Here is a 57,671-nt window from a genome sequence, read left to right as displayed (position 1 = left end):
TAAGATATTCCTCTCTTACTGCTTTTGGTTCTAATGATAATAATCGTTGATTATGCGTTAATATTTCTTGGAAAAAATCATAAGTAGGAACTAAGTTTAATTCCAATTTTAACTCATTTTCATTGTCTACAAGAATCTTTTGCGAATGATGAATGGGTAATGATTTCACATACATTCCTTGCCAAGGTATCAGAGATAAAGTGATTTTAGTTGGCTCTTGTCCTAATGTCGAAATAATACCAAACGAATTGATAAACATATCTTCTACATTCACTTTTTTATTCTTTACATATGTTGAAGAATGAATTTCTAAATTTGAAATTCTGTCCAATCCATATGTTTTCAAAGTAAAATCATCATCATTACGATCTTTTGCAATCAAATACCAACGATTTCTAAATTCTTTCACAGCATAAGATTCTAAAACCTTTTTATTAGGTACACCTTCCCAATATTTCGTATAAGTGCAACTAATAATTTTTGTGTTTTTAATTGCATGAATTAGTCCATCAAGATTTTCCAAACCAGAAGCTTGTCTTTTTTCAAAAAGTAAGATATTTGCTTGGTCAGCTGCCTTTTTATATGCATTAACTAATAATAAATTATCAAAAATAGTTTGATTTGATTCGTTATCTTCAATAATCTGATAAAGCATTGTAGAACGATTGAACTTTGTTTCTATTTTAAAAAGTTCAAGAAGCAATTTACGATCGCGCTTAAAAGTTTTTTCACTGAAAGCTAATTCACCATCATAATCTTCTTCATCGTATTTTTTTTCCAAATACTGTTGAATATCTCTAAATGTTACACCTCTTGGTTTAGATTTTAGGAAGTTTGATATATTCATCAACCGAAACATTTGTTCTCTTTTAGCCATATTTTGTAATTTTAATACAAACATAAAATAGCTTACGGACAAACAATGTCGGTTTGCTTTTATATTAAAATTATTTATTTAATAACCTTAATCGTTCTCGAATTCTTTTCAATACATTTTGATCAAGATCATTGTAGTTATCTCTTAAACCCTGTGTAAAATCGTCATCTTTAAATTCGTTTATTTTTAAATTAAATAAGATTTGTGTAAATCGTTGTTCAGGATTTTTAGAAGAATATTCTTTTATCAATTCTACTAATTCATCAACTTTATTTATATTTTCTTCAATCATTTTTAAGAAATTTTTAGGTGTGCATAATTTTTAAAAAATATTATTTTCAAATTTATCAATAGCTAAGACCATACTATGTCCACACCTCAATATAGTTTTGAAACAAAATAAAAAAAATGAAAGAAAAAGAATATAAAATTGAAAAGCACATTTTAGAAAATGGTTTAAAAGAAACTTTTATAGGAAGTATTGAAAAAATAGTAAATGAAATGTCATCATTTTTAAGAAATAAATCATTCCAGGATAAAATTGTTATCAAAATTAAATGCGATCATTCTAAAGAAATTACGATGGATGATATAGGATTAATCAATGATGTAATTCAAAAAGAAATGCATAATAATGCTTCTATTGTAATGAATATTGAAGAAAATGATGTAGTAGAAAATAACGATTATGAATTATCTCTTTATTATTTGATAGAGAAATAAATAATACAATTATGTAAAAACGAAAAAATATAATTAAAACAGGGATTAACTTGTCCACATTAACAAAAACTATAAATATTAAAAATTATGTCACAAATGATTAATTACAATGGCGAAATGATTCGTATCAATCCAACAAACTCTAACAAATTAGAATATTCTAAAAATGATGGGAGGACTTGGAGCACAAGATTCTCAGGGTCTTCTTATGGAAACTTTATTGAGTTAATTGACAATGGTAAAGAATTACTTGCCAATACAAGTAAAGGATTATATTATTCAAAAAACGAAGGTAGAACTTGGAGTAAAAGAAACTAATAAAAAAATAAAATGGGTATCAAACGGGTATCAAAACAATGGTGAAAAATGGTGATTTTAAAATGTAGTAAAATTGCTAAATGATTAAAAATCAACGTAATTAAACAAAAAAAAGCACCTTTAAAAGGTGCTTTTGTGGTCCCACTTGGGCTCGAACCAAGGACTTGCTGATTATGAGTCAGCTACTCTAACCAACTGAGTTATAGGACCAGAGAATTAAGCAATAAAAAGGAAGCTATCACCTAATTCGTTTGCAATATTAAAGCTATTTTTTTGAACTTCAAAATTATTTTACATCTTCGCAAAGCTCTACCAATACGCCATTTGTTGTTTTAGGGTGTAAAAAAACAATACGTTTATTATCTGCTCCCAATTTTGGCGTTTCGTTAATAAAAGTAAACCCTTGATTTTTAAGACGCTCTATTTCGAGTTCGATATCATCTACTCCAAAAGCAATATGGTGAATTCCTTCGCGATTTTTTTCTAAATATTTTTCAATAGCACTATCATTTTTTTCAGAACCGACCAATTCGATCTTCGATTCGCCTACTTCAAAAAAAGAGGTTCTCACACCTTCCGACTCCACTGCTTCTTCTTTGTACGGTGCTTTTCCTAATAATTTTTCGAACAATTCATTCGATAATCCCAAATCTTTAACGGCAATCCCTAAATGTTCTATTTTCATGTGTGTTGTTTTGCGTAAAGATAAACTTTTCTAAAATTTTTTATTTAAAATTTAAAGAGTTTGTTGTAATATTGAACTATGAGTTTTTATGAAGATGGGAGTCAATATCTCCGCAAAGGTCAGTATAGAAAAGCGATTGATTATTTTACATTATCGATTAAGCGTCAAATAGAAGTGGCAAATTCATATTTCGGTCGTGGATTGAGCCAATATTATATGAAACAAAATACAGATGCAATCAAGGATTTTGATAAAGCAATTGAATTAGATGATAAAAATCCAAACTTCTATTTCTACAGAGGAATGGCAAATTTCAATCAATATAATCCAACAAAAGCAGCTGAGAATTTTGATAAAGTGATCGAGATTGATCCGGCAAGTTTTGTAGCTTATCATCAAAAAGGTTATGTATTGATGAATTTGAACAAATACGATGAGGCGATCGAATGTTTCAATAAAGCTTTAGAAATTAATCCAGATTACGAATCATGTTACCACAATCGTGCATTTTGCTACGATCAATTACAACAATTGGATAAAGCAATCGAAGATTATTCGAAAGTAATCGAAATGAAACCACATTTCTTGTCGTATTACAACAGAGGAAATACTTATTTTGTTTTGAATGATTTAGAAAATGCATTGAACGATTTTAATCAATCAATCGAGTTAAATCCAAATCATTTCTTATCATACTACAACAAAGGCGCAATCCTAGAAAAATTTGAGAAACAAGCCGAAGCTGTAGAGGAATACAAAAAAGCATTGCAGTTGAATCCTGAATTTTATTTAGCTGCCGAAAGATTAGCACAATTAGAAAATCAACAATAAAACATAGAAATCGTTTCGAATTGGAACGATTTTTTTTTATGTCATTTATTTCTTATCGTAAATCAATGTTAGACCATGCGTTATGTTGTTAATTTGCCTTAAAATTAATCTAATATGCAAGTACAAATCGCCGTATATGGTAAAAACAAAGAAATTGTAGACACGTTAGAACGCGTGATCAACAAAAATGAAAACTGGAAAGCATTTTGTACCTGCTCACAAGAAGAATTGAAAGGATACGTATCAACAAATAATATCCAAATAATATTATACAGTAGTGGAATTGGTGCTTCGGAGGTAGAGAAAATGGAGGAATGGATAAGCACTTATTTCCCTACGATAAAGCAAATCCATCATTATGGTGGCGGAAGTGGTTTGTTGAAGTGCGAAATTGATGGCGCTTTGGCTGGAATAAAACCTATTAGCAAAGCAAAAATCAATGTTATTCTTTAGCCTTTTAAGAGAAAAAAGCTTTTCAGTTGTAGATGAAAAGCTCTTTTTTTTACATATTTTTTATAATCCAATAATCTCGGGAAATCCCAACATCATTGCGATTAACTTCTATTTCGTCGCAAAAATCTAAAAATAATTCGTCCAAAGTTTTATCAATTTTTGGTGTAGAACCGAACAATTTCGTTAGAATGGGATTAGTTTCGTGCTCCAATAACTTCCCTGTAAACTGCTGAATGTTATTTTCTTTAATTCCAATAAATGTACTTGGCGCAAAAACCATCACCTCGTCCGCATCAATCACCAAAAATGTTTTTGATTTTTTGATTAACTGAATCGATTTCTTTTTTTCTTCATCCGTTCCAACTTCTAGACTTTCCAAAAACAACTCGACGTTATCAAAAACTTCTTCCTTATCTTGAACAAATTCCATCTTATAAATTTTAGCAAAATTAAAGTTTTTTTTCTGATTGTCCACTTTTATTCACGTTACCTATTTATCATTTCAATAGAAAAGTCTTCATCTATTTATGCAAAACTGAAATAAACTCAACTTGACATTATTGTCATTCTAAACCTGTCGAAGAATCTCAGATTATTCTAAACTACTTCAGTCATCTTCAACTCGATTCAAGATCACAACAAAAATATTTCCTTGAGAAAAATGTAGTTGAGTAAAAAAACTAATCTTCTTTCAATAGAATTTCGACTTCTAAATATTCGTGGTAATTTTTGACAAAATCATGGTCAAAATCAATGTCTTCTAAGCGCATTTGAATCCCTTTTTTATCAACATCAATATAATCTAAAATCGTTTGAACATTATAAAGTTCAAGATTATGAAACGTAGGATACAACGTAATTTGCTTCAAGGTAAGTGCCATAATAAAACAATTGATTCCATTAAAATTAACCCCGATATCAGCGAAATTCTTATAAAAAGCAATCAAATTTGTTTTGAGCTGAAGATTATAATTAAAACTTCTCAACTTGAAATTTTTTAAGACCAATCGATTTGTCGTTTTCAAGACAATTTCTTCAGTAATCTGAAGGTTTTTACTCAATAATTCTAAAACTTGTTTATCCTCAACCAATTGATACAAAATATTCAAATATCGTTTAGCTTCATCAAATTCAAACAATTCTAAACTCACTAAAATCGATAAGAAAAGAAAACGTTGATTGGTAGGATACACAATTTCAATTTCTTTCAAATACTTTTGCGCTTCATCAAATTTCAATTTATGAATATAATATTCGGCAATGTAGAAATTCGCCGCATACAAGTAATAATCTTCCTTTTTTGCTTCTAAAAGATACAAAATCGATTCTTCGTTGAAGTTTAAATTGCGCTGAACAACTCCTTTCAGAAAAAGTGCTTTTTTATCTTTTGGATATTCGTGAAGCAACTGATTTAATAAATCTTGTGCCTTAATTAATTGCTGAATCGGATTGTGGATAAACGAAAAACTTTTCCAAATGGGATATTGATTCTCATCCATCTCGTCGTCAAGAATCAAGAAAAAAATATCATTAAAAAGTCGATTGTAATCCACAGTATAAGTTTTAGTAGTGCTAAAATTAAGCTATTTTTAGGTAAAATACACGAACAAAATAAAAAATAGGTCGGTTCTAAAACTGTTGTCTTTTTACTTTTCCACTTTCAGTTCGTAGAAATTGATCGATAAAAACAATTTCTTTCGGTTGTTGGTATTTAGTTAAATCTGCTGAAGAAAAATCCAAGCTCCTCTCCTCTCCTTCCACAACTAAAATTAATTTCTGGCCTAATAATTCATCCGCTTTTGAGGTAATATAAAACTCAGAATTAATGAACGATTTCAGCTTATTTTCTATTTGTTCAGGAAATAATTTTATTCCACCCGAATTAATCACATTATCTGCTCGTCCAATCCAGTTAAATTTACGCTGATCAATCAATTCAACCACATCATTTGTAACCACTTGCAAACCGTCATAAGGCGTATCAATCACCAAACAACCGCGTTCATCTTGTGAAATCTTTACCTCATCAAACGCTTCAAAAAATTGTTCTGCATCAGTATATTTTTGATTCGCAACTTGTTTAAACGCAATATGCGTAATCGTCTCCGTCATCGCATACGTTTCATAGACTTCGTTCTCAAAAGCAAACAATTCTTGTTTCACTTTCTCCGAAAGAGGCGCTCCTCCTATGATTAACTTTTGACATTTCGAAACAAAATCTAACGAATTTTCGACTTGCATAGGCGTTAACGCAACAAAATCAATCGAGGTAAAATTTTGCGAAATTCCACGATTAATTTCATTCAAAGAAATATGAGAAGTTGGTTGCATACAAATCAATTTCAATCCGATTTCTACTGCACGAATCAACATCAATTTTCCAGCAATATAAGTAACAGGCATCACCAATAAAGCTGAATTTCCTTTTTCTAACTGCAAATATTTGCCCGTCATATTCGCACTTTTTCGCATATTCTCTTTGGTCAAAATAATCTCTTTCGGAGTTCCAGTAGACCCCGAAGTATGCGCAATCATCACCTCAGAATCAGAAAACCATTCAACCAAAAAATCTTTTATGGATTGTTCAAATTCATTGGTAACTTCAATAGCGTTGACATCATAGTTAGGTTGAGAAAAATCTAAATACAACATTCTATTTATGATAACTTACACCTGCATTAATTTCGATATCCAACACATTATTCGCTGGCGGAATGGGACAATTGTAATGTTTGCTATATGCACAATAAGGATTGTACACTTGGTTAAAATCCAACGTTATTTCATTGGCTTTTGTACCCAAATCTTTTGTTGTCAAATCCAAATAACGTCCGCCTCCATAAGACGTCACGCCGTTTGTTTCGTCCATAAAAGGTAAAAACAAACTGTCAGCATATTTCTCCATAATTGGAGAAGATTGATAAACCGTCAACGTTTGTTCAACATTATCCAACATAAATGTCACCGTTCCGTATTCTTTGTAATTTTTGATTTTCTTCGCAGAAGTAGGAAACGGAATCACCTTTCCATCTTTGATTGGCGTAAATTTCGCTTTCACAATATATTTTTCGCTAATCGGAAAAAATGTAATTCCTTTGAAATTCGTTTTTTCTTCGTCTACCAATGGCGTCGTTTTAGGATCAGTATAAAAAGTAGCCAATTCGGTTTGATATTTTTGGATCGCAGCTAAATCAATTGTTTTTTTTGTCGTTTGACAACTCATTAAAACGATTGTTGCAAAAAATGCGATAATTATTTTATTCATGCTAATTTGTTTCGAAATAAATATTCTCCTCTTAATTCTAATCGACTTGGAAAATTGTTTGTAAACAAACCTCCTGTTCCCAATCCTTGTGGCATTTCTGGGTATAAAATCGCCGTCCATTGTGCAATAGCGTTTAAGCCGATATTACTTTCTAAAGCTGATGTTATCCAAAATGGTATTTCGTATGTATCTGCTGCATTGATCCATTCCAACGAACCTCTAATTCCACCAACTAAGCTTGGTTTTAGAATAATAAATTGTGGTTTGATTTTTTCTAATAATTTAAATTTATCTTCTTGATGAACAATTCCAATTAATTCTTCGTCCAACGCAATTGGTGTCGGTGTTGTGGCGCATAATTCCGTCATCAAATCGATTTGTCCAGCTTTGATAGGTTGTTCAATCGAATGTATTTTTAATTCAGCCAATTGTTGCAAGACCACTTTTGCTTCTTCAAATGTAAAACCTCCATTCGCGTCTACTCTTAACTCTAATTGCTCAGCAGAAAAATCTTGTCTTAATTGTTGAATAATTTTGTGTTCATTTTCCCAATCAACTCCAATTTTCAATTTGATACAGTTGAAACCAATTGCTAATTTTTCTTTGATTTGTTCACGCATAAAATCAATCGAACCCATCCAAATTAAACCATTCGTTTGAATACCTTGGTCACCTGTCGAAAAAGCCGATTCGTACAAATCTGGATTTAATTTATCTGTATAATTTTCGTTGTAACGATTCGCAGACATACTTTGAAAAGCCTGCTCTACACCAAACTGAATCGAAGGCCATTCGCGCAATTCACGCCACAATTCATCAACTCCTAAGTCAATATTGTCACAAACCCATTGCAATTTTTCTTCATAATCAGGACGATCATCAAAACTCAATCCTTTAAACAATCCACATTCACCAACATATTCTTTTCCATCTTCTTCTAATGTAAAAAGATACGTCAATTTCTCTGTCAAAACACCGCGCGAAGTACCGCTTGGATTTTTGAATTTCAAAATATAAGGTTCAAAACTTGCTTTCATACTTCAAATTTAGTCAAATATGATGAGCTCCGAAAGTAGTTTTGGGAGAAATAATCTGCAAACTTTCCCTACCAATTAAGTATTTTCCAATGCAGCGATATCAAACTTTTTCATTTTCATAAACGCTTGCATCACGCATTGAGTTTTTTCTGAATTACTCAAAAGTTTTGGTAAAACAGTTGGCACAACTTGCCAAGAAAGACCAAATTTATCTTTTAACCAGCCACAATTCCCTTCTTCTCCGCCATTCGAAGTAAGATTGTTCCAATATAAATCAATTTCTTCTTGCGTTTCACAATCAATAACAAATGAAGTCGCTTCATTAAACTTAAAATTTGGACCTCCATTCAATCCCATAAACTTTTTCCCATTCAACTTAAAAATAACCACCATCTGATTATCGGTTATAATTTTTGAATTAGGAAAAATTGAACAATAAAAATTTGCAGCTTCTTGCGCTTGTCCGTCAAACCATAGACACGGATAAATTTCATTTTTCTTATTGTGTAGTTTTTAAATTGGTGTTAAATACTATTTTATTCAGTAATTTAATCAAATATGATTATCTTGAAAAATAGTTTCAAAAGAAATAATTGCCAACCATGATGAACATTGATAATTTGAATTTAGAAAAAGATATTCTACCTCTTTTTAATGTGACATTGAATTATAATTCACGTTCAACGTTACTCCAATTATTGAATACAAAACCGAAAACGTTGCAAGAAGTCATAGATAGACAAAATATTATCAAAAGTTTTGTACAACAAGTGGAAGGAAAGTCGCTATACAATTATTCTAAAACGGAATATAACGAGGTTTTGAATACAATAAATAACGTTGAATCAGTCGATTTTCTAAAGATAAAATTCTATTCATCTGTTAAATCTACGCTCGAAAGTTCGCTAATACAACTTTATATTTTCTTCAATAAAATTTATACGTTTTTGCAATCGTTAGAAGTACAATTATTTCCAACTAAATTTCGAAATCTATTAGACAATATGATTGCTACATTGATGTCAATTGAAACGAAAAAAAATTATCAATTCATTCGAAATAGAAAATTTAAGAGCAAGGAAATTCTAAATGCAAACGATTTATTGATTGAAAACAAAGCACAAATCAATTCATTTTTCGAGCAACTTCATCTCTTCGAAGCATATTTATCTATTAGTTTAAAAGTAATTGAACATCAATTTATTTTTCCGACTATTTCACCACAAAACGAGCTCGATTTAGTTGATTTTTATTATCCATTACTCAAAAATCCTGTCAAAAATAATTTCAAAACTTCTAAAAATGTTGTTGTATTAACAGGTGCAAATATGTCAGGAAAATCAACTTTTTTTCGTGCAATTGCTTTTTGTAGTTATTTGGGAAATCTTGGACTTCCAGTTCCATGCAAAACAGCAACAATTCCTTTTTATCAAACTATTAGTATCAATATCGATCATACAGACAATGTGTTGAAAGGATATAGTCATTTTATGAATGAAATTATGAACCTAAAAAATTATCTCATTTCGAGTAAAGAAGCAGGTTATAGTTTTGCTATTTTCGATGAATTGTTTAGTGGAACAAATTCGATTGATGCGACAAATTTGTTAACAAAAACAATAAAAGGTCTAGATTCACATCAAAATACCTTGACATTTATTTCAACACATCTCAATGAAATTCTGGACGAATTACAACAACTTTATAATACAGAATTTCTTCATTTGGAATGTATTATTGAAGAAAACACGCCTGTTTATACTTATAAAATAAAAAATGGTTCTTCCAACATTCGAGTTGGACAATTAATTTTTGAGAAAGAAGGATTAAATGAATTACTTAAGCCAAGTTAATTCATAATTTCACTTAACACATATTTAAGAATTATTTCACATTTAGGCATGTAACTTTTCAAACAGTCCTGCGTCTTATTTGTAAATAACCCTATAATATGAAAAAATACTTTCTTCCAATTATTTGTGTTGCAGCAATTCAAACATATGCACAACAAGAAGTAAAAGGAATTATACAATATACCAATCAAACGCCTGTTGCTTTAGCGGATGTTGTAATTTCGCAAGGAGATAAAATTGTAGATGAAATCTCTACAGACGAAAATGGACATTTCTCAGTCATTTTAGAAGAAGGTTCATATACGTTCAAAATTGAAGAAGCTGGTGTTACATTACATTCAGTAAAGCTACAAGTTACAAAAAATGCTGATTTAGGCGTTATTTTAGTTCCAAAAACTGAAAATGTAACCTTAACGGAAGCTGTTGTTACAGGTCAAAAAAAATTAGTTGAAAAGAAAGTAGATCGATTAATTTTCAATGTCGATCAAGCAGAAGGTGCAAAAGGTGGAAATGCCTTAGATGCATTGAAACTTGCGCCACGTATCAAGGTGGAAGAAGCGACAGATGCTATTTCGATTATAGGAAAAGGTTCAGTAAGCGTCATGATTAATGACCGATTAATGCAGATGAGCAGTGAACAATTGTCAAATTATCTAAAAACCATTCGAACAGAAGATATTGAAAAAATTGAAGTCATTACAAATCCTCCAGCCAAATACGATGCGACAGGAAACAGTGGAATTATCAATATTGTATTGAAAAATGCAAAACAAGAAAGTTTGAATGGTTCTATTTCGACTTCATACAACCAGCAAAAATACGGTGGATTCAATTTGAACGGGAATATCAATTACCGCAAAGGAAAATGGACATTAACCTCTAATATTTATAGTGGTAAAGGAAATTGGTATGGTAAAAGTAAAAACACAACTTTATATCCAGATCAAAAATGGACTTCGGACGGAATTAATAAAAATGAGAACAATTATTATGGTGGTCGAATTGGTATTGATTATCAAATCAATGACAACTTAATTACAGGTTTCAATTTAGATATTTCAGATGGTAAAGGAGAAAGTAAAGGAAATTCAGTCATTGATATTTTCGATTTAGTGAACAACAAAACAAATCGTTATATGACGACGAATTGGGATGGTGGAAAATGGAATTGGAATTATTTGGGATTAAATTACCATATCATCAAAAAATTCAAAACGGAAGGTAAAAAGTTAACATTCGATTTTGACTATTCGAATAACGGAAACGATAGCAATAACAAAAATATCAGTAACGAATTTGATCCTAATTGGGCAGAAATCCCTGGTAAATACGAAAATAATTACAGCTTAAATGACGGCTCTTCAAACCGATTCAATGCAAGTATCGATATGGAGCATCCTGTTAATTCGTGGAAAATGAATTATGGAACGCGTTTACGTTGGGCAACAGATGAAGCGGAAAATCAACGATTTTTAAAACTTAATCCGAATGATAATTTCCATGAAGATACCGATTTTGCAAGCAAATACAATTACAAAGAGAATGTCTACGCATTGTATTATTCGGTAGAAAAACAATTGAGTGAAAAGCTGACAGGAAAAGTTGGGTTACGCTATGAGCATGCACAAGTGAAAAGCATTATGGAAGATCCGAAAAATAATTACGAAAAAACTTATGACGGCTTATATCCTACCGCTTATTTGATGTATCAATCATCGGAAAATCATTCGTTTACATTAAACTATAGTCGTCGTGTAGATCGTCCATTTATTTGGTATTTAAATCCAAGAAGAACGAAACAAAATGAGTATAATTATTCAGAAGGAAATCCAAATTTGACGCCTTCTAATTCGAATAATTTCGAGTTAGAGCATGCGTATAAAGATTTATTGGTAACAAGTTTGTATTACCGCAATGCGAATGATCTTTTTGAACAAGTAAGCATCATGGATCCTGATACCAAGATTACACTTTCTAAGCCTTATAATATTGGAAAAACATATAGTATTGGTTTAAGTGAAAACATCAACGTAAAACCTTATAAATGGTGGAAAGTAAATGCTTCGGCAGATGTTTTCTATCGTAAAACAACCAGTAAAATTCCTGAAATGAATTATACATTAGACGGAATGAATGGGGAATTTAGAATTACAAATAATTTAGATTTAAACAAAAAGAAAACCCTTTTTGCAAATTACTCGTATTCGTATTACACAAAAAGCACAGATGGCTTGGATAAATTTGGAGATTTCACGCGACATAATATTGGGTTAAGAGCAATGGTTTTTCAAAAGAAATTGCAAATCTCTGCCAATATTTCTAACCTTTTCGAAAACAAAAATGGTTCATACACAAGCATTTCTAATAATGTTATAAATACTGGTGTAAGCCAATCTTACAGATCGTACCGAATTGGAATAAGTTATAATTTTGGAAAACAATTCAAAATAGAACGATCAAAATCTAACCAAGAGCAAAGCGGAGGCGTAGGAAATGGTTAACATATAAAAACTTTTTCATCAAAACTAAAAATACAAAAACCCTAAAACTTATCATTTTAGGGTTTTGTTATTTTAAAAAAAATTAGTCCATTATATGGAATAATTACGATGTCCAAAGATCGAACTCCCAATGCGAACCATTGTACTGCCTTCTTCTATCGCGATTTGATAATCTCCTGACATTCCCATTGATAAAATAGAAATGTTTTGATAAATAGATTTCAATGAATCAAAGTTAGATTTTAAAGAACGGAATTCTTCACGAATTTGACTTTCATCTTCCGTAAACGTTGCCATTCCCATCAATCCAACTACGCGAACATTTGGTAAATGCTGAATTTCTTCTTGCATTATCTGTTGAATTTCTTCTTCATCCAAGCCAAATTTTGTTTCTTCATCTGCTATAAATTGTTGCAACAACACATCAATTACGCGATTATTTTTTTGGGCTTGTTTGTGAATTTCTTTCAACAATTTTAAACTATCAACTCCATGTATCAAATGCACAAAAGGCGCCATATACTTCACTTTATTGGTTTGCACATGACCAATCATATGCCAACGTATATCCTTTGGAAGAACTTCGTATTTATCGCACATTTCTTGAATCTTGTTTTCACCAAAATCTCGCATTCCAGCCGCATAAGCTTCTTGCAAATCCTCCACAGGTTTTGTCTTAGAAACCGCTACCAATGTCACATGAGCAGGAATTGTAGCTTCGATTGTTTTTAAATTTTCTTGAATACTCATTTTTTATTCTTTCAAATCAAATACAGCAAAACCGCTTAATGGTTTTGGTTCGATATATGTACTTTTTGGTGGCATTTTAAGCCCTAAATCCGCAATCAATTGCAAATCCTTCACATCCACTGGATAAAAAGCAAAAGCTGCAATATAATCGTGATGATCAACTTTATTTTTAAGCGCTTCTACTCCTTCTCTATTGCGCGTACCACATTCGTAATGAATGCGTTTATCCTTTTTAGAATCTTGAATATTTAGAATTGGTTTCATCACATTTTCTTCGAAAATATAAGTATCCAATTCGCTTAAACCTTCGGTTGTCAATAAATTATTTTTGACATATAAACTATAATATTGACCATCTAAATACATCACAATATGATGTTTTTTGGTTGGCACAACTAATTCATCACCTTTCGGAATAATTTCAAAATCAGCTTCTAAAGCAGTTAAAAACACTTCTGGAGTTAAGCCGTTTAAATCTTTAATTAATCGATTATAATCATTGATAATCAAATCTTCATTCGAAACTAAAAGTGCTAACGTATAATTAAACGCTTCATCACCATAGACTTCATCTTTCGAATTTTCAACCGCAAATTTTGTGTATCGCTCCGAACTTTCCATACGATGATGTCCATCTGCAATATACAATTCGTCTAATTTTTCGATTGAATCTTTTAATTGTTTTAAATTTAAACGATTATCAACTCTCCACAACAAATGTTGCGTTCCGTTTTCTTCTTCTATTTTCAGAATCGGCTTGCGTTTCATTTCCGTATCAATCAACAAATCTACACGTTGAGCAGGTTTATAGGTCAACAAAACAGGTTCCGCATGGAAATGAGATTCTTTCAAATAATCAGCAAATAATTCCACACGACGCTCCAAAGTTTCTTCGTGCTTTTTTATTTTATTTTGACGATAATCATCAATATTCACCAAGCCTAAAAGTCCTTTTGTTTCGCGTCCATCAGGCTGTATGACTTGATAAATATAAAAAGACGACTTGTCTTGCGTTAATATTTTTTTCGAAATAAAATCCTCAAAATTCTCACGAACTTTTCTGAATTTCTCTTTCGGATCTTGAATCGTTTCGTCCCAAGTTGGCAAAATAATATGCAAAAAAGAGTTTTCTCTGTTATTGATATAATAATCCAATTCTTCTTTCGAATATTGATTAACGGCAAGCGTCACAAATTCTTGAGAAGTTTCTTCTGTAGGTCGAATTCCTTTGAATGGTTTAAATTGAGGCATTTTGAATAGTTTTAGATAGAATGAAACTCAAAATTATTTTCCGTAAATCTCAACGATTTGCGAAGCTAATTCAGTTCCAATTCTGTCCTGCGCTTCATTCGTAGAACCTGCAATATGAGGAGATAATGACAAAGATTCGTTCATCAACAAGCCCATTTCTGGTGTTGGCTCATTCTCAAAAACATCTAAGGCTGCTCCAGCAACTTTTCCGTCTTCAATTGCATCAACCAAAGCACGCTCGTCAACTACTCCACCACGAGCCGTATTAATTACAATCACGCCATCTTTCATTTTTGCAAATTCTTTTTCACCCAAAATATATCCATCTTGTGCTGGAACATGCAGCGAAATGAAATCTGCTTTTGTAATGACTTCATCAAAATCAACAGAAGTGATGGTAAACGTTAATTTTTGACCATCAAAAAATTCTAATTCAATGTCACGTGTTGCTGGGAATTTATCATACACTAAAATATTCATTCCTAAACCAATCGCTTCACGAATCACTTCTACACCGATACGGCCAAAACCGATTACACCCATTGTTTTTCCTCTCAATTCGATTGCTTTTGCGTAAGCTTTTTTCAATCCATTGAAGTTAGAATCTCCTTCTAAAGGCATATTACGATTGGCTTGGTGTAAATTACGAACGATAGAAAACAAATGCGCAATTACAAATTCTGCTACAGATTGAGAAGAAGATGCTGGCGTATTAATCACCTGAATTCCTTTTTCGCGTGCATAAGCAACATCGATATTGTCCATACCAACTCCTCCACGACCGATAATTTTAAGATTTGTCGCATCAATCAAAGGTTGACGAACTTTAGTCGCAGAACGCACTAAAAGTACTTCAACTCCATTTTCGTTGATATAATTTTCTAATTGTTCTTGTGCTACGTGAGCAGTTATTACTTCGAAACCTTTTGCTTCTAAAGCTTCTATTCCTGCCTTAGAAATTCCATCGTTTGCTAATATTTTCATGTTATTATTATAGAATTAAGATGTGAGATTTTAGATGTTAGATAATATATTTCTCAATACTAATATCTAGCATCTAATGTCTGCTGATTAACCAAATTTTTGTTCAAATTGTTTCATTACTTCTACCAAAACTTGAACAGATTCTAATGGTAAAGCATTGTACATAGACGCACGGTATCCACCAACATCACGGTGACCAGCCAAAGAAACAACTCCAGCTTCTTTTAACATTGCATCAAAATCAGCTTTGAAATCTTCGTTATTTAAGACAAAAGTGGCATTCATTTGAGAACGATCTTCTGTTGCAGCAGTTCCTGTAAATAATCCGTTACGATCAATTTCAGCATACATTGCATCTGCTTTTGCAGTATTAATTTTTGCAATCGCTTCTACTCCACCTTGCTCTTTTAACCATTGTAAATTTAACATGACACCGTAAATTGCAATTACTGGCCACGTATTAAACGATGATTCTTTTTTGATATGTGTTTCGTAGTTTAAATAATCGGGAATATTACGTCCCGTTTTACCTAATAAATCTTTTTGAACGATTGCAACAGCAGAACCTGCAGGTCCCATATTTTTTTGGGCTCCAGCATAGATTACACCAAATTTAGAAACATCAATTGTGCGAGATAAAATATCCGAAGACATATCACAAACTATTGGAACTGGAGAATTTGGAAACTCTTTCATTTGTGTTCCAAAAATGGTATTATTTGATGTGCAGTGGAAATAATCAACATCTGAAGGAACAGTATATCCTTTTGGAATATAACTATAATTTTGATCTTTTGAAGAAGCAATAACTTCGATTTCTCCGAAACGCTTCGCTTCTTTGATAGCATTTTCTGCCCATTTTCCTGTTTGTGTATAAGCTGCTTTTCCGCCTTCTTTCAATAAATTGTAAGCTACAGTAGGAAATTGCAATGAAGCTCCACCTTGCATAAAAACTACGTCATGTGTTTCTGGAACATTCATCAATTCTTTTACCAACGCTCTTGCTGTATCAATTACTTCTACCGCATCTTTGCGACGGTGAGAAATTTCTAAGATTGATGTTCCTGAATTGTTGAAATCTAAACAAGCTTGAGCCATTTTGTCGAAAACAACTTGTGGTAAAATGCATGGTCCTGCACTAAAATTGTGAATTTTCATAATTAAAATTGTTGTGTGTTTGTGTGTCTAATTTGTAAACAAATATAGTAAATCAAATATGGAAAAAAGTGAATAATTACTTAACTTTTGAACAGAATACAAACAAAAAACCCTAAACTAATTCAGTTTAGGGTTTTTCTATTATTTGATTGAATATTTATTTTAGTATTGAACAAAATCAACATTCAATTCTTCTGCTTTGCGTTTGTAATATCCGTCAGCTAATTTATCTTTAATCTCAGCAAATGAGTTTAACGTATATTCGATGTGTTCGTCTTCGTGAGCAGCAGTTGGAATAATACGGAAAATAATCATTCCTTTTGGAATAACTGGATAAACTACTACAGAAACGAAAATACCATATTCTTCGCGCATTTCTTTTGCCAATACAGTCGCTTCGATAGGAGAACCATTCAATACGATTGGCGTAACACATGTGTTAGAACCTCCAATATCAAATCCTCTTTCTTCTAATCCTTTCTGAATTTTTTCTACATTGTGCCATAACTTATCTTTAAGCTCTGGTTGAGAACGTAATAACTCAAGACGTTTTAAACCTCCGATTACCATTGGCATTGTCAATGATTTAGCAAAAATTTGAGAACGTAAGTTATATTTTAAAATACGGATAATATCTTTATTTCCAGCGATAAAAGCTCCAAAACCAGCCATAGATTTTGCGAAAGTAGAGAAATAGATATCAATTGCATCTTGACAACCTTGCTCCTCTCCGGCTCCAGCTCCAGTTTTACCTAATGTACCAAAACCGTGTGCATCGTCTACTAATAAACGGAATTTGTATTCATCTTTGTAAGCCGCAATCTCTTTCAAAATACCTTGCTTACCAGTCATTCCAAAAACACCTTCTGTAATCACTAAAATTCCGCCTCCTTGTTTATCAGCTAATTTACGTGCACGAGCAATTGTTTTTTCAAAACTTTCGATGTTGTTGTGTTGGTAAATAAAACGTTTACCAAAGTGTAAACGAACTCCATCAACAATACAAGCATGACATTCAGCATCATAAACGATTACATCATTTTTAGATACTAAAGCATCAATTGTAGATACCATTCCTTGGTATCCAAAATTCATTAAATAAGCAGACTCTTTTTGAACAAAATCAGCCAATTCTTGCTCTAATTGTGCGTGAAAATCTGTTTGTCCAGACATTGCGCGAGCTCCCATTGGATAAGCCATACCATATTCAGCTGCCGCATCAGCATCAGCTTTACGAACTTCTGGATGGTTAGCTAAACCTAAATAGTTATTGATTGACCAAGTAATTACTTTTTTACCTTGGAATTCCATTACGGGTCCAATTTCTCCTTTTAACTGTGGAAAAACATAATAACCTTCACCATAATCAGCGAATTGACCTAATGGTCCAGGGTTCTGTTTTAAACGTTCAAAAATGTCCATTTTATTATAGTTTAATTTTTTATTAATTGAAAAAAAGTAGAAAGTGAACGAACACTACCTACTTTAAATATTTAATTTTTACAAATATACGTATTATTTAATTCTTTCGACTGTTGCTCGAGCTTCTAAACCATTGAGTCTGCTATTTGTAAAGCCTTGCTCTGCCATCCAATCATCACTAAAAACTTTTGTCATATAGCGCGAACCATGGTCTGGATACAAAATTACAACTAAAGAATTTTCGTCAAATTCTCCAGCTTCAGCCAATTGTTTATATGCTTGTGTTGCAGCACCAGAAGTATATCCTGCCATAATTCCTTCTTTCAAAGCAATTTCTCTTGTACGATAAGCAGCTTCTTCGTCTGTCACTTTGATAAAAGAATCAACCATTTCAAAATCTAAAGCTCCAGGAACTAAATTTTTTCCCATTCCTTCGATTCTGTAAGGATAGATATCATTCTGATCAATTTTTCCAGTTTCGTGATAACCTTTCAATATTGATCCATAAGCATCAACTCCGATGATTTTCACATCTGGGTTTTGCTCTTTTATATAACGTGCACTACCTGTCAAAGTTCCTCCTGTACCTGTACAACCGATTAGGTGAGTAATTTTACCCTCTGTTTTATTCCAGATTTCAGGACCTGTTGTTAAATAGTGAGCTTCTGTATTCCCTTGATTAAAATATTGATTAATATAAAGAGAATTTGGCGTTTCCGCAGCAATACGTTTTGCTACTTCGTAATATGATCTTGGATCATCAGCAGGTACATTCGCAGGGCACAAAAATACTTTTGCTCCCATCGCTTTTAAAAATGAAATCTTTTCTGCCTTTGTTTTATCCGATACCGCTAAGATACATTTGTACCCTTTTACGATAGCCACCATAGCTACAGCAAATCCAGTGTTACCTGAAGTTGTTTCTACAATCGTAGCACCAGGTTTTAATAGACCATTTTTTTCAGCCTCTTCTATAATATGTAAAGCTATTCTGTCTTTTGTTGAATGTCCAGGATTGTAACATTCTAACTTTGCATAAACTTCGCCTGGAATGTCTTGGTTAATTCTGTTTAACTGAACTAATGGAGTATCTCCAATTAACTCTAAAACGTTTTTATATTTACCAGTCATTTCACAAATATTCTTTTCTAACAAAAAAGCAAAATTAAGGATTTTTTAATTAATTGTTAAAAGATTAACACGTAAAATTAATCATATTACAATTTTAAACTTAAATTCTTATGATTTACTCGTTATTAAATTAGTTATTATTTAAATTAAAAATATGTTCTAAAATTCTTTTATCAGCAAGTGTAAAAGCAATTTTTCTTCTTTCCATCATTTTTTCTGCAGCTTCACAAGCTTTATCAAAATTAAAAACAGGAGCGTCTGATTGTCCACCCCAACTATAATGTTTAATCATATTTGGTGGAAAACCTGATTGAAAAACGTTCGCACAAACTCCAACAACTGTACCAGTATTAAATTGTGTATTGATTGCAGATTTAGCATAATCGCCCATTATTAAACCACAAAATTGCAAACCTGTTTTTACAAATCTTTTTTGGTTATAACTCCATAACTTTACTTCTGCATAATTATTTTTCAAGTTTGAGTTATTTGTATCCGCGCCTAAATTGCACCATTCTCCAATTACAGAATTCCCTAAAAACCCATCATGTCCTTTATTTGAATATGCTATTAGGATTGAATTATTTAATTCACCACCAACTTTACAAAAAGGACCAATCGTACAACCAGCATATATTTTTGCACCCATATTTATTTTTGCATGCTCGCATAAAGCTAATCCGCCACGAATCATAGAACCTTCCATAATTTCGGCATCTTTTCCAATATAAATTGGACCTTCTGATGCATTCAAAATAGAAAATTCAACTTTCGCACCTTCTTCAATAAATATTTTTTCAGGAGCTAAAACTTGGTTGGTTGTAGATATTGATTGAGAAGTTCTTCCTTTTGTCACCAAATCAAAATCAAATTCAATTGCCTGGAAATTGTAAGTAAACAGATCCCAAGAATGTTGTAGATGAATTACTTCATCTTCAAATTGAATAATATCTGATGTGATTTTTGGAGTTTCTTCAGTTGATTTAACTGCTACAAGTTGATTGTCAAAAATTAGGGTTTGGTTTGGTTTTAAATTCTTTATCGCTTCAATTAATTTTTCATTCGGAAAAAAAGTTGGGTTGATAAATGTATTTTCTGTTTGAAGTTTAGCAGGAAATTTTTCTTGCAAATAAGGTTTCGTTTGATAAGAAACCTCTGTATTTAGTATTTTTTCCCAACGTTCTGCAAAACTCAATATCCCCATTCTTAGGGCAGCTACAGGTCTTGTAAATGTTAGGGGCAAAAAATCTTCCCATTCTTCGCCATCAAAAAGAACTATGTTCATTGATCTATGAATTTGTGCAAATTTAAAAATAATTATTTTATAAGTCGATAATATCAATATAGATTCTATCGACAGCCCTCCTAAAATAAATCATTCAAAATATTTGGTTGATGTAAAAAGGTCGTCGTAATTTTAGGCACATTTTAAAAACATTTTTCATTTTGAAATCAGCTCCGATTCATTTTGGTTCAATCGCATATATATTAGACGATTACCTTGCAAATAACACTTTTTCTTCTATCTTCTTTTTGGTAGATGAGAACACTCATGTGCATTGTTTACCGCTATTATTAGCCGATTTGGACAATATTTCTGCTTACGAAATCCTTGAAATTGACTCTGGAGAAGAAAATAAAAACATCGATACTGTAACTAATCTTTGGTTAGCATTAAGCGAGTTGGGTGCAGATCGTCATTCATTAGTTATTAATGTTGGTGGTGGAGTTTTAACCGATATGGGAGGTTTTATGGCTTCTACTTTCAAGCGTGGAATCAAATTCATCAACATTCCAACTACGTTATTATCGCAAGTTGATGCTTCTGCTGGTGGAAAAAATGGAATTGATTTGGAAGGAATGAAAAACATGATTGGGACATTTACACAGCCAGAAATGGTGTTAGTTGATCCTAAATTTTTGTTGACATTAGAGCAACGTCAAGTAAAATCTGGCTTAGCCGAAATGTTAAAACATGGTTTAATCAAGAACCGTGATCATTGGGATAATTTGGTGCAATTACCTTCGCACGATGCCGAATCTTTAGCTCCTTTTATCATGGATTCTATTCATATCAAAGAAAATGTGGTTGATAATGATCCATATGAAAAAGGTGAACGCAAAATTTTAAATTTTGGTCATACAATAGGTCATGCTATAGAAAGTGAATCTTTAGAAACTGATTTTCCGCTTTTACATGGAGAAGCAATTGTAATCGGAATGATTATTGAGACATTCCTTAGTTATGATCAAGAATTAATTTCTAAAGCTGATGTGGAAGAGGTTTGCGAAAGTTTTTCGTCAATGTATGCATTAAATACAATTGATATGAAAATTTTTCCGAACTTAATGGAATGGATGAAACACGACAAAAAAAATCAAAACAATTCAATCAACTTTAGTTTGATCAACAAGATTGGAAATTGTCGTTATGATGTAGTTTGTACTGAAGAAGAAATCAGACAAGCTTTTGAAAAATATAATCAATGGATTGCCTAAAAAAATATACTTCTTTTTTTGTTGTTGGATTAATATTGAGCCTTATGGCTGCTTGTACATCTCAACACAAGAAAGAAGATGCTAAAGTAGAACAACCTTCAAACACTGTTACGATGAACGAAAAACCTCAATTCAATATCAATAAGTCAAACGAAGAATGGAAAAAAGAACTTTCTTCTGAAGAATATTATGTTTTAAGAGAAGCTGGAACAGAACGTCCTTTTACAGGAAAATTCAACATGCATTTCGAGAACGGAATTTATACGTGTAATGCGTGTGGAGAAGAATTGTTTTCTTCTTCTTCTAAGTTTGATGGACATTGTGGTTGGCCAAGTTTTGACAAAGAAATAAAAGAAGGTAAAATCGTAGAACGCGTAGACACTTCGCACGGAATGAAGAGAACAGAAATTCTTTGCGGAAATTGCGGAAGTCACTTAGGACACGTTTTTGATGACGGACCTACAGAAACTGGTTTACGTTATTGTGTGAATTCGCTTTCATTAGATTTCAAACCTGTAAAATAAAATCAAAAAGCTGTTTCGACAGCTTTTTTTAATGCAAAAATACTTTATGAAAATACTTCGTATTATTATCGTTCTTATCTTATTGTTATTAATTTATAACGGTGTTTACAATTACAATTTAATGGTGAATATAAGAACTACCGATCGTCCAATTAACCCATTGCGTTATATCTTTTTCGGCTTTTATTTCTTATTAATTCTGTTGAATTTGATTGAATATATTCGAGGAAAATTTACTTACGGATCATTCAAAAAAGTAATTTATTATTTGATTTTCGCTGGGTATTTAGCATGTATTTTCATGTTCAAATACAACGATTATCACATTCCGGGCTTACCACTTTTAGGTTATTTCACATTGGTCGGAACTACCTTATTTATGTTGAGTCAAATCATCAAAAACAAACCTCCATACAAACGCGTAAAAAAATAATTTTTCGAAATGAATTTGGTTTCGGATAGAATTACGTTCAAACAAATTAATCAATTAGCTATTCCTGCTATATTTTCGGGAATTGCCGAATCTCTTATTACCTTAACCGATATTGCGATGGTGGGTAATGTAAAAGAGTATTCGGTTGAAGCACTTGCTGCGACTGGTTTAGTTGGTTCTTTTCTTTCAGGAATTATCTGGATTGTTACCCAAACCAAAACCTCTATTTCGTCTTTGGTTTCGCAAAGTTTTGGAGCAAATAAATTGGAAAGTCTCAAAACTTTAGTTCCGCAAGCGTTGTATTTCAATCTATTTTTGAGTTTACTTATTTTTGTCCCAACGTATTTTTTTGCACAAAATCTATTCGAATTGTACAATGCAAAAGATTTGGTTCTTCAATTTTCGGTCGATTATTACAAAATCAGAGCATTTGGTTTTCCATTAACACTTATTTCGCTCACTCTTTTTGGAGCATTTAGAGGAATGCAAAACACCGTTTGGGCAATGAAATGTAGTTTAACAGCTGCTTTTGTTCATGTGTTTTTAGACTATATTTTAATTTTTGGAGTAAATGGAATAATTCCTGCTTATCATATCAAAGGCGCTGCCTATGCAAGTCTTATTGCACAATTGATAATGGTAATTATGGCGTTTTACTACTATTTCACGAAAACTTCATTTGGGTTAAATCCAGGAAAAACCATTCATCCACTTTTTAAGAAATATGTCAACTTAAGTTTCAATTTTATTTTACGAACAGCTTCGTTGAATGTTGCATTTTTTCTTGCCAATTCTTACGCCACCGATTATGGAAAAGATTATATCGCCGCGCAAAGTATTTTGATGAATATTTGGTTATTCTTTTCATTTTTTATTGATGGTTATGCAGGTGCAGGAAATGCTATGGCAGGACGATTACAAGGCGAACGAAATTATCCTAAACTTTGGATTTTAAGCAAAGATATTTCCAAATATTCTGTTTTAATTGCGTGTATTTTAATTACTATTTGTTTCATTTTTTACAATCAAATTGGGCAAATTTTCAATCAAGACCCGAATGTTTTGACTATTTTCAACTCTGTATTTTGGATGGTTTTATTAATGCAACCAATCAACACATTGGCTTATATTTTTGATGGTTTTTTCAAAGGAATGGGCGATGCAAAACTCTTGCGAAACAACTTAATTGTCGCAACATTTCTTGGTTTTCTACCAACCATTTATCTTGCAGATTACTTTGGTTTAAGTATTTATGGAATTTGGATTGCATTTGGCATTTGGATGTTTTTACGCAGTTTTCCGTTGATATATATTTTTAGAAAACGAGTTTTGAATCAATAAAAAAAGTCGCACAAGAGCGACTTTTACAATTTATCTAAATTCTATTTTTCTTAAGGTGTAGAAATAGAAGCTTGTTGAATTTTTCCGTTGAAATATGTCCTAGACATTTAATTGAAAAATCATCACGAAAATAATTCATAAATCTTTAGAGTTAGTAAAGATTTAAAAATCAATATCCCAAATTCCTACTACTCTTTCTAAATCAATAAGACCTGAAGCACAATTATAAAGAGTTTCCAAATATTGATTTTGAGTTTCATTATAAGTACGTTGAGCATCTAGAACCTCTAACAAAGACGAATTTCCTCTTTTGTAACTGTATTTTTTAGCCTCTAATATTAAATTCGCGTTTTTTAATATATCTATTTCAAATTGTTTCAACTGTTTTTTATAACCTTCATACAACTCATATGCTTCTTTTACTTGAGATTTAATTTCTAATTCTATTTGTTTATAATTTAGCTCCTCTTGTTTAAATTGCATTTTAGCAACCTTCAATTCATTATTATATTTATTCGAAAATTTCAATGGAATATTTACTCCTCCTTTAATTTGTGTGAACTGAGGAGTTTCTGCTATCAAATTTCTAACAGCTGTTGAATGCTCTAATCCTAAAATCAGTCCCAAATCTATTGCACGATTTGCTTTGGCTAAATCAATCATTCTTTGACTAACATCTTTACTTTGCAAGGCTACTAATAAATCTGTTCGATTACTTAAGGCCATTTCAGTCAAATTGATTAAATCAAAATCACGTTGAAACGTTTTCAAATCTCCTACTGTAGAAAATAAATCTGCATATTGATCAATTCCCATAAAAGTTGACAATCGAATTTTTGATGTAGCAAAATCTGTTTCTGCTTGTATTATTTCATTTTTTAATGACTGAGTTTCTAATCGACTTTGTCTTGCATCAGTTTCAGAAATCTCTCCTAATTTGAATCTTATTTCATCCGAATTTGCTAACTGATTCATCATGTTATAAGAATTCTCTTTTACATTCAACATTTCTTTCTGATAGATTGTTTGAAGAAATCCTAATGTTGCGTCTGCTTTTAAATTTTTGAAATAATCTAAAAGAATTAATTTCGTTAATTCAAATTCACTTTTAGCTAAATTAATTCGAGCTTTTCTTTTTCCTCCTAATTCTAAAACCCATCCAACTTCCGCTGAATATCCAAGTCCCATTTTTCTTTTGGCTTCTCCATTATCAAAATATTCAAATTGAAGCTCGGGATCCGCAAATGCTTTTGAACTTAAAATTTCTGTTTCGGCAATATCTACATTAAAGCGTTCTGCTGTATAAGAAATATTATTTGCCTGAACTGTTTCTATAAATTTTTTATAATCTAACTCGCTTTCACTTGTTGTTTGAGCAATTAATTTAGTATTTACTATAAACAAACTACACACAACTAATAACCAATATTTTTTCATTTTAATCTTGTTTTTGATTAACTGATTTTTCTACTGAATCTTTTCCCCATTTCTTTTCGATCATATAATACAAAGCTGGAAGGGCAAAAAGTGTAATGATTGTTGAGAATAATAATCCGTATACGATAACCGTTGCTAATGGACGTTGAACATCTGATCCTATTCCTGTTGCCAATGAAGCTGGTAATAATCCTAGAATCGCAACTGTGGCTGTCATCAAAACAGGTCTGAAACGATTTTTTGTTCCTTCTATAACAGCTTGAGAAAGTTCCATTCCTTTATTTTTCAGTAAATTGATTTGAGAAATCATAATCACTCCATTCTGAATTGCAACTCCGAATAATGCAATAAAACCAACTGCTGAAGATACATTCAACGTCATTCCTCTTACATTTAAAGCCAACATTCCACCGAATATCGCCAAAGGAATAATTCCTATTAAAAGCAAAGCTTGTCTCAATTTACCGAATGCTGCATATAAAAGTATAAACATGACTAATATTGCAATTGGAATAATAACTGAAAGTCTTTTATAAGCTCTGTCTTGATTTTCAAACTGTCCACTCCATTTAATATGATATTGACTATGATCATAATCAATATTTTGTTCTATTTTATTTTGAGCTTCTTTTAGGAAAGAACTTAAATCGCGGTCTCTCAAATTCAGTTTTATTGTCAAATGACGTTTATTCATTTCACGCGTAATTGTACTTTCTCCTGTATTTAGTTTTACATCCGCAACTTGCGCTAATGGTATTTTTACACCATCTACATTTGTCAAAGTTAATTGTCTTATTTTTTCTGGTGTATTTCTACTATCTTCTTTATATCTACAAGTAAAATCATATACTCTATCATCTGAAAATATTTGAGAAATAGCTTTTCCTCCAATTGCGACTTCTATTAATTCTGAAACATCAGAAACATTCAATCCATATTGTGCAATTTTATCTCGATTAGCATGAATTTGAAGTTGAGGTAAAGGCGGTTCTTGATCTATTGATACATCAACAGCACCTTTTACCATTTTTAATTCTTTCATGATATTCTCAGTTATTTTACGTGTTTCAGTAAAATCTTTTCCATATATTTTTACAGCCAACTCACTATGTGCTCCTGAAATTTTATCCATAACGCCATCAATCATTGGTTGAGAAAAACCAACTGTATATCCTGGCATACTAGCATACTCTGATTCTAATTCTCGAATCAAATCATTCTTAGTTTTTCCTCTAGGCCATTCTTTATACGGTTTCAGTCCTATTGAAACTTCAAAATGAGATGCTGTCCATGGATCTGTTCCGTCATCATTTCTACCAGCTTGAACCATTACATAAGTAACTTCGTCATATTTCATTGTATGTTCTCTCAATACATTGCTCATTTCTTTTGACTTCTCTACCGATAATCCTGGAGGTAATTCTACTTGTAACCAAATAGAACCTTCGTCTAATGTTGGTAAAAAATCTTTTCCAACAGAAATAGATAATACTGTTGCACTAGCAAGAACAATAAGTAATGGTAGAATAACTTTTTTGGGTGTAGCAACTATTTTCTTGATAACCTTTGAATAAGAATTCGTTAGCTTTTCCAACCATTTATTATGATAAATTTTTCTTGGCTTTTTATACATTACAAATGCTAATCCTGGGATTAATAAAAGTGCAACTGATAAAGCTCCAAATAATGCATAACCAACAGTAAAAGCCATCGGAGTAAAAAGTTTACGTTCTACTCTTTCAAAAGCGAACAATGGTAAATAAGCTGTTATAATAATTAGTGTTGCAAAAAATATTGGTTTTGCTACTTGCTTTGCAACCGTTGAAATAGTTTTCTCCTTTAATTCTTCTTTTGGATTTTCCTCTCTTTTTTTCAAAACGGTTTCCATCATCACAATAGCTCCATCTACAATAATTCCGAAATCTATAGCTCCTAACGAAAGTAGATTAGCTGGAATAGATGTAAAATGCATTAATATAAATGCGATAAGCAATGAAATAGGAATTGTTATAGCTACTAGAAGAGCTCCTCTCCAACTTCCAAGAAATACAATAAGTACAATAACGACTAAACAAATACCTTCCATTAATGTGTATGAAACAGTATTAAGTGTTGTATCTACCAAATCTGTACGATCTAAAAATGCATGTATTTTTACATCTTTTGGCAATAAATCATTATTCAATTCATCTACAGCTTCATGAATACCTTCTAAAACTACAGAAGTATCTTCTCCTTTTAACAATAAAACTATCCCTTCAATTCCGTCACTATGATTTCGGCTTTTATCGCTATAACCTAAAATTCCTTTTCGTTCTAAGTTTCCATATTTTAATTCGCCTATATCTGATAATAAAACAGGTACACCTTTTTCTGATTTAATAACAATCTTACCAAAATCTTCTAAATCTTTTACAAGACCTATTCCTCTAATCACATATCCTATATCTCCTTGAGGTAATGTACTTCCTCCTGCATTAATGTTGTTTTTTTCTATTGTTTCTACAACATCATTTAACGATACATCATACTGAGTTAATTTATTTGGATCTATTTCTATTTGATATTGCGTTGTGATTCCTCCAAAATTTGTTACTTCTGCAACTCCTGAAACTTGATTAATTCTTGGTACAACAACAAAGCGTTGTAAATCTGTTAATTCTCTTAAACTCTTTGTGTCACTTTCAATAATATAACGAAATACTTCTCCAATAGGAGATGTTAAAGGATCTAATCCTGGTTCAGCTCCATACGGCAACTCAATATCATTCAATCGTTCTTGAATTCTCATACGAGCCCAATAATCATCTACTCCATCTTTAAATACAATCGTAATTATAGATAATCCAAATGTACTTTTGCTACGCATAACATGCATACCTGGTAAACCATTTAGCTCTCTTTCTATTGGAATTGTTATTTGTTGTTCTACTTCTTCCGCAGCCAACCCAGGAACTTGAGTTACTACTTGCGAAGTTACATCAGCGATATCAGGATAAGCTTCGATAGATAATTGTTTCCAAGAATAATATCCAAATAATGCAGCCAAAGAAAACAAAGCTACCATTAACCATTTTTTGGCAATCGCCATTTCTATTAGTTTATTCATCACAATAGCTTATTTATTTTGCTCCCATTAAAAAAATACCTCCTTCAATCACTACTCTTTCTCCTACTTTTAAACCATCTGTAACACGAACAAAATCGTTATTTTCTGAAGTTCCAATTGCTTTTACTTTTGCTTTTCGATATTTTCTATCACCTATTTTCACAAAAACATATTGATTTTCTTTTTCTTGAAAAACAGCTTTTGCAGGAAGGATTATCTCTTCTTTATCTAGACTATTCAATGTTACGTTAACATACATTCCTGGTTTTAAAACAAATTGATTATTATTCGTTTCTATAAGCACATCAACACTCCTCGTTTCTTCATTTAGCAATTGTCCTATATTAATTACTTTTCCTTCGAATATTTTTGATGGAAAAGCATCAACTGTAAATGTTATATTTTTTAACTCTTCTAAGAAGCCTAAATTATGTTCTTTTACTTGTGCCGAAATCCATACCTTTGATAATTCTGCTACTGTAACTAAAGCTTCATGATCTTCTTTTATGAATTGACCAACAACTAAATCGCTGCTTACAACTCGTCCAGAAATAGGAGACCGAACAATTAAAGATTGCCCCATTCCTACTCTAGAAGATGAATTAAAAACTTTCAATGATGCAGCAGTTTGATCTGTTGCTATTTTCTTTAACTTGTAATCTGTCTCAGCCTCCTCTAATTCTCTTTTTACACCTACAGCATGATTGTATAAATCTTTTTGACGTTTCAAATTCATTTCTGCTTGTTTTAACTCTTGCTGAGCTGAAAAATATTCTTGCTGAGCTGAAAAATATTCTGAAGATTTTATTTCAAAAATGGGAGAGCCTTTTTTCACATACTGTCCCAATGTGACGAAAGATTTTACTATGCGTCCTGCAAAAGGCGATGCTACCTGAGCAAATCGTTCAGGAATTGCTTTTACAACTCCTGTCGAACTTAACTCCGATTCTATCGTTTGAAGTTTTGATGTTTCTAATTTCAATTTAGATTCTATTGGAGAATTTTCTGATAATTCTATTTCATTATTTACCCAATAAAAATCTGGATTATCAGTTTGCTCTGTTTTATTTTTACAACTATTCGTCAAAAACATTGTACTTCCTACTAAAAGCAGTATAAAATGATTTAATCTTGTTATTTTCATGAGATATTTTTTCTGTATATTCTTATTACTGTTTATTATTTTTACACTTCGTTACTTATAATTTCCCAACGAATTTTCTGGACATCTTTTTCAATTGTTAATCGACTTGCTATTTTTTCTAAAAGACTATCTTGTTGATTTAAAGCTGATATTTCTGCTGAAATCATTACAGAATCATTTATTAAATCATCATCACTTGAAAGAGACTTCATCATAAGATTTTCATTATTCTCTATTGATCGCATTAGTAATACTCTCAAATGATTTTCTACATCATTTCTACATTTTATAACCAATAAATATTCAGTATCCTTGTGGTTTTTATTTTTGAAAGAATAACGATAAATGTGATTGCTAATTGGTCTTAATAATAGATGGGCTAACATTATAATTGAAGTAAGTATAACTGCTTCTATTGAAAGTCCTGAACCGACAAATAACCCAATTGCTGCTGAACACCAAATGGTAGCGGCAGTATTCAATCCTCTTACACTTAATCCATCTTTCATGATTACTCCAGCGCCCAGAAAACCTATTCCGCTGATAACATATGAAGCTATTCGTCCTACTGCATCACCTCCGATAGAATAAGACATTAATATAAACGCTGCTGAACCTACACATACTAAAGTATTTGTTCTTAATCCAGCACTTTTTTGACGATATTCTCGCTCTAAACCTATTGCAGCTCCTAATAGAAAAGCTAATCCTAGCTGCATTGTAAAATTCATTAAATTCATTTTATTTCCTTTTTTAAGACAAACCAAAGTTTCAATTATCTCAAAAGCAGTTATAAATGAATCTTAAGTTTATTGTTTGACAAATTGGGAATCTGTTTCCATTATATTTTTTTCTGGTGCAAATTTACAATACATCAAAAGCTACTGCTGTTAGAAACCCTATAGAAGAATATTAGAATTTTATTAGAACAAAAAAAGCCTGCTAAATAGCAGGCTTCCATTATATTTTTTTTAATGATTTAAGTTTTATTATGACTTCTTCAATACGATCTGAAAAATAGTCTCTTTTCCTTCTTCGGAATATAATTCTAAACGAGCATCATGTAAATCGACAATTTTCTTTGTCAGAGGTAATCCTATTCCTTGTCCTTGAATATTTTTATGTTTATCACTTCTAAAAAAAGGTTTAAAAATCAATGCTAATTCTTCTTGATCAATTTTATCTCCTTTATTAATAAAATTAATTTTCACGTCTTTATCATCAAAATCAACTTGAACAATACAACTATTATTAATTGAATATTTGCAAGCATTTTCTATTAGATTAGTAAAAGCAACCTTTAATAAATACTCATTTCCTATAACTGCAACTTCGTTTTCTTCTTCTGGTATACTAATAAAATTTAAATTTACTTTATACTCTTTATTGCTTTTTTGAATTTGCGCAACAGAATCTAAAAGTATTTCATCAATCCGAATCGTTTTAAAATTTATTTCCGAAGGATCATAACTTGCTTTTGCCATATCAAGCAAACTATTTGAAAGACGAACAATTCTTTTCGTATCATTCAATGCAAATTGGATTAACTGTTGATACTCTTCATTAGTATGCACTTTATCTACAGCCATTTCTAACTCTGTTATAATTGCAGCCAAAGGTGTACGAAGTTCATGTGCAATATTAGAAACAAAGCTTTTTTGTGCATCAAAAGAGTTTTCTAATCGTTGCAACATTTGATTAATTGTTGTTGTTAATTCTGCTAACTCATCTCCTTTTGACTTCAATTCAATTCTCAAATCTAAATTCGAAGCAGAAATTTGTTTGGCTTTATTTGTTATTTCTTTTACTGGATTGATTGCTTTATTTGTAAAAAAGAAAGCAGACAAAATAATTAATAGCAAAGAAAGAATATAAATCAGTATGATGTTTTTCAATAAATTATTTATTTTACTGTATCCATATTCGTCTAAAGCAGCCGCTGTTACAATGTAATGATTGCCATCTACAACATAATTCATTCCAACCACTTGCCATTTATCTTGATAAAAAATTACAAATCCTTTTTGTTGTATTTCATCAAATAATTCGTCAGTTTCTTTTACAAAATCTATTTCAACTGCATCATGATAAAGTAGTTTTTTATTTTGATTATAAACCGCAACTTCTACTTCATTGATTGTTTGTCTATTATTATGATAAATATTATGTAAAACTTCTGAAGGAACTTTAGCTTTAAGAAAAAGATTTGATTTTGTAATTGCTTCTTTTTTCAATAATTCAAAAAACTCTTTTTCTCTATCTTTTTTAGCTGAATAATAAATAATAAAAGCAAAAAAGAAAAGTATTGCAGCTGTAAGTAGAGTGAATAAAATCGTCAGTCTAACTCTTATTTTCATCTTTCTTAAATATAAATCCCTGACCTGTTTTTGTGTGAATTAGTTTTGTAGAAAAATGTTTATCAATTTTATTTCTTAAATAATTTATATAAACATCAATAAAATTAGTTCCTGTATCAAAATGTGTGTCCCAAACATTTTCTGCAATTTCATTTCTAGACAAAACTCGTTCTTTGTTTTCTAACATATATTGAAGCAATCGAAATTCTTTAGGAGTTAAATCAATTTCTTTTTCTTCTCTTTTTATAATTTTAGTATGAAGATTCATCTCTAAAGTATCATATTTTAATAAAAAGGATTGTGAATTATGATTAAAATTTCTTTTTGATAAAACCCCTATTCTAGCAACAAGTTCTCGCATTTCAAAAGGTTTCACCATATAATCATCTGCACCAGCATCAAATCCTTCTACTTTATCATCTGTTGTTCCAAGAGCTGTTAACATAATAATAGGAAGAAAAGGTTTCTGTTTTTTGATTTCTTGACAAAAATCTAATCCACTTAATTTAGGTAAAATTATGTCAGATACAATTAAATCATACTCTTCGCGAAGAGCTAATTTAAGTGCCATTTCACCATCATAAACTACAGTAACTTCGAATCCATTTTCTATTAATCCTCTTCGAATTAATTCAGACATTCTTTGATCATCTTCTACTACTAAAATATGCATACTACAAAAATAAGGTTTTAGTTTTAAGGATATTCCATTAATTTCAAATAAAAAAATCTGCATAAAAACTTATTTTTTTATGCAGATTATATCTTTTTAAAGATTCTTATTACGTTTTTTTATGGCGTAGAAATAGAAGCTTGTTGAATTTTTCCGTTAAAATATTTCCAACCATTCAATCCAAAATCAACCAAATATTCGGCCATTTCATCTGGTTGTAAAGGCGCAATATATCCCGGAAACGCTTCTTCTAACATTTCTGTTTGCACCGCTCCTAACGCCACTGCGTTTATTCTTGGACCAAGTTCATTTAATTCTTCTGCTAACAATTCAGTCAAATTAACCGTTGCAGATTTTGAAGACGAATAAACAGACAAACCAGGAAATTTCACCGAACCTTGTACAGCTCCCATTGTCGAAATATTAACTACATGAGAAGATGTATCAAATTTTGGCATCAAAACTTGTATCAATCGGTATGGTGCCATAAAATTAATTTGCCAAGAAGTTAACAAATCCTCTTGTTGCATTTCTATAAATGGTTTGTTGATACAAACTCCCGCATTATTGTACAAAACATCTACTTTATTCCAAGATTCCACTGCTTTCAAAACATCTGAAATCTCATCAAAATTAGCCAAATCAACACCGATAAACTGATATTGATTTTCTTTTGCAAAAGCTGTTAATTCCTTCAATTTATCTACATTTCGAGAGACTGTCAACACTCGATTTCCTAATTCCAAATGTTGTTTTGCCAATTCAAAACCAATTCCTCTACTCGCTCCCGTTACAATTATATTTTTCATAGTGTTGTACAAAATTTACAATTTCTTCTATCGTTTCAAACTTTATTCCTTCAAAGATGATGTTATTTTCTGTGATTTCAATATGATTTTCCGCATTATTTTCTACAGAAATTCCATTTCGAATTAAGGCATTTTTCACCCAAAAAGCTAATTCCGAATTTCCTTTTACACCAATCGTTTTAGAAAATGATTTTTGTGTTGAAAAACGATTATTTTTTTTATCATACGTTAAATTTTGATTAGATAATTTCTGAATAATTTGATGTTCAAAAGCCATTTGTTCTGGAATATTTTCGAAAAGGTTTCCATTTTCAATCCACCAAATTTTATCCGCTTTTTCCAATGCAAAATCAACTTCGTGCGTAATCATCAGAAATGATTTATCTGTTTTCAATTTTAATTCATTCAACAAATTGAAAATTCGATATTGATTCGCTAAATCTAAATTAGAAGTTGGTTCATCTAAAATCACCAATTTCGCATCTTGACACAACGCACGCGCAATCATCACCAATTGCAATTGACCTTCACTTATTTCATTCGCAAATTGATTTGCCAAATTCGAAATTCCTACCAATTCCAAAACCTCATCAATTAAATTTTGTTCATCCTCAGAAATCTTTTTCAAAACCTTGTGATAAGGCAAGCGTCCCATCGCAACCAATTCCGAAACTTTAATTTTTGGAACAATCGACAAACGTGGTAAAACGACTGCAATTTGCTGTGCAATTTCTTGAGAAGATAATTTTTTGATCGAATTATTTTCTAAATAAATTTCTCCATTCAGTGTTTTCTGAAAACCTAAAATCGAATTAATCAAGGTTGATTTTCCTGCACCATTTTTACCTAAAACAGCTATCAATTCATTCGAATTTATAGTCGCATTTATGGTTGAAACAATTTCTTTTGAACCATATCCAACCGAAACATTTTCTAATTTCAAAACGGTATTTTTCATCGCACTTCGTTTTTATTATTCAACAAAATACTAATGACAATTGGAGCTCCAAACAACGCTGTGATAATATTGATTGGTAAAGTTCCAAACGGAAAATCTTCGGTCAAAATCGAAAATAATAACATAAAAAATATACCTGAAACGAAAATCCATCGGTACAAAATTTTCATATCGCCTGTTCGTAACAATGTTCTGCAAATATGTGGAACTGCCAATCCTATAAAGCTAATTGGACCTGCGAAAGCCGTTGCTGACGCCGTTAATAATGCTGTTGAAATTAAAATTGTAAAACGTAATTTTTTGATATTAATTCCTAATGATTGTGCATATTTTTCACCTAATAATAAGGCTGTAATTCCTCGTAAAGTAAATAATGAAACGATAATTCCGCTCAAAACAAATAAACCAAAAACGCCTAATTGTTCCCACGATAAACCGCTCAACGAACCGAATCCCCAAACTAAATACGCTTTTATTTTATCGGAAGGAGCAAAATATTGCATCATACCAATTAATGCGCCCGCTAAACCAGCAATCATAAATCCGATAATCACCAAAGAAGCGGATGATTTGACACGAAATGATAACGAAATTACTAAAAACAACGCGATAATTGCGCCTAAAAATGAAGCAATAATTGTAATCCAAGGATTATTGAGAAATTCTTCTAAACCTATCATCGAAAAAAGAAAAATCACAATCGCAACGCCTAAACTTGCCATCGAAGTTATTCCTAAAACAGAAGGTTCTGCCAACGGATTCTTGAATAATTCTTGCATCAAAAAACCTGAAATTGGCAACGAAATACCAACCAATAAAGCAGTTAATGATTTTGGTAAACGAAAATTGAGCACAAGATTATGCAACATTTCGTCTGAATGACCAGAAAATACATTAAAAATTTCAGTGAAAGAAATCGAGACTTTTCCAACGCTTAAACTCAAAACGAAAAGTAAAAGTGTTAGAATTATTAAAACAAAAAATAGTGGTTTTTCTTTCATCAAGACAAAGATAGAAATTCTAATAATTTCTTAAAGTTTAATTGTGAATTGGTTTTTATTGAAAATTAATGATTAGTTTCGTTTCATGAATTTTAGAAGTTTCGTTTTAATCATCTCTTCGATTTTTGTGCTACTTACGCCATGTAGCATCAAAGCTTCTATTCATACGATTTTGGACGTAGAAAATGTTCATCAAACAAAAACTTCTCAAGTCAAAATCAATCAAAATCATTCGAATTCATGTTCTGTTGTTAAGTTTGAAACGATTAAAAAATCAACAAAGAATCTTGATGTTCCGAATTTTGATTTACCAGATTCATCGATTCATTTCATTGGATTAGCACGTTCTTCATTAATTGAAGAAGATATTGATTCGAATGAAATTCAATCACCAAAAATCCCTTTTTATCTGTTGTATAAGCAATTGAAGTATTCGTTGATGCCTTAATTTTTCACAATTAATTTAGACAACAATATTCAATCACTTATACTTATTTGTACATTATTGAATTAAAATTCGTCAATTCGAGTGATTTTTCGAAATAAAAAAAAGAAAAATTGTATCGAGAATTATGATGAATTTTATCTTCTAAAACCTTATTCTCGATACAAAATTCTTGCAGAATTTCACTCGAATTGACGGTTTTAGACTACAAAACTAAAAATGCACATTTAGGTAATTTATACAAAAAATTCATGCAAAATAAATCTGTTTTATCAATGGGTAATGCTGTATTGGCGTTACGTTTAGTCATTGGTTGGACGTACTTTTCTGCCTTTTGGAGGCGTTTAATTTTAGAAAATAAACTTGATCCAGAAGCTGCGGGTTATATTGGCGAAAAATTCAATCATTTTTTACCAAATGCCCTTTTCATCAAACCACTTATTCAATATTTAGTCGAAAATCCTGAAGCGTTGCTTTGGAATATGTGGATTTTCACCATTGTAGAAGGCGTTGTTGGCTTACTCTTAATGCTTGGTTACAAAACACGAATCTTGAGTATTGCTGTTTTCTTTTTGGCAATGGGAATTTTACTTGGTTCGGGCTGGATCGGTACAACTTGTTTGGACGAATGGCAAATTGGCGTTTTAGGATTAGCTGGAGGCTTTACACTATTTCAGGCTGGTTCGGGCAAAATTTCATTGGATTATTTTTTCAATAAAAATCAATTTATTCAACAAGAAAATAATTGGAATTCAATTTCATTCCAAAAATATAGACCTCATTTTGTAGGTTTTAGTTTTTTTATTTTATTCGTTACTTTGTTTACAAATCAGGTTTTTCATGGTGGAGTTTACGGGACTTTGCTCAATAAATCTGTCAAACCAAAAGTAGAAATCACGAATTTAAAACAACATCAAAACAAGGTTTCATTTGATGTAATGCGAATAGAAGGCGCGGATGTTTATGGCTCTTTTTTGATTCAAATCGATTTTCATAATCATCAAAATGAAATAATTGAAAGTTTGGATATGAAAGAGTTATCAAATTTAGACAAACAACAAATTTCGAATTATTATGTAGCAAAAGTTACACCGCACAAACACAGTTTGGTGTTACCTTTGGGTGCAAAAGCAAATCTGAATTTTGATATTTCAGACAAAATTCACAAAGTAGTTTTAACCGATATAAGCGGATTACAATGGGAACAAACAATAACAAATTTATAGCAATGTTAAAAAGAAATTATTCAACAATTATCATAGGAGCGCTGGCTTTGGTCTTACTTTTTGTGCCAGAAGCAAAAGCAATGATGCAACAAGGTTTAATGAAATTAGGCTTATTTGAACCGAAATTAGAAAAAGTTGAACCAACAACTCAACCAAAATCTGAAGCGAATTATACGTTCGAAATGGTGTATGCTGATGGAAAATCTGTCAATATGGAAGATTTGAAAGGTAAAGTTGTTTTCATGAATTTTTGGGCAACTTGGTGTCCGCCTTGTATCGCGGAAATGCCATCAATTCAAAAACTTTATGATAAAGTAAAAGATGATAACGAAATCGTTATTTTGACGGTTGAAGTAGAAGGAAAACGTGATAAAGTAGCAAAATTTATGGAACGTAAAAATTTATCGTTGCCTGTAGTTTATCCAAATTCATCTATTCCTACTGAGTTTTTTAATGGTTCGTTACCAACAACAGTTATTTTAGACAAGAAAGGAAATATTGCACATACAACAATGGGAATGGCGGATTATTCTGGACAAGATATTGTTGATTTCTTAAATGAACTGAAAGCGATGGATTAATCATTCAACATCATCTAAAAACAAAAAGCTTCAAGAAAATTCTCGAAGCTTTTTATGTTTTATACTATTTATATTTCTAATAAACTAACCTCAATCCTACACCGAATCCCATATCGCTATCGTAATGAGTTCTGATGTGCATATTTCTGTTCAAGATATAGCTCAACTCGCCCATATATTCTTTATCTGTATTCCACATAAAACCAGCGCGAACTCGTTTTGAAATTGGAATATCCTCTCTCATCAGTTGCAAACGAACTTTTCCTGTTTGATAAATTTCGGTCTGAAAATCAATTAACATTGGTAATTTATACACAAAACCAGCACTGAATAATCCTTTGTTTCTATCTGTTTTTTGACCAAAAATATTCTTTTCTACAATTCCATGTTTTGTTAAAATTTTGTGTTGATTCCAATCAAAACCTACAAAAACCTGAAACCATTGATTTCGATCTATAAAACGTCCCAAATGTGTTTCCACTTCATAACCGTGTTCTGGTTTGTAACCTATACTCCATTCCGAAGTCAATGCCCAACGCGCATCTTGCACCATCAACATACCATCTAAACCATTTGTTGCAAAATCATTTTCTGCCATTACATGCTTCATATTACTTTCCATTTGCAACATTTTATACGCATGTTTTTTGTTTGGTAAATTTGGATTTTGATAATCTCCAACTTCAAAAACGCGGTTCATTCCGCCCATCATGTGATACAAAATATGGCAATGAAAAAACCAATCTCCTTCTGTATTCGCATCAAATTCGATCACATTTGTTTCCATCGGCATAATATCCAATACATTTTTCAGCGGAGAATATTCACCATTTTTATTGATGACACGGAAATCGAAACCATGTAAATGCATCGGATGACGCATCATCGAATTGTTGTATAAGGTAATACGCAGAATTTCGCCTTTTTTGACTGGAATTTTATCCGATTCCGAAAACACTTTGTTATCCATACTCCACACATAACGATTCATATTTCCTGTTAATTCGAAACGCATTTCTTTTATTGGAGCATCTTTCGGAAGTGTTGTGTTTTCAGGCGCTTTCAGCATTCCATAATTTAAAGTGGTAATGTTTGAGGATGTATTTCCATGCGAAGAATGATCCATTTCAACCATTTCTGAATGATTTTCAACAGAATCTTTCTTTGATTTTTTGGATTTCTTTTTCGCTTCGCCAGAAATTTCAGGATACATCACGGTGTTCATGTCCATTTGCTGTAAGCTCATTTTCATTCCCATATCGTTCATTGTTCCGTTCATATTCATCATGTCGTTCATCATCTTCATTCCTTCAAAATACTTCAATTTCGGAAGTGGTTCCATCAATTGTTTCTTTCCTTCACCAATGAACAACGAAGCCGAACCCGTTCTATCCTCAGAAGTAGCCTGAAATTCATACGACAAACCACCTTCAGGAACCGTAACTACGATATCGTACGTTTCGGAAACGCCAATAATCAAACGATCAACTTCTAAAGGTTCTACGTCATTTCCATCATTTGCTACAACCGTAATTTTGCCACCTGCATAACGCAACCAAAAATAAGTGGATGCACCACCGTTCGAAATTCGTAAACGTACTTTATCACCAGCTTTGAATTGTTTCAGTTGACTTTCATTCTGCGCATTTATCAAGAATTTTTCGTAATAAACATCGCTTACATCCATTGCCAGCATACGTTTCCATTCGTTGGTAATTTTTGTTTTGAAATGACCTTCACGAATTGCTTCAGCATAACTTTGCGTAGAACCTTTTTTGATTCCCGCCCAATCGTTTGCATTGTGCAACATTCGTTGAATATTTTTTGGATTAAGATCTGTCCATTCGCTCAACATCACAGGAATTGTAGGTAAATCATCAATTCCTTTTCGGAAAGTTGGATCGTTTTCGCGTTTCTTCAAAATCATCGAACCGTACATCCCGATTTGTTCTTGATACCCCGAATGACTGTGGTACCAATGCGTTCCGTTCTGAATAATCGGAAATGAATACGTGTACGTTTCACCAGGTTTGATTCCCATCTGCGTCAACATCGGAACTCCATCTTCCTTATTCGGCAACCACACGCCGTGCCAATGCAACGAAGTATCTTCATTCAATTTATTATGTACTCGAATTACCGCTGTATCGCCTTCCGTAAACTCTAAAGTAGGCATCGGAATTTGACCATTTACTGAGATTGCTCTTTTCTCTTTTCCAGAAAAATTAACAATGGTATCACGTACATATAAATCGTATTCCACACGTTTTTGCGCATGCAAAGCAATCGCCGACGGAATAAAAAGCAAACAAAGTAATTTCCTCATGTGAATGATTTATTATAACTGACTAAACTTCTTATAATTCTCCTCGTTTTCGAAATAATCAACATTTCCTTGCTGATCTTTCAAAACGATATACGCATTTGCTTTATCAATCTCTTTTCCTGTAAAAGGATCTTTTGCTTTACGCGCAGTTTCATCATTCGGAATTCTTTCTACACACATCTTACAACATCCATAATAGGTTTTTCCATCATAAGGAACTTCGAACTGATCTTTGCCCATATATGCATTGTTCACCATACAAACTTGCTTATTCGGAACCTTATCTCCAACATTGTAAGCCGTTGTTTGCGAAGGTTGCATCATATCTGACATCTGTTCTTCATGAACAGTAACTGTTGGTTCTTCTGTTTTATTTTGACAAGATATTAATGCAAAAACACTTAATATTGAAACACCTAAAACTATCTTTAAATTCTTCATTTTCATTCTATTTTTTAATTATTATTTCAATGTTTCAACTGTGCTTCCGCATGTCAACATCATATTTCCGTAGAAAGGATTTTTAATAGCTGATTCTTTACTCAACCAATTCGAACCGCCGTTAAACATTGGACAATTTTGATAATAAACTGTATATCCAAGATTTGTTTTTTGAGCTAATTTGTACATTCGCGCTGATAATTTTGCAAAAGTTGTACGTTGTTTTTCAATATTTTTTTCTTGCGATAATTGCTTCGAAGTTGTTTCTAAATCATTCAAAACTTCCATCCAAACCATATGCAATTCATGCGAAAGTTTACCCATTTCTACAGTAGAAATTGATTTAGTAAATGCTGTAATTTGTTTCGAAATTTCACTTTCATTTGCTTTTACAAAAGCATCTTTCAACGAAAAGTAAATATCAAAAACTTGTGACAATTGATTTTTTTGTTGAGAAGCTTCAGTTTGATTATGAGTAGAATGATCCATTTCTTGATGGTTCATCAACATTTTTTTATCCCGAGAATATTGACAATCTTTTTCCAATTTTGCATAAGCTTCATCAGGCGCCATATACTCTGAGTTATCAAAACCTGCTAGCGCAATATTTTTCAAGATTTCGTTCGAATTTGTTTTTGCTTTATTATATGAAATCGAAGCTGTTTGAGTCGTTGTGTCAAAATCTACTTTCGAAATTCGAGGTTGATTTCCTGCTTTTTCAATTAATTCTTTTGCATTTGCACAACTTCCTTTCACTTGAAATTGTTTGGTTTCTTGATTTTTAAATTGTGCATTTGCAGCAAAAGCAAGAAAACTTCCGATGATTAAAAAACTATACTTTTTCATGATTTTTAATTTAGATTTTATCAATTGGTCGACGCGTATGTTTGCTCAATTGTTTAAAAACAGAAGGCGTTAAACCAGTTACTTTTTTGAATTGTGCACTAAGATGTGCTACACTCGAATAATTCAATTGAAATGCTATTTCACTCAACGATAATTCATCATAAATCATTAATTCTTTGACTTTTTCTATCTTTTGTTGAATAAAATATTTCTCAATTGTTTGCCCTTCCATTTCCGAAAAAAGATTCGAAATATATTTATAATCTAACTTCGTTTGTTCGCTCAAATAATCAGATAAATTGACTTTCAGTTCGTTATTTTCTTGATGAACCAATTGAATAATCAATGTTTTGATTTGTTCAATCAACTTACTGCGTTTATCATCGATTAATTCAAAACCAACTTCTTCCAATTCATTTCGAACCAATTCTAATTGATCAGCATCAATCGGATTTTTCAATTCAACTTCTCCCAATTCGATATGATTTGTTTCGATGTTATTCATCTTCAAAATTCGTCCAACCACTACTTTACAGCGATGACAAACCATATTTTTTATAAATAATTTACTTGTATTTTCCATAATATATTCTTCGAAATTGAGCGATTTAATCCACTTAAATTTACAAAATCTTATGTTACAAATTTCGTACAACTTCATTTCAAAAGATTATACAATTTGGAAGATGATATATATAATTTTCAGATTAATCATTTTTCATTAACCTATTCTTGATAAATGAATTACCAAAATCATCTGTTTTTTGAATATATTTGATAATAATAAAATCACTTAAAATGAAAGCTACCAAAACTCTAACATTTATTCTTACAATAAGTTTATGTTCTATTTTTTCATGTTCAAAAAAAGAAGAAATTACAAATACGAATAAACAAGTCAAAAATGAAACAGATCATAATTCTGATTCATTTAATATAGAAAACATTCCAGTTTCTAATGTAAACTTCAGTGAATTTGGAGAATTTCCACATATTGGAATTCCTGAAAATGTGAAATTTACTAACTCTCCATTAGAAAATGAAACTGGTGAAATCTATTTCCCTATTGGTAAGAAAAATGATTTTGTCAAATTAACTGGTAAAACTTTTAAAGCATTTTTAAGCAAAAAAGATAATGATACAAAAGATTGGTCTGTTGAAGAAATTACTCAAAACTTTGATGATAATATAAAAAAACTTGGTGGTGTTTTAATTTTTAATGGAAAGTTGACAAATGAACAAACTGACTATCTTAACAATAATGATAAAACTTTAGGCGAAGAAGGTTCTATTGATTATTGGAACGAACCTGTAAGAGTTTATGCCATTAGAAGTGCGAAAGGAGATAATATTTACGTTCAATTATCTCTTAATTCGGCTAGTGGTGCCATTCAAATATTACAAGAAAAATCAAAAAATAAATAAATGCCTCAAAAAGAACTAACTCCGTCAGAACAAAATAACTGCATTCAAATTTTGAAAGAGCGTTTTGAGAAAAATATGCACAGACATCAAGATTTGGATTGGCTAAAAATTGAAGAGAAAATCATTAATCAACCTGAAAAAATTTGGTCTTTGCATCAAATGGAAATCACTGGTGGTGAACCTGATGTTATTTTTTATGAGGATAAAACAGACGAGTATTATATTGTAGATTGTTCGGCAGAAAGTCCGAAAGAGCGTAGAAGTTTGGCGTATGATTACGAAGGACAGACGTCTCGCAAAGAACATCAACCAAAAAATAATGCGATAGATGTTGCAAAAAGCATGAAAATTGAATTATTGACCGAAGAAGAATATCGTTTCTTGCAAGCTGTAGAAATTGTCGATCAAAAAACCTCAAGTTGGTTAAAAACACCTGAAAAAATTAGAGAATTAGGCGGTGCTATATTTGGCGATTATCGTTACGGAACTGTTTTTATTTATCACAACGGCGCACAATCTTATTATGCAGCTCGTTGTTTTAGAGGAATTTTAAAAGTTTAGGTACTTTAATAATTATTGTTTACGCTCCACTTATCACCTTTCAAGAGAGGAAATATTCATTTATTTAAAACAAATCATCGCCATGTTGAACTCGTTTCAACATCACATTCTTTTTTTTGTTAGCAACAAACCTTCAAATAAAATCATTATCAATTAATCAGTTATCTATAATCACAATATTTATTTTAAATTATTCTAAATAAATATTGCCTAACTAAATCTTTTTCCTAATATTTGTATTTTAATTTAGACTTAATACAAATAATAATGAAAAAACTATTTATTTCTACTGCAATCTTAGCGCTATTAGCAAGCTGCACGAATAAAGAAGCAAAAAATGAATCGACTGAAGAAGTAAAAACAGAGAATACTATTTCGAAAGAAAAAATTGTTTCTTTAAATGGAGCGATTACTGAAATTTTAGCTGATTTAGGAGAAGAAAATAACCTTGTTGGTGTTGATGTAACAAGTACTTACCCTACTTCTGTAAAGGAAAAAGCGACAGATTTGGGACATACTCGTTCTTTGTCAATCGAGGCTTTATTGGCTTTGAAACCAACAAAAGTATATGCAACGGATAAAGACTTGAATCCAGAACAAATTGCACAACTAAAAAATGCTGGAATTCAGACTGAAATTGTAAAACAAGATTATTCAGTTGAAGGAACGAAAGAGTTAGTAAAAACGGTTGCAACTTCTCTAAATAAACAAGATTTTGATGCTATTACTACTAAAATTGATACAGATTTAAAAGCTGTAAAACCTTTGGCTACAAAACCAAAAGTATTGTTCATTTACGCTCGTGGAGCAGGAAATTTGATGGTTGCTGGAACAAACACACCAATGGAAAAAATTATTGGAATTGCTGGTGGACAAAATGCCATTACAGAATTTGAAGATTTCAAACCATTAACACCAGAAGCAGTTGTAAAATCAAATCCTGATTATATTTTGATGTTTGACAAAGGCTTAGAAAGTATTGGTGGCGTTGACGGCGTATTAAAATTAGAAGGTGTAGCTTCTACAAATGCAGGAAAAAACAAAAAAATCATCGCGATGGATGGTCAATTGGTTTCTGGATTTGGACCACGTGTCGGGCAAGCAGCAGCGCAATTAAATCAATTACTTCAAAAATAAAAAAGTCTAAAACAATATGTATCCGCAAATCAGAATACATCTTTCTTTGTTAAGTTTAAGCATCTTTGGTCTTGCAATTCTTGCATTATTCTTGGGTGTTTATCAATTTAACGAATCCATCCTATCCATCATCAATAAAGCGATTACCAATAGAACTGCTATCAACGACAGCGATTATTATGTGCTTTTCGATTTACGATTACCACGTATTATTATGTCTATTTTGGTAGGTGCTGGTTTGGCAGTTGCAGGAACTTGTCTACAAGGTATTTTCAAAAATCCATTGGCATCTCCAGACTTGATTGGGATTACATCAGGAAGTATTTTATTTGCTGCAATTACGATTGTTTTGGGAGGATATATCAAAGATTTTGTTCCAGAAATTATCCATTACTCATTGCTTAGTTTGATGGCATTTGTCGGCGCTATGTGTTCCACAGTTTTTGTGTATAAAATTTCTTCGCATCATCAAAAAACAAATATCACCATTTTGTTATTGGCTGGTGTTGCAATTTCTGCGCTTTGCGGTTCTGCAACAGGACTTTTAACATATCTATCTACAGAAGAAGAATTACGCAATCTAACATTTTGGACATTAGGTAGCATTGCAAGTGCTAACTGGGACAAAATCTTAATTTTAGGAATTGTTATTAGCATCAGTTTTTACTTTTTAATTGGAAAAGGAAAAATATTAAACGCGATGATGTTGGGCGAAAAAGATGCTGAACATTTGGGAATTAATGTCGAGAAAACAAAAAAACAAATCATCGTTTTTTCAGCTTTATTGGTTGGTACAATTGTTTCTTTTACAGGAACAATCGGATTTGTAGGATTAATCGTTCCGTATATTTTACGTTTAATCTTCAAATCGAATTATGTTATCATTCTTCCTTTATCTGCATTTTTAGGTGCAATTTTAGTCATTGTTGCAGATACAATCAGTCGAACATTGGTTGCTCCATCCGAAATTCCAATCGGTATTTTAACTTCGTTAATGGGCGCGCCAGTTTTTATTTCAATTTTAATGAATTATAAAAAATCGTTGTAATGTTAGCGGTAGAAAATATTAATTATCAACACAAATCATTCAAGATTTTAGATACGATTTCGTTTGATGCAAAAGCAGGAAAAATGATTGCAATCGTTGGACCTAATGGTGCAGGAAAGTCATCTTTACTAAGCTATATCGCAAATGAAATTGAACCAAATGCTAACCTAATTCGACTAAAAGATATTGCCTTAAAAAATTGGAAAAAAGAAGATTTACCGCAACATAAAGCAAAGTTTTCGCAACATCAACCAACTGATATTCCGCTTACAGTGAAGGAAGTTGTATTGATGGGACGTTATCCATATTTCCAAAATTCACCTCAACAACAAGACATCAATTCAGTTGATTATTGGATGACCAAAACCGATATCAATCATTTAAAAGACAGGGATTACATTCATCTTTCTGGTGGCGAAAAACAGCGTGTACATTTGGCGCGCGTTTTTGTGCAATTGGAAAATGAAGTCAATCAAAAACTACTATTATTAGACGAACCTTTGAATAATTTGGACGTTTCTCATCAATTTAATTTGTTAGAAATTCTAAATGATTTTAAACAAAAAGGAAACCTAGTAATTTTGGTGATGCACGACCTTAATTTGGCTTCTCAGTTTGCTGATGAAGTGATCTTAATGAACAAAGGAAAAATTGTTTATCAAGATAGTCCAGAAAAGGTTTTCCAACCAGAAATCATTTCCAAAATTTATAGATTTCCTTGTACCATTTGTAAAAATCCAATCGACCAAAAACCACTTATTTTATTCGGTAAAAAAACAATTACAATGAACACACTTACAGATTTAAAACAACAATGGAAAGATTTGAAAGCAAATCAACCTAAAATTAGAATACGTAACGCAGCGAAAGAACTTAGCGTTAGCGAAATGGAACTTTTAGCAACACAATTAGGCGATAATGTCACAAAATTAAAACCTGAATTTGCTGCGATTTTACAAGAAATAGAATCACTTGGAAAAGTGATGGCTTTGACGCGCAACAACGAATGTGTACACGAACGCAAAGGTATTTACCTAAATCCTGATTTTTCTTCACCTCACGCACAACTTTTTGTTGGGGAAGATATTGATATGCGAATTTTCTTGAATCACTGGAAAACCGCTTTTGCAGTTGTAGAGAAATCTGAACATGGAGAACGCAAAAGTTTACAATTTTTCGGAAAAGATGGCGAAGCAATTCACAAAATATATTTAGTTCCGCAAAGTAATGTAGAAGCGTTTGATGCATTGGTTGAGAAATACAAAAACGAAGACCAACAAACAATTCCTACAACAGAAATCATCGAAAATAAAGTTACAGAAAATCCTGATAACGAAATTGATGTTGAAGGTTTTCAACAAGCTTGGGTTGAGTTGAAAGACACGCATAATTTCTTTATGATGTTGCGCAAATTCGGCGTTACACGTACACAAGCATTGCGTTTGGCTCCAACAGATTATCATGCAAAACAAATTTCAAATGAAGCAATTGTTCAATTCTTAGAAAAATCTGCCGAATTGCAAACACCAATCATGGTTTTCACAGGAAACAAAGGAAATATTCAGATTCATACAGGTGAAATTAAACGTACGATGTGGCACGAAAACTGGTTCAATATTTTGGATCCAGATTTTAATATGCACTTGGATATGTCAAAAATTGCCTCGACTTGGATTGTTAGAAAACCTACTGAAGACGGTATCGTAACAGCGATTGAGGTATTTAACGATAAAGGAGAAATTATTGTTCAATTCTTTGGGAAAAGAAAACCAGGTATTCCTGAATTGGAGCAATGGCGCGAAATTGTTGCTGAATTGAATTAAGAAGAATCTAACCAAATCTTATATTTCACACTAAATTTTACCCGATTAATAGAAGATGTTAATCGGGTTTTTTATTATTTTCCTTTTTCTATATAGGTATGCTTTGTATAAACAGTAGCTTATCTATCATAAGATATTCACAAAGCAAAAAGTAAAGGTTGATTTTATAATTATCAATGTACAAACAATTAAAAACAGACTTGTTTGTAATAAACCGAGGACTCGGGTAAGGATAAACAGACTTGCTTTGGAAGAATGCCTACGAAGTTATATACATCCAACTCTAATAAAAAAGGTCGTCTTTCCAGACGACCTCACACAAAGAGACAAATAAAGTACTCAAAACTTTATTTCAAAACTATTTTTTTCGTTTCAACTTTATCGGCAGATTGTATTTTTACGATGTAAATTCCAGCCGAAAGTTTACTTAATTGTATTGTTTTATTTGTAAATGATGAAGTTGGTTGATAGCTTTCCTGATGCACCAATTGTCCATTTATCGCATAAATTTGAATATTTAATGGAGACGATTTCGCTTCTTGCGAATTGTACACCAAACCAATTGTTTTCGGTTGAGAAGCGGTATAAATATCAAACTTCGTTTTGGCTAATTCTGTTGTTCCTAAATTAGCTGTTACATTTTCGTAATCGAATGTTATTTTTCCTGTAGAAGATCCTTCAAACGTTTTGAAAACCAATTTATAAATCTGATTTGTAGATGTATTTTTGATAAAATGATTAGTAGGATTCACAAAATAAGACCAACCCGATAAGGTTTTCCAATTATACCCAACTGCATTAATATCTGCTACATAAGCCGTATCATCAGCAGGATTTTCAGATTCTGTTTTAGCAACTTTTATTACATCACTTTGTAAAACTCCTGTTACAGAATACATCACAACATCACCATCATTTGTTGTAAGAGGCGTAATGTATTTTGTAAATTTTAGATCCCATTTACTTTGGTCTGGCTCTGGTGTAACTGCTTTATCAGTCAATAAACTATAGTAATTAAACAAATTGTTTGGATTTGTCTTATGAGCTAATGTAACTTTTGTATCAGCAGACCACGTTCCATTTACCAATTTAGAATACGTAAAATTATATTCGCCTAACAGAGCTGCAAAATTATCTATTTTCAATTTCACATATTCTCCTGTTGCATATTTCAAGACAAAAATGATCGAACCATTTACATAATGATTTGCAATACTATATTCTCCCCAACCGTATGTCGCAGAACCATTATTGAAAGCACCTTCTTGCCAATCTGTGTCCGAATTGTACAAAGCTGTCCACGTAGATAAATTAGCAACATCAATACTATTCCATTTTGAGACATCATTCGACGCTTCGTAAACTTCTATCCCTGCGCCATCGTTTACTCTAATTCCTGTAGACATATTCGATTTTCGATAAAATGAAATATCCCAATCGTTTCTATTTACAGAATTCGTCGATTGGTCTGCCAATCCGTAATAAACATCATTTGTATAACCAGCACCCATAGTAACTTCGCCTTTTATGGTTTGAGCATTTATTACAACAGATGTTAGAATGATTAATGCTAAAAGTGTAAATTTGTTTTTCATGATATAATAATTTTTTAATTGTTAATCAGAATTAGAACAGTCAATCCGAGAGATTACACTCTGACCCGTATGACTCGGATTGACGCATTCTAACCACTAATAATGAGTATGTTTATGATAAATTTATTTGATAAGTTTATATTCAAATTTTGGATAACCTCTCACACCAGAAGCATTCAGAAAAGCTAACATCTTAATTTTGTAATAATTATTTTCTGCATCTTTGATGATATAAAATCGATCAGAGAATAATTTTTGAGGAGCAGTAACTTGTCGCCAAGAATCACCAATTGCACGCTGATCGTCTAAAAATTTTGTTTCATCAATCATCGTTTCATTAAATTTTTCGTAGGTAATTTCATTGGTTACATCTACACGATAGGCTTTTGCACCCGCTTTCAAATTATTGACCACATAATCCGAATATCCATACGAACCATTTCCTGTAATAAGATTAGTAAAAACTGTAAAGTTTAAATCCCATTCTAATTTTGAAGGTTCAACATTTACAAGATCATTCGTCGTAAAACTGAAGTGAACAAAATTGTACGTTGTCGTTTTTGCAATTACTTTTTCTTTGTAAGTCGTATCATCCAAATCGGCATATTGCATCACATATTGCTCGTCTTTTTTGATGAATTTCACTTTTTTCCAACCGCGCGAATTTCCAGCAACAGCTGCCGAACCAACCGCAGGCGTTGAAGTTCCCACTTCGTAACCCAAATTCAGTAAATAAACTGGATTATCCGACTCTTTAATTTCCCCAATCGCTGTTTTCAAAATATCTCCAGCAGGATCGTCAACATATTCTTTGTTCGAATCTGTAAATGTACCTACCGCAACTTCGTTGATTAATTTCCCAACCGATGCTTTTGTTACTTTCGACAAATCGGTTTCGTCCAACGCTTTTACCGCCATATAAATAGAAGTATTTAACATCACGCGGAAATTTGTTCCATTATAAAACCCTAAATCCCAAGAATCTCTTTTTACCTTTGTTTGCGTTCCTTTACTTAAGTCTACATAAACTTGATATTGCTCATTTGGTCCGCCAATTTCCACATCCATTGTTCCTCCAATCGAATTTTCGAAAGAGATTTTTGTTGACGAATATCCTTGAATAATCGCTGATGGATAATCAATTTTTGTAATTTCAAACTGAATCGTTTTATCAGAACGATCAAATGGATAAATCAAATTCTTAAACGTAAAACTTGTTGACGTTTCACCTTTTTTGATTGGTATAATAATTTCTTGATTTGTAACTGCAACAGAAGTTGAATAATCAACATTATAAGTAGCTTTATCTTCGGTTATTTTAATATGAATTTGTCCATCTTGTTCTGCAACTTTAGAATAAATTAGATTTATTGTTTTCTCATTATCAATCTTACTAAAATCGATGCTTGCATCCTTAAAAGCAACAACAAAATCTTGTCCAATTGGATTGTTTTCATCATTACATGACCACAAAAAAGAAAGACTAAACAATAGGATATATATAAATATTTTTTTCATGATTTTTTGATTAATTAATTCCTAAATTGAAGGTAAGTTTAGCAAAATACGAACGTCCATATCCATACAAAATACTTGTAGAACCTTGGCTATGCGCACCATCATTTCCAGATGAACTGTTCAAATACTTTACATCAAAAAGATTTCTTGCACCAATTGTTAAACTAAGTTTTTTGTTCCAAAAACTTTGTCTTATTGACGCATCTATCCAGTTAAAAGCTTCTTGTTTACCTTTTACTAAAATTTGTTCACTTGTATTTGACGGATTATTTTTCAAGACAAATTGCTCTTGAGCTCCATTGTATTTATAGAAAAGTGAGAAAATTGTATTGGTTTTTGGCAAAGTGTACGAAACATTTGCATTGATTTGCGTTGAATAGAAATATTTATTTTTAACTGAATTTACAGCAACTGCTTCATCAATATCTTGCTTGATGCCTGTCAACGTAAAACCAACTCCTCCCGAAAATTGATGGACTTTGAATTGATTCAAATACGTAATACCTTGTACATCGTAATTATCAATATTACGATATTGATATTTCAATGGAGATTCTTCGACAACAATCAAATCAATCTTATCTTTCAGATTAATTTTCCACAACGATACTTTTTGCTCTAATGAATTATTTTCTCCGATATACCAATTCTTTTTTAAGTGAACAAAAGCAGAAACTCCTTTTTCTGGATTCAGATTTTCGTTTCCTTGCACATTATGATTGACGTCTACGAAATACGAATACATTTCCTCATAATTTGGCAAACGTGGTGAAGTACCAACAATCGCGCGCAATTCCCATTGTTTTCCAAATAGATATTTCGCACTCAAACTCATCACATACTGCTTATCAAATTGCTCCGAAAACATCACGCGAGCGCCTGGACGAAACGAAAGTTTATCATTTAGATTAATTTCAGAAGAAGCAAAAAAATCATACGTTCCTAATTTTCTTTCTATAGGTTTTTGGAAAAATTCTCCTGCCGAAGTTGAAGCAAAACCTTTTGTTTGATCGATTTCATAACCAAATTGAAAATCGAAATAATCATTTTTATTGATAAAATTGCTGAACATCCCTTTCGAATAATACACTTTTCGACTTTCATATTCGAATTTGTTTACATCATGTTCAACACCTTCAAGAATTTCATAATTATACGATTTCAATTTTCTTTTTTGTTCTTGATACGAAAACGAAACATCATAATTAATTGCTTTTCTAAATCGTCCTGAAGCATTTAAGTGATTGTAAATACGATCTGTTGTGTACACTCTATCTTTTCCAAAATAATCTACCGTCGCAGTTGGCGCATTCGGTGCAAGAGTTGGATTGGGATCGTAATACTTAGTTTCTTCGTTGAAATATTCGAATTTATAAAACAAACGATAATTGTCTTTTTTATATTGAACAAATGCCTTTGCTGCATTTTGTTCTTTTGGCAACCATTCGTATCCTCTCAATCCGTCATTATTAGGATAATTCTTTCCTTTTTTATCATCAAAAAATCCTTGAAAATCATTACGTGAAAAACTTAAATTAGCGTAGATTTTGTCTGAAAATTTATGCCCGATTTTCAAGGATTGTATATGTCTTCCTTTATTTTTCCAATTGTATTCATCTCCAATTGTTTCCTCTTGCAAAGTCGCAGAAATATCAAATTTATTCTTCCCTCCTTTTTTAGTAATAATATTGATTACTCCCGCAATAGAATTTGCTCCATATTCCACTCCCATCGCACCTTCTACGATTTCTATTTGTTGAATATCATCTAAGTTAATCTGCGTTAAATCGGTATTATTCCCTAAACCTTCGTCGTTAACTAATGGAATATTGTCCACCAAAATTTTGAAATATTGTGCATCCAAACCAAACATTTGCACCGTCGATTTTCCTGTAGAAGAACTCGGAATAATATTCATATTCAATGTTTGATTTAAAACATCTGCCAATGTGTTTCCTGCTTGTCTCTCGATCATTTCTTGCGAAATCACTTTTACTTCGTAAATAGATTTCTTGACCGATTGCGCATTATATTGCCCAGAAATCACGGTTTGTTCCAAATTAATCGTCGAATCTTTTGGAAACGAATTAATTTCTTGAGCCTGTAGAATTAGTGTTGTAAGTAAGCTTAGTAGAAAAAAGCGCCTCTTCATTTGTCCTTAATTTTATTATTTAGAATTAGTCTAATAATTAATAAGACAAATGTAAACGAATTTTTTAATTTATTTTTATTTATTCTAAATTAATTTATTGAATAGTGATAAAAATCGAGCTTCGTCTTCTAATTCTGATAAAAGAATGAATTGAAAGCTATAACCCTACTTTGCAATTAGGAATAGGTATAAATGCAACAAAGTGGCTCAACGATAAACGTGAATTAGGTGTTCGTGTCGGATTAAACGTAGAAGGTCGTGGAATGAAAACACAAGCGAAAGTAAAGAACTATTACACACAAATACAAAACGATACTGGAGCACAAACCAAAGGCTTTTTTACAGGACATGTCATTACCGAAATGGATAATGCTTATGTCTCTATGCCGGTTCTATTGGTATGGAACGCGTCTACAAAATGGAATTTATATGGCGGATTTTACTTTTCTGCCTTGATTGATAAATCTTTTTCAGGATATATTTACGATGGTGTTTTTAGAGAAGGAAGTCCAATCGGTGAACCTACAACATTTGAAAACACAGCAAAAGGTTTGTACGATTTTTCTGATTATTTAAGTCCTTTTCAATTTGGAAGCCAACTAGGAACTGAATATAAATTAAAGAATCATTTCAGTTTATTTTTTGATGTAACAATGGCTCACAAACAGGTTTTCAAAAAGAATTTCGAAGCCATTTCATTCAAAATGTATAACATATATGGAAATGCAGGATTTGCATATAATTTTTAATTCCTCAAGCATAATATTAAAATAATTCGAACTTACAGGTAACATACATCAAACAAAAGCGTCTATAGAATAGAACACGCTATCAACGTGTTATTCGCTAAAATTGATTTTATTACGTGTACGTTTATGAAAACCGAAATTATACAACCTCATCATCCTGAATTAAAAAATATCGTTCAGTATTTCATCCTTTTCAAATCTAAAAAAGATGAAAAGATTGACTATTCAACTTTCCCTAACACCAATTTGTGTCTTGCCATTTACAAACAGAATAAAATCATTCTCGAACAGAATAAAACAAACAAACATCTTTTTACCTTAAAAGGAAATGCTACATACAAAAGTTATTTATCAGGATTTCACGAATCTAATCTTAATGTAAGCATTGATGCTTCTTTAGATGAAGTTTGCATCATTTTTCATCCAGCTGCGTTACGCTTATTTACAAATATTTCGTACGATGAATTAATTAAAAGTGATGAAGTTTTCGAAATGATTTTCCCAAAATTTGCAACAGATTTTACAGAACAATTATTTGAGGAAAAGAATTCGTTGAAAAGAATTTCAATGCTCGAACATATATTATTGAAAAGCTTAAATCAAGATTATTTAAATACTAAAACTAAAGAAATCTTATACCTTATTCAACAAACAGATGATTTAAAAGTTGGCTCTTTAGCCAAACAACTTTCGGTGAATGAATCGACCTTGTATCGCCTGTTTATGAATCAAATTGGGCAAAGTCCAAAAACTTTTTTGAAAACAGTTCGATTTAGAAAAGCGCTAGATTCTATTCTCCATTTCGAAAAAGAAAAACTTACGCATATCGCTTACCAAAATAATTACACCGATCAATCTCATTTTATCCGCGATTTTAAAGAAATTACGGGACAATCACCCAATCAATTAAGAAATAAAACAAGCATTCAACAAGAACAATTGGCTTGGATTTATGCGCAACATTAAGCTGCACGATTTTTACAATTTTTTCTTTCTTCTATACTTTTTCTTTGTTATAAATAAATACAACATATGAAAAATCTTATTTTGATTAGCTGCTATTTGATTGTCTTTAGCTTTTGTTCATCAGTTTTTGGACAACAATTTTCGATAAATGGAAAAGTGATCAATCAACATGATAAAGCACTTGAATTTGCTGATATTCTTCTTTTTAAAAACGATAGTTTACTTATCAATCAAACATATACAGATAGTCTGGGATTATTCTCTATGAAAATAGATGCTGGAAATTATTCGTTTAAAATAGAACAGTTTGGCGTAGAATTTTATTCGGAAGAAATAGAAATTAAGCAAGATAAAGACTTAGGACTTATCAAAATTCAAGATGCTACAACTTTAGAAGGTGCAACGGTTACAGCAAAAAAGAAACTAATTGAACAGAAAGTTGATCGTCTGGTTTACAATATCGAAAATTCTATTGCTTCGCAAGGAATGTCTGCTTTGGACGCTTTACGAAACACACCAATGGTGAATGTACTGAATGATAATATTTCTATTGTAGGAAAAGGTAATGTTTCGGTTATGGTGAATGACAGAATGCTTAATTTATCAGGAAGCGAACTTACTAATTATCTACAATCGCTTCGTTCTGATGATATTGCGAAAATTGAAATCATTACAACTCCTCCTTCAAAATATGAAGCACAAGGAAATAGTGGAATTATTAATATTATTCTAAAGAAAAATCCTAATATTGGCTGGAGCGGGAGTGTAAATTCTTCTTATCAAAAAAATTCTTACAGTGGCTTCAGAACGGGCGGAACGCTTAATTATCAATCGAAAAAATTAAGCACTTCGTTGAAATTAAGGCAATTTGATATGGCTTATAAAGCCGTTGGAGCTCGAGATCTTTTAAGCAAAACTAACAGTGTCTACAACTCGGAAACAAGAAAAGATACGCCCGATGGTTTTGGGTTAAACTACAGCCTTGATTATAAAATAAATGAGAAACAAAACATCGGTCTTATTTACGACTATTCCAATCAGCATTATAATATGAAGACGGATGGACTAAGCCATTATGAAACAAATTCTATTATAGATTCTACATTAGTAACCCTTCAAAAACAACGTTGGACAACACCAACACATACTTTGAATACTTATTATGACATAAAATTGGACAGCATTGGTAAAAAACTAAGTTTTACAGCGAATTACTTGAACGATAGTCCTAATAAAATCAACAATTTAAATACTTTTAACAACACGAATCAGCATAATGCTATTGTTCGAAATAATAGTAAAATGAAATATGCGATTTATTCGGTACAATCAGATCTTACGCTTCCTTACAAATGGCTGAACATAGAAACTGGAGCAAAATATACACTATTGGATAACAAATCGAATGTGGAATACTATGAATTTGATGAAGCAGATTTTGTTTTGAACCCATCGAATAGCAATATTTTTCATTACAAAGAACACAATTATGCGGCTTATGTTAGCTTTCAAAAAGATTTCAATCAAAAATGGTCAGCAAAAGCTGGTTTACGATACGAATACACTTCGCTAGAAGGTTTTACACCAAATGACGAAAACAGCAGTCTGAAAAAGAACTACGGAAAATTATTTCCTACAGCTTATATCAGTTACAAACCAACTACAAATCATTCGTTCAGTATCAATTATTCCAAAAGAATAAATCGTCCCAATTTTCAATCTTTAAATCCATTCCGTTGGTACACGAATCCGTATATGTATTACACAGGAAATCCTAAATTACAACCATCATTTAATGATAATATTGAACTAAATTATTCGTACAAAGGAAAATTTACATTTGGACTTTACAATCAATTTAGCCAAAATAACACATCGAATATTGCACGTTTTTCGGACGGAATTTACAGCAATGTAATAGAAAATAGTTATGACCAAAACAGAACGGGATTCAATATTGGATATTACAACACATTTTTCAAAATTTGGGAAACCTCAATCAATGCAAATGCATCTTATACAATCACAAAACCGACCATTTCTGAATTGGAAAAACTGAAAGTTTATTCGATGTCATATACCTTTTACAACACTATTACATTAAATGAGAATAAAACGTGGTTTTTGATGCTAAACTTCTGGCATTCGCTTCCGTTCACGTATGCCAACATAAAACTGCAAGATCAATTGGAATTTTCGCCAGGCATTAAAGCTTCGTTTTTCGATAAAAAATTACAAGCTAATTTTGTGGTAAATGATGTATTCAAAACGATTAAAAACAAAGGGTATTCGTATAATGGCGATTATCGTTCGGAGTTTAATCAATACAATGATTACCGAGGTTTCAAACTTAGTTTAACATACAATTTTGGAAATAACAAAGTGAAAGAAAACAACAAAAAAGTGAATTTCGAGGAACAAAACAGAGCAAATTAAACTTAATACAAATCTCAAAAATATCAACTTAATTGTTAACCTTTAAATTTCGCCACTATTTATCAAAAAATATAAAAATAGTTATGGTGCATTCCGATGAATATGAGATATTTGTTTGATTTAACACATCAATATAAATTAACAAGAACTAAATTTAATGAAGAAAGCATTAGAAAATTATTCAATTCAATTTATCAAAGAAATTATTCCTGTAACCGTAGGTATTTTGATTGCACTGTTTATTGACAATTGGAACACAAATAGAAAAGACCAAGTGTATATTAATCAAGTTTTTTCAACGATAAAAAGTGAATTGAATGAAACAACGGAAGAAATAAAATACAATATTCCATTGCAAAATTCTTATGTTGATTCGCTTGAATACTATGCTGATAACAAAAGTGTTAACATTTTGGGTGTCACAATGAAATGTAAAGGTGTGTTTATTCCTCAGATTAAAACAAGCGCTTGGAAATCAGTTTCAACTTCCAAAATAGACTTGATAAATTATGATAAAATCACTTCTTTGTCTAATATTGAAGAACAAAAAGACATATTAAAGAACAAAACAGAATTTTTCATGAATTTCTTATACTCCAACTTTTATGAAACAGAAAAGAACAAAAAAGAAACTATCAAAATTTTAATATTAGACATTATTCAAACCGAAAAAACAATTCAACGACAAATTGATTTTTATAATAAGAAGTAAGGTGAAAGATGGATACAACTCGGATACAGAAAAGACACTATCCACAATTTTGTGTAAATAGAAATAAGATGGGTTTGACTGTTTTTACAGTTGAATCCTTTTTTCAAATATAGTTAAAAATTGATTCAAAATAATTCCCCAATTGTGAATTGGTTGTGTC

The 57,671-nt window shown here is 31.6% G+C and carries 54 protein-coding genes, 1 tRNA gene and 1 pseudogene (1 of these 56 running past the window's edge); 23 read left to right on the top strand and 33 right to left on the bottom strand.

Annotation, left to right across the window (positions count from 1 at the left end):
• Together G0Q09_RS07660 and G0Q09_RS07655 are read right to left on the bottom strand one after the other, a co-directional pair.
• Positions 1-877, bottom strand: partial view of a helix-turn-helix transcriptional regulator gene (locus G0Q09_RS07660; RefSeq protein ID WP_181816282.1) — the 5' portion only. 38 nt of this gene lie to the left of the window's left edge; 877 of the gene's 915 nt are visible here — the first part of the coding sequence; its start codon is at positions 875-877; its stop codon lies off the left edge, out of view.
• A gap of 70 nt (positions 878-947) precedes the next feature.
• Positions 948-1,169 (bottom strand): hypothetical protein, encoded by a 222-nt coding sequence (locus tag G0Q09_RS07655; protein ID WP_114999419.1) that lies wholly within the window; start codon positions 1,167-1,169, stop codon positions 948-950.
• A gap of 116 nt (positions 1,170-1,285) precedes the next feature.
• On the opposite strand from G0Q09_RS07655, the gene G0Q09_RS07650 reads away from it, so the two are divergent.
• Both G0Q09_RS07650 and G0Q09_RS07645 read left to right on the top strand, forming a co-directional pair.
• Positions 1,286-1,600 (top strand): hypothetical protein, encoded by a 315-nt coding sequence (locus tag G0Q09_RS07650; RefSeq protein ID WP_114999417.1) that lies wholly within the window; start codon positions 1,286-1,288, stop codon positions 1,598-1,600.
• An 87-nt stretch (positions 1,601-1,687) separates the two neighbouring features.
• Positions 1,688-1,918: a beta propeller repeat protein gene (locus G0Q09_RS07645; RefSeq protein WP_114999416.1), complete on the top strand. Its 231-nt coding sequence runs from the start codon at positions 1,688-1,690 to the stop codon at positions 1,916-1,918.
• Positions 1,919-2,054: 136 nt separating this feature from the next.
• On the opposite strand, the gene G0Q09_RS07640 is transcribed toward G0Q09_RS07645, so the two are convergent.
• Positions 2,055-2,128 (bottom strand) — tRNA-Ile (locus G0Q09_RS07640).
• 76 nt (positions 2,129-2,204) lie between these two features.
• The gene (mce, locus tag G0Q09_RS07635; RefSeq protein ID WP_219034454.1) at positions 2,205-2,603 is read right to left on the bottom strand and encodes a methylmalonyl-CoA epimerase; all 399 of its coding nucleotides are present in this window, start codon (positions 2,601-2,603) and stop codon (positions 2,205-2,207) included.
• A gap of 78 nt (positions 2,604-2,681) precedes the next feature.
• On the opposite strand from mce, the gene G0Q09_RS07630 reads away from it, so the two are divergent.
• Positions 2,682-3,434, top strand: a complete 753-nt coding sequence (locus G0Q09_RS07630; RefSeq protein ID WP_038337013.1) for a tetratricopeptide repeat protein — start codon at positions 2,682-2,684, stop codon at positions 3,432-3,434.
• A gap of 114 nt (positions 3,435-3,548) precedes the next feature.
• The gene (locus G0Q09_RS07625) at positions 3,549-3,887 is read left to right on the top strand and encodes a hypothetical protein (protein ID WP_125350109.1); all 339 of its coding nucleotides are present in this window, start codon (positions 3,549-3,551) and stop codon (positions 3,885-3,887) included.
• A 49-nt stretch (positions 3,888-3,936) separates the two neighbouring features.
• Here G0Q09_RS07625 and G0Q09_RS07620 read toward each other — a convergent pair whose 3' ends face one another.
• The 6 genes from G0Q09_RS07620 to G0Q09_RS07595 form a co-directional block, all read right to left on the bottom strand.
• A complete protein-coding gene (locus G0Q09_RS07620) occupies positions 3,937-4,317 on the bottom strand; it encodes a hypothetical protein (RefSeq protein ID WP_125350110.1) in 381 nt (126 codons plus the stop codon).
• Between the two features lie 250 nt (positions 4,318-4,567).
• Positions 4,568-5,440 carry a tetratricopeptide repeat protein gene (locus G0Q09_RS07615; protein ID WP_219034453.1) on the bottom strand — a complete coding sequence of 291 codons (873 nt, stop codon included), beginning with the start codon at positions 5,438-5,440 and terminating at the stop codon, positions 4,568-4,570.
• A gap of 76 nt (positions 5,441-5,516) precedes the next feature.
• Entirely contained in the window at positions 5,517-6,539 is a 1,023-nt protein-coding gene (locus G0Q09_RS07610; RefSeq protein WP_219034452.1) for an AMP-binding protein, read from the bottom strand.
• Between the two features lies 1 nt (position 6,540).
• The gene (locus G0Q09_RS07605) at positions 6,541-7,152 is read right to left on the bottom strand and encodes a DUF1684 domain-containing protein (protein ID WP_257468111.1); all 612 of its coding nucleotides are present in this window, start codon (positions 7,150-7,152) and stop codon (positions 6,541-6,543) included.
• Entirely contained in the window at positions 7,149-8,189 is a 1,041-nt protein-coding gene (locus G0Q09_RS07600) for an o-succinylbenzoate synthase (RefSeq protein WP_219034451.1), read from the bottom strand. The genes G0Q09_RS07605 and G0Q09_RS07600 overlap by 4 nt, the downstream gene beginning before the upstream one ends.
• 75 nt (positions 8,190-8,264) lie before the next feature.
• Entirely contained in the window at positions 8,265-8,678 is a 414-nt protein-coding gene (locus G0Q09_RS07595) for a VOC family protein (RefSeq protein WP_219034458.1), read from the bottom strand.
• Positions 8,679-8,791: 113 nt separating this feature from the next.
• Here G0Q09_RS07595 and G0Q09_RS07590 point away from each other — a divergent pair, with 113 nt between their 5' ends.
• Both G0Q09_RS07590 and G0Q09_RS07585 read left to right on the top strand, forming a co-directional pair.
• Positions 8,792-10,042 (top strand): MutS-related protein, encoded by a 1,251-nt coding sequence (locus tag G0Q09_RS07590; RefSeq protein WP_219034450.1) that lies wholly within the window; start codon positions 8,792-8,794, stop codon positions 10,040-10,042.
• A 98-nt stretch (positions 10,043-10,140) separates the two neighbouring features.
• Positions 10,141-12,543, top strand: a complete 2,403-nt coding sequence (locus tag G0Q09_RS07585; protein ID WP_219034449.1) for an outer membrane beta-barrel family protein — start codon at positions 10,141-10,143, stop codon at positions 12,541-12,543.
• A gap of 90 nt (positions 12,544-12,633) precedes the next feature.
• On the opposite strand, the gene G0Q09_RS07580 is transcribed toward G0Q09_RS07585, so the two are convergent.
• The 7 genes from G0Q09_RS07580 to G0Q09_RS07550 all read right to left on the bottom strand — a co-directional run bounded on the left by G0Q09_RS07580 (position 12,634) and on the right by G0Q09_RS07550 (position 20,524).
• Complete coding sequence (locus G0Q09_RS07580) at positions 12,634-13,293, bottom strand: YggS family pyridoxal phosphate-dependent enzyme (protein WP_114999389.1); 660 nt, start codon at positions 13,291-13,293, stop codon at positions 12,634-12,636.
• 3 nt (positions 13,294-13,296) lie between these two features.
• Positions 13,297-14,544, bottom strand: coding sequence for a DUF1015 domain-containing protein (locus G0Q09_RS07575; protein ID WP_219034448.1), 1,248 nt, complete (start codon positions 14,542-14,544; stop codon positions 13,297-13,299).
• Positions 14,545-14,577: 33 nt separating this feature from the next.
• Complete coding sequence (locus G0Q09_RS07570) at positions 14,578-15,528, bottom strand: D-2-hydroxyacid dehydrogenase (protein ID WP_114999386.1); 951 nt, start codon at positions 15,526-15,528, stop codon at positions 14,578-14,580.
• An 87-nt stretch (positions 15,529-15,615) separates the two neighbouring features.
• Positions 15,616-16,686, bottom strand: a complete 1,071-nt coding sequence (serC, locus tag G0Q09_RS07565) for a 3-phosphoserine/phosphohydroxythreonine transaminase (protein WP_038337000.1) — start codon at positions 16,684-16,686, stop codon at positions 15,616-15,618.
• 162 nt (positions 16,687-16,848) lie between these two features.
• Positions 16,849-18,108: an aminotransferase class I/II-fold pyridoxal phosphate-dependent enzyme gene (locus tag G0Q09_RS07560; RefSeq protein ID WP_219034447.1), complete on the bottom strand. Its 1,260-nt coding sequence runs from the start codon at positions 18,106-18,108 to the stop codon at positions 16,849-16,851.
• A gap of 93 nt (positions 18,109-18,201) precedes the next feature.
• Positions 18,202-19,239 (bottom strand): PLP-dependent cysteine synthase family protein, encoded by a 1,038-nt coding sequence (locus tag G0Q09_RS07555; RefSeq protein WP_219034446.1) that lies wholly within the window; start codon positions 19,237-19,239, stop codon positions 18,202-18,204.
• Between the two features lie 130 nt (positions 19,240-19,369).
• Complete coding sequence (locus G0Q09_RS07550) at positions 19,370-20,524, bottom strand: GlmU family protein (protein ID WP_038336997.1); 1,155 nt, start codon at positions 20,522-20,524, stop codon at positions 19,370-19,372.
• Between the two features lie 161 nt (positions 20,525-20,685).
• On the opposite strand from G0Q09_RS07550, the gene aroB reads away from it, so the two are divergent.
• The 4 genes from aroB to G0Q09_RS07530 are packed head-to-tail and all read left to right on the top strand — an operon-like array spanning position 20,686 to position 24,036.
• Positions 20,686-21,738 carry a 3-dehydroquinate synthase gene (gene aroB, locus G0Q09_RS07545; RefSeq protein WP_114999381.1) on the top strand — a complete coding sequence of 351 codons (1,053 nt, stop codon included), beginning with the start codon at positions 20,686-20,688 and terminating at the stop codon, positions 21,736-21,738.
• Complete coding sequence (msrB, locus tag G0Q09_RS07540; protein ID WP_219034445.1) at positions 21,726-22,262, top strand: peptide-methionine (R)-S-oxide reductase MsrB; 537 nt, start codon at positions 21,726-21,728, stop codon at positions 22,260-22,262. Before aroB ends, msrB begins: the two co-directional genes overlap by 13 nt.
• A gap of 46 nt (positions 22,263-22,308) precedes the next feature.
• Complete coding sequence (locus G0Q09_RS07535; protein WP_038336995.1) at positions 22,309-22,695, top strand: hypothetical protein; 387 nt, start codon at positions 22,309-22,311, stop codon at positions 22,693-22,695.
• A gap of 9 nt (positions 22,696-22,704) precedes the next feature.
• Positions 22,705-24,036 carry an MATE family efflux transporter gene (locus tag G0Q09_RS07530; protein WP_219034444.1) on the top strand — a complete coding sequence of 444 codons (1,332 nt, stop codon included), beginning with the start codon at positions 22,705-22,707 and terminating at the stop codon, positions 24,034-24,036.
• A 162-nt stretch (positions 24,037-24,198) separates the two neighbouring features.
• On the opposite strand, the gene G0Q09_RS07525 is transcribed toward G0Q09_RS07530, so the two are convergent.
• The 9 genes from G0Q09_RS07525 to G0Q09_RS07485 all read right to left on the bottom strand — a co-directional run bounded on the left by G0Q09_RS07525 (position 24,199) and on the right by G0Q09_RS07485 (position 35,524).
• Positions 24,199-25,473, bottom strand: a complete 1,275-nt coding sequence (locus G0Q09_RS07525; protein ID WP_219034443.1) for a TolC family protein — start codon at positions 25,471-25,473, stop codon at positions 24,199-24,201.
• A gap of 1 nt (position 25,474) precedes the next feature.
• Positions 25,475-28,582 (bottom strand): efflux RND transporter permease subunit, encoded by a 3,108-nt coding sequence (locus G0Q09_RS07520; RefSeq protein ID WP_219034442.1) that lies wholly within the window; start codon positions 28,580-28,582, stop codon positions 25,475-25,477.
• A 13-nt stretch (positions 28,583-28,595) separates the two neighbouring features.
• On the bottom strand, positions 28,596-29,726 hold the full coding sequence (locus tag G0Q09_RS07515; protein ID WP_219034441.1) for an efflux RND transporter periplasmic adaptor subunit: 1,131 nt from the start codon (positions 29,724-29,726) through the stop codon (positions 28,596-28,598).
• A gap of 41 nt (positions 29,727-29,767) precedes the next feature.
• The gene (locus G0Q09_RS07510; RefSeq protein ID WP_219034440.1) at positions 29,768-30,466 is read right to left on the bottom strand and encodes an MgtC/SapB family protein; all 699 of its coding nucleotides are present in this window, start codon (positions 30,464-30,466) and stop codon (positions 29,768-29,770) included.
• Between the two features lie 249 nt (positions 30,467-30,715).
• A complete protein-coding gene (locus G0Q09_RS07505; protein WP_219034439.1) occupies positions 30,716-32,083 on the bottom strand; it encodes a HAMP domain-containing sensor histidine kinase in 1,368 nt (455 codons plus the stop codon).
• On the bottom strand, positions 32,067-32,756 hold the full coding sequence (locus G0Q09_RS07500; RefSeq protein ID WP_114999365.1) for a response regulator transcription factor: 690 nt from the start codon (positions 32,754-32,756) through the stop codon (positions 32,067-32,069). The genes G0Q09_RS07505 and G0Q09_RS07500 overlap by 17 nt, the downstream gene beginning before the upstream one ends.
• A 119-nt stretch (positions 32,757-32,875) precedes the next feature.
• The gene (locus G0Q09_RS07495; protein ID WP_114999363.1) at positions 32,876-33,565 is read right to left on the bottom strand and encodes an SDR family NAD(P)-dependent oxidoreductase; all 690 of its coding nucleotides are present in this window, start codon (positions 33,563-33,565) and stop codon (positions 32,876-32,878) included.
• A complete protein-coding gene (locus G0Q09_RS07490; RefSeq protein WP_219034438.1) occupies positions 33,534-34,523 on the bottom strand; it encodes an ABC transporter ATP-binding protein in 990 nt (329 codons plus the stop codon). Before G0Q09_RS07490 ends, G0Q09_RS07495 begins: the two co-directional genes overlap by 32 nt.
• Complete coding sequence (locus G0Q09_RS07485) at positions 34,520-35,524, bottom strand: FecCD family ABC transporter permease (protein WP_219034437.1); 1,005 nt, start codon at positions 35,522-35,524, stop codon at positions 34,520-34,522. The genes G0Q09_RS07490 and G0Q09_RS07485 overlap by 4 nt, the downstream gene beginning before the upstream one ends.
• An 85-nt stretch (positions 35,525-35,609) precedes the next feature.
• On the opposite strand from G0Q09_RS07485, the gene G0Q09_RS07480 reads away from it, so the two are divergent.
• The 3 genes from G0Q09_RS07480 to G0Q09_RS07470 all read left to right on the top strand — a co-directional run bounded on the left by G0Q09_RS07480 (position 35,610) and on the right by G0Q09_RS07470 (position 37,776).
• Positions 35,610-35,972: a hypothetical protein gene (locus G0Q09_RS07480; RefSeq protein WP_219034436.1), complete on the top strand. Its 363-nt coding sequence runs from the start codon at positions 35,610-35,612 to the stop codon at positions 35,970-35,972.
• Positions 35,973-36,244: 272 nt separating this feature from the next.
• Positions 36,245-37,195 (top strand): TQO small subunit DoxD, encoded by a 951-nt coding sequence (locus tag G0Q09_RS07475; RefSeq protein WP_219034457.1) that lies wholly within the window; start codon positions 36,245-36,247, stop codon positions 37,193-37,195.
• A gap of 2 nt (positions 37,196-37,197) precedes the next feature.
• Complete coding sequence (locus tag G0Q09_RS07470; RefSeq protein WP_257468110.1) at positions 37,198-37,776, top strand: TlpA family protein disulfide reductase; 579 nt, start codon at positions 37,198-37,200, stop codon at positions 37,774-37,776.
• 76 nt (positions 37,777-37,852) lie between these two features.
• Here the strand turns inward: G0Q09_RS07470 and G0Q09_RS07465 are convergent, their stop codons facing one another.
• Genes G0Q09_RS07465 through G0Q09_RS07450 form a run of 4 tightly spaced genes read right to left on the bottom strand, consistent with a single transcriptional unit; the run spans position 37,853 to position 41,972 of the window.
• The gene (locus tag G0Q09_RS07465; RefSeq protein WP_219034434.1) at positions 37,853-40,102 is read right to left on the bottom strand and encodes a multicopper oxidase domain-containing protein; all 2,250 of its coding nucleotides are present in this window, start codon (positions 40,100-40,102) and stop codon (positions 37,853-37,855) included.
• Positions 40,103-40,114: 12 nt separating this feature from the next.
• A complete protein-coding gene (locus tag G0Q09_RS07460; RefSeq protein WP_371875732.1) occupies positions 40,115-40,543 on the bottom strand; it encodes a hypothetical protein in 429 nt (142 codons plus the stop codon).
• 21 nt (positions 40,544-40,564) lie between these two features.
• Positions 40,565-41,389 (bottom strand): DUF3347 domain-containing protein, encoded by an 825-nt coding sequence (locus G0Q09_RS07455; protein ID WP_219034432.1) that lies wholly within the window; start codon positions 41,387-41,389, stop codon positions 40,565-40,567.
• A gap of 10 nt (positions 41,390-41,399) precedes the next feature.
• On the bottom strand, positions 41,400-41,972 hold the full coding sequence (locus G0Q09_RS07450; protein ID WP_180906139.1) for a helix-turn-helix domain-containing protein: 573 nt from the start codon (positions 41,970-41,972) through the stop codon (positions 41,400-41,402).
• Between the two features lie 215 nt (positions 41,973-42,187).
• Here G0Q09_RS07450 and G0Q09_RS07445 point away from each other — a divergent pair, with 215 nt between their 5' ends.
• The 6 genes and pseudogenes from G0Q09_RS07445 to G0Q09_RS07420 all read left to right on the top strand — a co-directional run bounded on the left by G0Q09_RS07445 (position 42,188) and on the right by G0Q09_RS07420 (position 47,383).
• Positions 42,188-42,814, top strand: a complete 627-nt coding sequence (locus tag G0Q09_RS07445) for a hypothetical protein (RefSeq protein ID WP_219034431.1) — start codon at positions 42,188-42,190, stop codon at positions 42,812-42,814.
• Positions 42,815-43,375 carry a DUF4256 domain-containing protein gene (locus tag G0Q09_RS07440; protein WP_219034430.1) on the top strand — a complete coding sequence of 187 codons (561 nt, stop codon included), beginning with the start codon at positions 42,815-42,817 and terminating at the stop codon, positions 43,373-43,375.
• 267 nt (positions 43,376-43,642) lie between these two features.
• Positions 43,643-44,512, top strand: a complete 870-nt coding sequence (locus G0Q09_RS07435) for a heme/hemin ABC transporter substrate-binding protein (protein WP_219034429.1) — start codon at positions 43,643-43,645, stop codon at positions 44,510-44,512.
• A 16-nt stretch (positions 44,513-44,528) separates the two neighbouring features.
• Positions 44,529-45,560, top strand: a complete 1,032-nt coding sequence (locus G0Q09_RS07430) for a FecCD family ABC transporter permease (protein ID WP_219034428.1) — start codon at positions 44,529-44,531, stop codon at positions 45,558-45,560.
• A pseudogene (locus tag G0Q09_RS07425) lies at positions 45,560-46,264 on the top strand (heme ABC transporter ATP-binding protein); the annotation flags it as partial. The gene G0Q09_RS07430 and the pseudogene G0Q09_RS07425, both read left to right, overlap by 1 nt.
• Positions 46,265-46,345: 81 nt before the next feature.
• The gene (locus tag G0Q09_RS07420) at positions 46,346-47,383 is read left to right on the top strand and encodes a hemin-degrading factor (protein WP_219034456.1); all 1,038 of its coding nucleotides are present in this window, start codon (positions 46,346-46,348) and stop codon (positions 47,381-47,383) included.
• A gap of 347 nt (positions 47,384-47,730) precedes the next feature.
• Here the strand turns inward: G0Q09_RS07420 and G0Q09_RS07415 are convergent, their stop codons facing one another.
• The 3 genes from G0Q09_RS07415 to G0Q09_RS07405 all read right to left on the bottom strand — a co-directional run bounded on the left by G0Q09_RS07415 (position 47,731) and on the right by G0Q09_RS07405 (position 52,648).
• Complete coding sequence (locus G0Q09_RS07415; protein ID WP_219034427.1) at positions 47,731-48,978, bottom strand: T9SS type A sorting domain-containing protein; 1,248 nt, start codon at positions 48,976-48,978, stop codon at positions 47,731-47,733.
• Between the two features lie 123 nt (positions 48,979-49,101).
• Positions 49,102-50,496, bottom strand: a complete 1,395-nt coding sequence (locus G0Q09_RS07410; protein ID WP_219034426.1) for an HmuY family protein — start codon at positions 50,494-50,496, stop codon at positions 49,102-49,104.
• A gap of 10 nt (positions 50,497-50,506) precedes the next feature.
• Positions 50,507-52,648, bottom strand: coding sequence for a TonB-dependent receptor plug domain-containing protein (locus tag G0Q09_RS07405; RefSeq protein WP_219034425.1), 2,142 nt, complete (start codon positions 52,646-52,648; stop codon positions 50,507-50,509).
• Between the two features lie 149 nt (positions 52,649-52,797).
• Here G0Q09_RS07405 and G0Q09_RS07400 point away from each other — a divergent pair, with 149 nt between their 5' ends.
• The 4 genes from G0Q09_RS07400 to G0Q09_RS07385 all read left to right on the top strand — a co-directional run bounded on the left by G0Q09_RS07400 (position 52,798) and on the right by G0Q09_RS07385 (position 57,511).
• On the top strand, positions 52,798-53,397 hold the full coding sequence (locus G0Q09_RS07400) for an outer membrane beta-barrel protein (RefSeq protein ID WP_371875733.1): 600 nt from the start codon (positions 52,798-52,800) through the stop codon (positions 53,395-53,397).
• A 126-nt stretch (positions 53,398-53,523) separates the two neighbouring features.
• Complete coding sequence (locus G0Q09_RS07395) at positions 53,524-54,363, top strand: AraC family transcriptional regulator (RefSeq protein ID WP_219034424.1); 840 nt, start codon at positions 53,524-53,526, stop codon at positions 54,361-54,363.
• A gap of 66 nt (positions 54,364-54,429) precedes the next feature.
• The gene (locus G0Q09_RS07390) at positions 54,430-56,799 is read left to right on the top strand and encodes a TonB-dependent receptor domain-containing protein (RefSeq protein ID WP_219034423.1); all 2,370 of its coding nucleotides are present in this window, start codon (positions 54,430-54,432) and stop codon (positions 56,797-56,799) included.
• Between the two features lie 157 nt (positions 56,800-56,956).
• Positions 56,957-57,511 (top strand): hypothetical protein, encoded by a 555-nt coding sequence (locus G0Q09_RS07385; protein WP_219034422.1) that lies wholly within the window; start codon positions 56,957-56,959, stop codon positions 57,509-57,511.
• Positions 57,512-57,671 lie beyond the last annotated feature (160 nt).

The sequence above is a fragment of the Empedobacter falsenii genome (assembly GCF_019308355.1).
Lineage (GTDB): Bacteria > Bacteroidota > Bacteroidia > Flavobacteriales > Weeksellaceae > Empedobacter > Empedobacter falsenii_B.
The sequence above is the reverse complement of the archived record's forward strand: the minus strand, read 5'-3'. Positions and strand labels throughout refer to the sequence as shown.

Coding starts and splice junctions, on each gene's coding strand:
- G0Q09_RS07535 (WP_038336995.1), top strand. CDS start 22,309: ATGAAAATACTTCGTATTATTATCGTTCTTATCTTATTGTTATTAATT.
- G0Q09_RS07590 (WP_219034450.1), top strand. CDS start 8,792: ATGATGAACATTGATAATTTGAATTTAGAAAAAGATATTCTACCTCTT.
- G0Q09_RS07485 (WP_219034437.1), bottom strand. CDS start 35,524: ATGAAAGAAAAACCACTATTTTTTGTTTTAATAATTCTAACACTTTTA.
- G0Q09_RS07625 (WP_125350109.1), top strand. CDS start 3,549: ATGCAAGTACAAATCGCCGTATATGGTAAAAACAAAGAAATTGTAGAC.
- G0Q09_RS07510 (WP_219034440.1), bottom strand. CDS start 30,466: ATGAATTTAATGAATTTTACAATGCAGCTAGGATTAGCTTTTCTATTA.
- G0Q09_RS07495 (WP_114999363.1), bottom strand. CDS start 33,565: ATGAAAAATATAATTGTAACGGGAGCGAGTAGAGGAATTGGTTTTGAA.
- G0Q09_RS07395 (WP_219034424.1), top strand. CDS start 53,524: ATGAAAACCGAAATTATACAACCTCATCATCCTGAATTAAAAAATATC.
- serC (WP_038337000.1), bottom strand. CDS start 16,686: ATGAAAATTCACAATTTTAGTGCAGGACCATGCATTTTACCACAAGTT.
- G0Q09_RS07465 (WP_219034434.1), bottom strand. CDS start 40,102: ATGAGGAAATTACTTTGTTTGCTTTTTATTCCGTCGGCGATTGCTTTG.
- G0Q09_RS07500 (WP_114999365.1), bottom strand. CDS start 32,756: ATGCATATTTTAGTAGTAGAAGATGATCAAAGAATGTCTGAATTAATT.
- G0Q09_RS07575 (WP_219034448.1), bottom strand. CDS start 14,544: ATGCCTCAATTTAAACCATTCAAAGGAATTCGACCTACAGAAGAAACT.
- G0Q09_RS07450 (WP_180906139.1), bottom strand. CDS start 41,972: ATGGAAAATACAAGTAAATTATTTATAAAAAATATGGTTTGTCATCGC.
- G0Q09_RS07470 (WP_257468110.1), top strand. CDS start 37,198: ATGTTAAAAAGAAATTATTCAACAATTATCATAGGAGCGCTGGCTTTG.
- G0Q09_RS07650 (WP_114999417.1), top strand. CDS start 1,286: ATGAAAGAAAAAGAATATAAAATTGAAAAGCACATTTTAGAAAATGGT.
- G0Q09_RS07440 (WP_219034430.1), top strand. CDS start 42,815: ATGCCTCAAAAAGAACTAACTCCGTCAGAACAAAATAACTGCATTCAA.
- G0Q09_RS07505 (WP_219034439.1), bottom strand. CDS start 32,083: ATGAAAATAAGAGTTAGACTGACGATTTTATTCACTCTACTTACAGCT.
- G0Q09_RS07430 (WP_219034428.1), top strand. CDS start 44,529: ATGTATCCGCAAATCAGAATACATCTTTCTTTGTTAAGTTTAAGCATC.
- G0Q09_RS07390 (WP_219034423.1), top strand. CDS start 54,430: ATGAAAAATCTTATTTTGATTAGCTGCTATTTGATTGTCTTTAGCTTT.
- mce (WP_219034454.1), bottom strand. CDS start 2,603: ATGAAAATAGAACATTTAGGGATTGCCGTTAAAGATTTGGGATTATCG.
- G0Q09_RS07530 (WP_219034444.1), top strand. CDS start 22,705: ATGAATTTGGTTTCGGATAGAATTACGTTCAAACAAATTAATCAATTA.
- G0Q09_RS07475 (WP_219034457.1), top strand. CDS start 36,245: ATGGGTAATGCTGTATTGGCGTTACGTTTAGTCATTGGTTGGACGTAC.
- G0Q09_RS07415 (WP_219034427.1), bottom strand. CDS start 48,978: ATGAAAAACAAATTTACACTTTTAGCATTAATCATTCTAACATCTGTT.
- G0Q09_RS07385 (WP_219034422.1), top strand. CDS start 56,957: ATGAAGAAAGCATTAGAAAATTATTCAATTCAATTTATCAAAGAAATT.
- G0Q09_RS07525 (WP_219034443.1), bottom strand. CDS start 25,473: ATGAAAAAATATTGGTTATTAGTTGTGTGTAGTTTGTTTATAGTAAAT.
- G0Q09_RS07570 (WP_114999386.1), bottom strand. CDS start 15,528: ATGAAAATATTAGCAAACGATGGAATTTCTAAGGCAGGAATAGAAGCT.
- G0Q09_RS07585 (WP_219034449.1), top strand. CDS start 10,141: ATGAAAAAATACTTTCTTCCAATTATTTGTGTTGCAGCAATTCAAACA.
- G0Q09_RS07420 (WP_219034456.1), top strand. CDS start 46,346: ATGAACACACTTACAGATTTAAAACAACAATGGAAAGATTTGAAAGCA.
- G0Q09_RS07580 (WP_114999389.1), bottom strand. CDS start 13,293: ATGAGTATTCAAGAAAATTTAAAAACAATCGAAGCTACAATTCCTGCT.
- msrB (WP_219034445.1), top strand. CDS start 21,726: ATGGATTGCCTAAAAAAATATACTTCTTTTTTTGTTGTTGGATTAATA.
- G0Q09_RS07600 (WP_219034451.1), bottom strand. CDS start 8,189: ATGAAAGCAAGTTTTGAACCTTATATTTTGAAATTCAAAAATCCAAGC.
- G0Q09_RS07610 (WP_219034452.1), bottom strand. CDS start 6,539: ATGTTGTATTTAGATTTTTCTCAACCTAACTATGATGTCAACGCTATT.
- G0Q09_RS07460 (WP_371875732.1), bottom strand. CDS start 40,543: ATGAAGAATTTAAAGATAGTTTTAGGTGTTTCAATATTAAGTGTTTTT.
- G0Q09_RS07630 (WP_038337013.1), top strand. CDS start 2,682: ATGAGTTTTTATGAAGATGGGAGTCAATATCTCCGCAAAGGTCAGTAT.
- G0Q09_RS07605 (WP_257468111.1), bottom strand. CDS start 7,152: ATGAATAAAATAATTATCGCATTTTTTGCAACAATCGTTTTAATGAGT.
- G0Q09_RS07555 (WP_219034446.1), bottom strand. CDS start 19,239: ATGACTGGTAAATATAAAAACGTTTTAGAGTTAATTGGAGATACTCCA.
- G0Q09_RS07490 (WP_219034438.1), bottom strand. CDS start 34,523: ATGAAAAATACCGTTTTGAAATTAGAAAATGTTTCGGTTGGATATGGT.
- G0Q09_RS07655 (WP_114999419.1), bottom strand. CDS start 1,169: ATGATTGAAGAAAATATAAATAAAGTTGATGAATTAGTAGAATTGATA.
- G0Q09_RS07445 (WP_219034431.1), top strand. CDS start 42,188: ATGAAAGCTACCAAAACTCTAACATTTATTCTTACAATAAGTTTATGT.
- G0Q09_RS07410 (WP_219034426.1), bottom strand. CDS start 50,496: ATGAAAAAAATATTTATATATATCCTATTGTTTAGTCTTTCTTTTTTG.
- G0Q09_RS07645 (WP_114999416.1), top strand. CDS start 1,688: ATGTCACAAATGATTAATTACAATGGCGAAATGATTCGTATCAATCCA.
- G0Q09_RS07455 (WP_219034432.1), bottom strand. CDS start 41,389: ATGAAAAAGTATAGTTTTTTAATCATCGGAAGTTTTCTTGCTTTTGCT.
- G0Q09_RS07520 (WP_219034442.1), bottom strand. CDS start 28,582: ATGAATAAACTAATAGAAATGGCGATTGCCAAAAAATGGTTAATGGTA.
- G0Q09_RS07515 (WP_219034441.1), bottom strand. CDS start 29,726: ATGAAAATAACAAGATTAAATCATTTTATACTGCTTTTAGTAGGAAGT.
- G0Q09_RS07480 (WP_219034436.1), top strand. CDS start 35,610: ATGAATTTTAGAAGTTTCGTTTTAATCATCTCTTCGATTTTTGTGCTA.
- G0Q09_RS07435 (WP_219034429.1), top strand. CDS start 43,643: ATGAAAAAACTATTTATTTCTACTGCAATCTTAGCGCTATTAGCAAGC.
- G0Q09_RS07405 (WP_219034425.1), bottom strand. CDS start 52,648: ATGAAGAGGCGCTTTTTTCTACTAAGCTTACTTACAACACTAATTCTA.
- G0Q09_RS07550 (WP_038336997.1), bottom strand. CDS start 20,524: ATGAACATAGTTCTTTTTGATGGCGAAGAATGGGAAGATTTTTTGCCC.
- G0Q09_RS07560 (WP_219034447.1), bottom strand. CDS start 18,108: ATGGACATTTTTGAACGTTTAAAACAGAACCCTGGACCATTAGGTCAA.
- G0Q09_RS07620 (WP_125350110.1), bottom strand. CDS start 4,317: ATGGAATTTGTTCAAGATAAGGAAGAAGTTTTTGATAACGTCGAGTTG.